Origin of the sequence: Polaribacter sp. 20A6 (assembly GCF_011378915.1) — a bacterium.
GTDB lineage: Bacteria > Bacteroidota > Bacteroidia > Flavobacteriales > Flavobacteriaceae > Polaribacter > Polaribacter sejongensis.
Window position 1 is genome coordinate 115,343 of the sequence record NZ_WTPZ01000007.1, and the last position, 57,671, is coordinate 173,013.

Sequence of the window (57,671 nt, forward strand, 5' to 3'; positions counted from 1 at the left end):
ACCTTATGTTTTATCAGAAAAAATAAAACAGTTAAACCTAGCAAAAAAATCGTGGTTCTAAGAAAACTAAAAGTCCAAAATTGAGTAAAAAACTGGAAACAAATTCCAATAATTACAAGCACAACAAAGTGCAAGGGTATGTAATTGTACAACCTTTTCATAGCAAGTTAAAGTTACTAAAAAAAACGTTAACTATTAATTACAAGATTGTTGTTGCTTTTACGAAGGCATTTTTCCAATATTTTTCTGATAGTGTAGAAACAATTACACCTCTAGAAGTAGTGGCGTGTACAAACTTAATTTGTCCTTTTGAATGGGAAACCACCAAGCCAACATGATTGATATTTCCTCGTCTGTTTTTACTAGTTTTAAAGAACAATAAATCACCTTTTTTAACTTTACTTAAAGCAATTTTATCACCTCTCTTTGCCATATCTCTAGAGATTCTTGGCAATTGTACGTTTTCATTTCCAAAGGCAACATATATCACTCCAGAGCAATCCATCCCTCTATTGGTAGTTCCTCCAAATTTGTAACGAACACCTTTATACTCTAAGGCATTTGCTACTATTTTATCTGCTTTAGTAATTGGTTTTGGTGTCTTTTTAACAACCGTTTTAGTGGATGAGCAAGAACTTAATAATAAAGAAATTACAACTATTAAAAAACTCCATTTCTTCATATTAAATATTCTTTTACCTATCATTTGTACTTTCATTAAACTTCTTCTAAAACAGAAGTTCCACTTGTTTTATCACCAGAAGTCCATGTCCAATTTTCATAAAGAGTAATTTTTCCATTAGCAGCAATTTCAGGTTTAGAATAACAAATACCTGTCATTAATTCTCCTTTAAGATTCACTTGATGATAACGCATTTCTATATTTCCGTGTTCATCTACAAGACCTATTAAATGACCTTTTACTATTTATCCGCCTTTATACTTAGATGTTAAAATATTATCTCTTTGCTTGTATGTGAAAATAGTTTCTTTCGAAGTTTCACCATTATCAGCATTTTGAACAACTCTAAATTTTTTATTATTATAGTTCATACGATTTAAAACTAGTTATCTTCTTTTTTTAAATCACTTACAATTTGTTTCGCCACTTTTTCTGAAGCACCTTTACCTCCCAATTTTTTCTCTAATTCAAAATATTCTAAAAAAAGTTTCTCTCGATAGGTATCATCTAAAATCTTGGTTAATTCTGTTTTTAAATTCTTCTTATTAAAATCATTCTGAATTAATTCTTTAACCACTTCTCTATCCATAATTAAATTCACCAAAGAAATAAATTTTAAAGTGATAATTCTTTTGGCAATCTGATAAGAAATGTTCCCACCTTTATAGCAAACTACTTGCGGCACTTTAAACAAAGCGGTTTCTAAAGTTGCGGTACCAGACCCTACAATTGCAGCATAAGAAATACTTAACAAATCGTACGTTTTATTGTTGATAAAAGACACTTTACGATTACCAATAATACTTTGATAAAAACTAAAATCTTGACTTGGAGCACCAGCAATTACAAATTGATACTCAGAAAAATCATCGATTAAAGACAACATTACAGAGAGCATTTTTGTAATTTCTTGCTTTCTACTTCCCGGTAACAACGCAATAATAGGTTTGTCTGTTAAGTTATATTCTTTTCTAAAAGCAGCTTCTTTTACTTGTTTTTTCCCAGCAATTCCATCAATTAAAGGATGCCCAACAAATTCGACATTATAATCATATTTTGCGTAAAACTCCTTTTCGAAAGGAAGAATAACAAACATTTTATCGATATCTCTTTTAATATCTTTTACTCTGCTTGCTCTACTTGCCCAAACTTGCGGAGAAATATAATAATTGGTTTTAAAACCTTGTTCTTTTGCCCATTTTGCAACGCGTAAATTAAACCCAGAGTTATCAATCAAAATAAGTACATCTGGCTTAAATTGGGCAATATCTTTTTTACAAAATTTTATAAAACCCAACACCTTAGAAAGATTCATTATAACTTCAAAAAAGCCCATAAAAGCTCTTTCTTTATAATGACTAACCAAAGTTCCGCCAACATTTTGCATTAGATCTCCACCCCAAAACCGAATGTCTGCATTTGCATCTTCTTTATACAATGCTTTCATTAGGTTAGAGCCATGTAAATCTCCTGAAGCTTCACCAGCAATTATGTAATATTTCATAAGTTTTCACTTGTTTGGTCGAGCGCAGTCGAGACCTTATTAAACCTCTCGACTGCGCTCGAGGAGACATTATCTCTGTTAGAAAAACTTTAAAACTAAAGTAGTTAATGCAATTAAAATGGTTGCCAATAAAACTCCTTTTGCTTTGTTGTCTTGTTTCTTTTTGATAAAAATAAAGAACACAAATAAATTAGGAATTGCAGCTAAAGACAATACTTTACCGTACAATTCTCCTTCTTTAATTAAATCGATGGTTTCGTAAAATCCAAATTTCGAAATATATTCTAAATATAAAAATATACCTCCAAAAGTGGCAAATAATGAAACCAATACGCCTATTAAAATATGTTTTTTTACAGTTCCCAAGCGTTTAATTTTTGAATCATGTGATGTGCAGTCATATCAAACTGAACAGGAACAACAGAAACATAACCACTTTCTAAGGCAAAAAGATCTGTATCTTGCCCTTTGTCTTTATTTATAAACTCACCAGAAAGCCAATAGTATTCTTTTCCCATTGGATTTTTTCGTTTATCAAAAATTTCTTTCCAATACCCATTTGCTTGTCTACAAATTTTAACGCCCTTTATTTCTTCCTTTTTTAACTTCGGAATATTTACGTTTAAAACAATGCCTTCCGGAATTCCGTTTAGCAACGCATTTAATGTAATATTTTTTATAAACTCTTCCGATGGTTTAAAATCTGCATGCCATTTAAAATCTAATAATGAAAAACCAATGGCAGGTATTCCTTCTATTCCCGCTTCTATTGCAGCACTCATAGTACCCGAATAAATAACACTAATAGAGGCATTAGAACCATGATTAATACCAGAAACACATAAGTCTGGTTTTCTATTTAAAATTTCATTCACCGCCATTTTTACACAATCTGCAGGCGTACCAGAACAAGTGTATTCTAATTGTGGACCATCATCTATAGTTATGGCATTGCATGTTAAAACATTATCGACAGTAATTGCATGCCCCATTCCGCTTTGCGGACTATCAGGAGCCACTACAACAACTTCACCAATTTTATTCATTATTCTAATTAAAGCTCTTAAACCAGGAGCTGTAATTCCATCATCATTTGTAATTAAAATTAATGGTTTGTTTTGCATCATAATCGTTTAAAGTTCAAAATTTAGAATTCAAAGTTAAAGGTAGTTTTCAATTTAAAAATTGAACTTTAAATTCTAAATTATTTTAAGCAAATATAATTGATTTTATACGATTCCTTTTTAACATTTTGTAAAGAATACAATTTCTCTTTTTTGCGTAATATTGTAAGAAAGAAAGCTGTTCTTGAAGTTTAAAAGTATAAATTGAAAGAAAAAAGCATAATTTAATGCTTAAACAAAAACAGCAAAAAACAAATAAGTCTAGAACCTAGTAAATAATTTTGGCATTATTTTAGTAGTTTAGCAAAGCAAAAAGAGTAATTTTAGAATTAAAACAACGACAGAACTAAATATGAAAACAAAATATAAAATCACCACATTTTTATTAGCAATACTTCTATTTGCAACTAGCTTGCAAACTCAAGCTGCTAATACGGATACCAATTCAGATCCTGAAAAAGATAAAATTTTAGTTTACATTCTTAGAAATATACTTACCAGAAGTCATTTTGTTGTAAAAGACATGAATGATGATTTTTCTGAATATGTGTATACAGAATTCATTGATGGTTTAGACCCAAGTAAAAGGTATTTCACCCAAAAGGATATGAAAGATTTTTCTAAATTCAAATATGAAATCGATAATCAACTTTTAAAAGAAGATATCTCTTTCTACAATTTGGTTTATGAACGATTTACAAGTAAAATTAAAAATGCAAAATCATATTATGGAGATTTGTTAAAACAACCTTTTAACTTTAACAAAACGGAAACCATTGATGTAAATTATGAAGAACTTCCTTTTGCTAAAAATGAAAACGAATTAATAGACTACTGGCGTAAGCAACTAAAATTAAGTACTCTTATTAGAATTCAAGATAAATTAGACAAACAAAAGGCTGACGTACTTAAAGATAAAAATCACAAAACAAAAAGTTTTGATGAACTTGAAAAAGAGGCACGCGCAGAAGTTCTTAAAAACATGGACGATTTATATGTTAGAATTGAAGAATTAGAACATGAAGATTGGTTTTCTACTTTTTTAAACAGTGTTGTTGGTGCTTTTGACCCACACACAACCTACATGGCTCCAAGTATTAAAGAACGTTTTGACCAAGATATGTCTGGTAAATTAGAAGGAATTGGAGCACGTTTAGTAAAAAAAGGAATTTATACCGAAATTTTTGAATTGGTTTCTGGAGGTCCTGCATGGAAAGAAGGAAGTTTAGAGCCTGGTGATGTTATTTTAGAAGTTGCCCAAGGAAGCAAAGAACCTTTAGATATTGTAGGAATGCGTTTAGACGATGCTATAAAATTCATCAAAGGAAAAAAAGGTACTGAAGTTAAATTAACCGTTAAGAAAAAATTAGATGGTACAACCAAAGTAATTTCTATTACTAGAGATGTTGTAGAGCTAGAAGAAACTTTTGTAAAATCTAGTATTGTAGAAAAAGACGGTAAAAAATTCGGGATTATAGATTTACCTAAGTTCTATATCGATTTTAATGAGGAAAGTTATAGAGATTCTGCAAAAGACATGGAGCAAGAAATAGAACGCTTAAAAAGTGAAGGTGTTACTGGCTTAATTGTAGATTTAAGAAATAATGGAGGTGGTTCTTTAAAAACAGCCATTGAAATTAGTGGATTGTTTATTAATGAAGGTCCAATTGTACAAGTAAAATACAGAGGTGAAGATCCAATTATTAAAAAAGATATTGATCCAGAAATTCAATGGGAAGGAGCAGTAGTTGTTCTTGTAAATGAGTTTTCTGCTTCTGCATCAGAAATTTTTGCTGCAGCAATGCAAGATTATAAAAGAGCGGTAATTATGGGCGGTAACCAAACCTACGGAAAAGGAACCGTGCAAAGTGTGTTACCTATTAATCAGTTTACAAAATACGATAAAGATTTAGGAGCTCTAAAAATGACCATTCAAAAATTCTATAGAGTTAATGGTGGTTCTACTCAAATTGAAGGTGTGTATTCAGATATTGCAATGCCAGACAGATATAGTTATATGAAATTTGGCGAAAGAGATTTAGATGGCGCATTGGTTTGGGACAAAGTAAAGCAGGCAGATTATGTGCAAACAAATTCTTACCAAAATTTTAATGATGTAGTTAATAATAGTAAACAAAGAATTGCTACAGATTCTAAATTTAAGTTGATAAACGAATATGCAAAATGGTTAAAGCAAAAGCAAGATGATAATTCTTACTCTTTAAACTATAAACAATTTGAAGAAATAAATGTAGCCAATGAAAAAGATGCAGAGAAATTCAAATCTGTTTTTGATTATAAATCAGATCTAACATTTAACTCTCCAACTTACGAACTTTCATTAATTAAAAAAGACACAGCACTAGCAGATAAACGATTGGCATGGCATAAAAATTTATCGAAAGATGTCTATGTTTTTGAAGCTATAAACGTTTTAAGTGAATTAAAAATGAACACTAAAAGCGAAATAGTAAAACAATAATTACCAAATATTAAATAACAACAAGCCTGATAATATTGTCTAATGTTATCAGGTTTTTTGTTTCAAAAAAAAGATAACATGAGTTTTAAAGTAACATTTCACACAAAATGGTCTGACTTTGACCCAAACAGACATATGCGTCACACAGCATATAATGACTATGCAGCAGAAGTAAGAGTACGATATTTTAGAGATCAAAATTTCTCTATAGAAGAGTTTACAAAACACAACCTTGGCCCTATTTTATTTACAGAAGAAACTTCTTTTAGAAAAGAAATCCATTTAGGAGAAAATATCTCTGTAGATTTTAAACTTTCTGGTTTATCTAAAAATGGTGAACGTTGGAAAATTACGCATCAGGTTTTTAATGAGGCAGGAGAGTTATCAGCAATTATAAAAGTGTATGGAGCTTGGATAGATTTAACAAAACGAAAACTAACCATGCCACCTGCAGAAGCTCAATATTTGTTTGACTCTGCCGAAAAAAGCGATGATTTTGAAGAAATAGCACTTAAAAAAAGTTAAGAGTATAAAAAATACTGAATAAAAGAATTCAACCTTGTCGTGCCACACTGAACATGTTTCAGTGTCTTACTTCCTTTACAAGCTATCAATTCTAAAACCTAAAAAATTAGGTAAAAAAAAATCGTCTAAATTTCTTTAGACGATTTTTTATATAAACTATTTGGTAATTCCTACCAGAATAAACAATATAGTACAGTTACTAAAATACAAATGGCAATAGAACCTAAGTTAAACAACGGAGTTGTTTTAAATAAATCTGTTCCAAAATCAATCCCTTTAGGATCATCTTTCCCTTTGTTTTGAATATTACTCATAACCATAATGATAATAAGCGTTAAAAGAGCTGTAATTCCCATTTGATGCATCCAAGGTTCGAATACTGCAATTGGAATAAACTTTAATGCCAATGCAATTGGAATAGATAAAATAGCTCCCCAAATCGCTGCATTATTAGTTGTTTTCTTATAAAATAAACCTAAGATAAATACCGCTAAAATACCTGGACTTACAATACCTGTGTATTCTTGAATAAATTGAAATGCTTGATCGATACCCCCTAAAAGTGGCGCTACAATAACAGCAATTATTAAAGCAACAGCTGCAGAAATTCTCCCCACATTTACCGTTGTTTTATCATCTGCATTTTTGTTGATGTATTGCTTGTAAATATCCATTGTAAAAATGGTAGATGTAGAATTCAGCATCGAAGCTAAAGAAGATACAATTGCAGCAGCTAAAGCAGCAAAAGCAACACCTTTAAGACCTGTAGGCAAAAATTGTAGTAACCAAGGATATGCTTTATCCGCTTGTTCGGCAGAAGGCACATTTAACATACCTACTTCTCCTAAATTAGCCATAATAGCTGGATCGTTTACCATTACATACGCTGCAATACCAGGAATTACAACAATTAAAGGAATAATTAATTTTAAAAATGCTGCTAATAAAATCCCTTTTTGAGATTCTTTTAAAGATTTAGCAGCTAAAGTTCTTTGAATAATATATTGGTTGAATCCCCAATAATATAAGTTTGCAACCCATAAACCACCAACTAATACCCAAATACCAGGTAAGTTTACATAGTTATCATTAGATTCATCCAATATCATATGAAACTTTTCTGGTGCCGCATCTAATACTTTAGAAAAACCAGCTAACATTCCTTCTCCTCCAGAAACCGTATTCAAAGCTAAGTAAGTAGTAACCAAACCACCTAACACTAAAAAAACTACTTGTATAACGTCTGTCCAAGCTACCGCAGATAAACCTCCATATAAAGAGTATGCAGCTGCAAATAGCGCCAAACCAATAATTGCATACATCATATCTACTCCCATAATGGTTTCAATAGCCAAACCTCCTAAATATAAAACAGAAGCAAGATTAACAAATATGTATAAACCTAACCAAAATACAGCTAAGATTGTTTTAAGGTTGGTAGAAAAACGTTTTTCAACAAATTCTGGAATTGTATATAATCCTTTTTCTATAAAAATAGGTAAGAAATATTTACCAACAATTATTAAAGTTAAGGCTGCCATCCATTCATAAGAAGCAATTGCAATACCCAAGGCAAAACCAGAACCAGACATTCCTATAAATTGCTCTGCAGAAATATTTGCAGCAATTAAAGAAGTACCAATTGCCCACCAAGGCAAAGATTTACTTGCCAAGAAGTAATCTTCTGCATTTTTTTGGTGTCCTTTTTTATCTCGAGAAACCCATAAACCTACACCTAAAATTAAAATGGCATACGCTATGAAGACTATATAGTCCCACATTTCAAAACCTGCTTTCATAATTATTATTTTTGTTTTAGTTAATTATTTATACAAGTCAAATATATGTATATAATTTCAGAAAATGTATCTGTAAGCCCAAAGAAATGTGTCTCTCAGTACATTTTTATCAAACTAGTAGGGTCAGGTAGGTTTTGTGTCTAAAAAAGTATATATTTGTAATTAATTATGATAGAAGTTAAAAAAGAAATAGGCATTCCTAAATATAAGCAAATCATTAATGCTATAGAAAGTGCTATAGAAAATGGTTTGTTAAAAAAAGGAGATCAATTGCCTTCTATTAACACTATCAAAAACAACAATAAGCTTTCTAGAGATACCGTTTTAATGGCCTTTAATGAGTTAAAGAACAGAGGTATCATAGAATCTATTGTAGGTAAAGGATATTATGTTTTAAGTGAAGACATTAATGTACATCAAAAAATATTTTTACTTTTTGATGAGTTAAATTCGTTTAAAGAAGATTTGTATAATTCTTTTTTAGAAAACTTAGAAGATACAGTTCAGGTAGATATTTTCTTTCATCATTTTAATGAAGCTATTTTTAAAAAACTGATAAAAGACAATGCAGGTAGTTACAATTATTATGTAATTATGCCTGCAAATTTAGAAAACACCAGCAAGAGCATTCAATTATTACCCGATGATAAGGTCTACATTTTAGATCAGGTGCCAGAAGATTTGGCAGCATATCCATCCATCTATCAAAATTTTGAAAAATCCATCTACGAAAACCTAACTAAGGCTTTAGGATTTGTTTCAAAATATAATAAAATTAATCTTATATTTTCAGAAGAAAAACAACCCAAAGGAATTCTTAAAGGGTTTACACAATTCTGCGAACAAAGTGCAATGCCTTTTGAAGTTTTAAGCACTGTAAAAGAAGCACCTTTAATAAAAGGAGAATTATACGTATTGTTAGATGATATTAGCTTACTAAAAATTATTAAGAAAATGAAAAGTCAGAATATGACTTTAGTAAATGATATTGGCGTTATTTCTTACAACGACACTTTATTGAAAGAAATTGTAGAAGGCGGCATTACAACCATTACTACAGATTTTAATGAAATGGGTAAAAGATTGGCTAAAATGATTTTGAACAAAGAACAAGATAAAATAGAAAATCCGAATAAATTAATTATTAGAAACTCAATATAACAACACATTGTATACTATAAACCATAACACAGAAACAAATATTTTAGAAGTAAAAAATACTGAAAACACGGTTTTTGGTGAAATTTACCTAAATGACGGAGCAAGTTTGCAAGAACTAACTTTGGGAGGAAATGCTATTATTCAAGATTTAACTCCATTAACATACGACTCTACGTTTGCATCATCTATTTTATTTCCGTTTGCAAATAGAATTAAAGACGGACAATATTCTTTTAATGGTGAAGATTTTCAATTAGAAAAAAATCAAGAAGAAGAGCAAAATGCATTACATGGTTTTGTGTACAATAAAACGTTTAAAGTAATTGATAAAGAAGCATCTGTAACTACTGCAAAAATAACTGTAGAGTATAATGAAAACATTCGAAATAATGGTTTTCCGTATACCTACACAATTCTAGTTACTTATATTTTTACAAATGATGGTCTAGAATTATCTGTTACTGTAAGAAATACCGACGCTAAACCTTTTCCGTTTACTTTAGGGTGGCACCCGTATTTTATCAGTGATAATTTAGCAGAAAGTTCTCTAAATTTTGATTGTGATCAACAATTAATTATTGGAGACCGTAACATTACTACTGGATCTGAGACTGTAAATTCTATGATACATTTAGATATCGAGAAAAAACAATTAGATGATTGCTGGGGTTTAAATTCTGATAAAGTTGCGTTTAACACTCCTAAATATCAATTAAACTTTCAATCATCAGGTACCGGTAATTTTTTACAAGCATATACGCCACCTAGATTAAATACCATTGCTATTGAGCCTACCACAGGTGTTTCTAATAGTTTTAACAATAAAATAGGATTACAAACATTAAACCCAAATGAAAAATATTCCATTGTTTGGAAAATAAACATAATTAACAATTAACGAAGCAGATTATGAGCGCAACACTAATTAAGGATGTTAAAGAGACATTCATCAAAGAATTTAAAACGGAACCTTTATTAATTTTTTCTCCTGGAAGAATCAATATTATTGGCGAACACACAGATTATAATGATGGTTTTGTATTTCCTGCAGCTGTAAATAAAGGTATTGCTGCTGCTATTCAAAAAAGTGATGCTGACAACTCTACAGCAATAGCTTTAGATTTAGACAGCACCATAAAATTTGAATTAGATAAAATAAAACCTTCTAAAGAAGGAAGTTGGGAAAACTACGTTTTTGGTGTTGTTGCAGAAATACAGAATAAAAACAAAGTGATTGGCAATTTTAACATCATCTTTAAAGGAAATATTCCTGGAGGTGCAGGTATGTCTTCTTCTGCTGCTTTAGAAAATAGTGTTGTTTTTGGTTTAAACGAATTGTTTGATTTAGGTTTAACCAAACACGAAATGATTCTAATATCTCAAAAAGCAGAGCATAATTATGTGGGTGTAAACTGCGGAATTATGGATCAATATGCAAGTATGTTTGGTATAAAAGACCATGCATTGCACTTAGATTGTAGAACTGTAGAATCGAATCCTTATAAAATTGACTTCGAAAACCATCAATTAATGTTGATAAACACAAACGTTAAACATAGTTTATCCGACAGTGCTTATAACGACAGACGTTCTGCTTGCGAAAGCGTATCTGAATTGTTAAACATAAAGGCGTTAAGAGATGCTACTGAAGCAGATTTAGAAACTGTTGCTGATAAAGTGACACCTGCAAATTATCAAAAAGCCTTATTTGTTATTCAAGAAAATAATAGAACTATAAAAGCTGCAAAAGCTATTGAAGACAATGATCTAGAATTGTTAGGTTCTTTAATTTACCAATCTCACGAAGGTTTATCTAATCAATACAAAGTAAGTTGCGATGAATTAGACTTTTTAGTTGCACAAGCTAAGAAAAACAAACACGTTCTTGGAGCAAGAATGATGGGTGGTGGTTTTGGTGGCTGCACCATTAATTTAATTGATAAAAGCGAAGCAAAATCTTTCGCAGAAACGGCTTCTGAAGCCTATAAAAATGAATTTAATAATGAATGTTCAGTGTATTTTATTGAACTTTCTGAAGGTACACATATCGTAAAACAATAACTATAACACAATGAGCAATACAAATTTACAAGATTATTCGCACAAGCGATTTAATATTCTTACAGGAGAATGGGTGTTAGTTTCACCTCATAGAGCAAAAAGACCTTGGCAAGGACAAAATGAAGAAGTTAATAATGAAAAAAGACCAACACATGACGAATCTTGTTATTTATGTGCTGGAAACACAAGAATTAACGGAGAAGTAAACCCAGATTATAAAGACGTTTTTGTTTTTACAAACGATTTTGCTGCTTTGCAAAATGATTCACCAACATTTAGTGTAAACGATGGACTTTTAAAAGCACAAAGTGAAACTGGTATTTGTAAAGTAATCTGCTTTAGCCCTGATCACTCAAAAAGTTTAGCAGATATGTCTGCAACAGAAATTCAGAAAGTTGTTTTTGCATGGCAAAGAGAATTTAAAGAATTGTCTGAAAACCCAAACATCAACTACGTTCAAATATTTGAGAATAAAGGTGCTGTAATGGGCTGTAGTAATCCACACCCTCACGGACAAATTTGGAGTCAATCTTCTTTACCAAACGAAGTTGATAAAAAAAACACACAACAATTAAACTACTATAATAACAACAACAGTAGCTTATTGGGTGATTATTTAGTACAAGAATTAGAAAAACAAGAACGTATTATTTTTGAAAATGATGGTTTTGTAGTTTTAGTTCCCTTTTGGGCTATTTGGCCTTTCGAAGCAATGATTGTTCCGAAAAGACCTTTAGCTAACATTTTAGAAATGACAGAAGCAGAAACATTACAATACGGAGAAGCTATTTCTGTATTAACAAAAGCGTATGACAAGATTTTTAATACGTCTTTTCCATATTCTAGCGGAATTCATCAAGCTCCAACAGATGGTAACGAAAACAAACATTGGCATTTTCACATGAGTTTTTATCCGCCTTTATTAAGAAGCGCGTCTGTAAAGAAATTTATGGTTGGTTACGAAATGTTTGGAACTCCACAAAGAGATATTACTGCAGAACAAGCAGTAAAAATGATAAAAGATTGTTTGTAGAAATTACAAACTTTTAGAAATAACGGAAATCATCTAAAAAGCAATTTTTAGATGATTTTTTATTTTTAATAGGTTGCACACCTATTATTTATAAACTGTCATAACCTTAATAAAATAACAACTGACAAACCTTATATAATCTTTCACCCTGTCTAAAATGACAAACTGTACACATAAAGCAAGGAATTTAGAATATTCAAAATTGGATTGATATCTATAAAATTTATGATAAAAGACTGATTATCAAAAGGGCTGATTCATTGGAAGAAAAAATATAATTTTTGAATAAAAATGAATCATGAATAAAGCTATAAATGTATTTTTTTGTACACCTATAGCTTTATATAATTATATAACAACCTATTTTGCATAAAGGTTACTATTAAGCAGTTTATACAATAGATTTGCTATTCCTTTTATTTATTTTAAAACTTTAAGAATTTTAGAAAACACTTCGTTATTTTCATAAACTCCTTGAAACTCATTTGATTTTGCTCCGTAAGCAAAAATAGGAACCATAATTGCTGTGTGATCATAAGAAGCAAAATAACCTTCTATTTGATGTGTTTTTACATCACCTTGCGGAATGCTAAAACCAGATGTTTCGTGGTCTGCAGTTATAATAACTAAGGTTTCTGGGTTGTTATCTGCAAATATTAAAGCTTCTGTAATTGCTTTATCAAAATCTATCGATTCTGCTAAAATTCCTGCAGTATTATTAGAATGACCTGCGTGATCTATCTTTGCAGCTTCAATCATTAGAAAGAAAGGCTTCTCCTTTTTTCTTAAAAAATCAAGCCCCGTTTTAGTAGCATCAGCTAAAACATTACCTCTTCCTTCTGTAATCCATTTCATACCGTGTTCAGACATAAAAAAAACTACTTTGTCATCCGTAGTATTTTTTAAATCATTAAAAGATGAAACTATTTTAAAGTTATCAGTAAGGTTTGTCTTTTTAAAAGTAGAAGCCCCACCTCCAATAAAAAGATTTAGTTTACTATTGATTAAATCTTTAGAAATTACAGAATCATCAGACCTATCTTTCGCATGTGCGTAAAATGACGCAGGTGTTGCTCCTAAAATATTATCTGTAGTAATACATGCTGTAGAAAAACCTTGTTCGCTTAAAATTTCTGTAATATTTTTTAAAGGCTCTCCGTTTACACCTATACCAATTGCTCTGTTGTTTGTTTTAACTCCGGTTGCTAAAGCAGTACCTGCAGCAGCTGAATCTGTTGTAAAATCGTCTGCAGCTTGTGTTTTTATAAAACCAATACTTTTTAATTGAGTTAAAGTTAATTCGCCATTATTTGCAAGTGCTGTTGATGAAATTTGAGCCAAACCATTTCCATCTCCAATTAATAAAATAATATTTTTAACAGGTAAGTCTTTTTGATCATTGTTAAAGCTTGGTTTGTAAACTTCAGAAAAAGTAGTTGCAGTTACCAATCTGCTTGGTAAAAATTTAAAATAATTAACACATTTAAAAGGATGATCTGTATTTATGATTGCAACTCCCATTTCAGATAAAGTTCTCCATGCTCTTTTAGAATCTGGACTTCCCCAAAAACGAAAAGGTTTATTCGTTTTATTTGCTTTTTCTAAAACCTCTACAATACGATTTTCATCATCATGAGTTAACCTTCCTTTTCCATTCCATTCAGAAAATTGTTTAAAATTTAAACTAACCATAGCAATTTTTTTCCAAATTTCTGATGAAACAGAAGTTTCTAATTCTTGATAATCAAAAAAGATAAAATCAGGATAATTGACATAATCTTTAGCTTTTGGTCTGTTTCCGGAAATAACAATTTTAATCTGCTTATTGTTAATTATATAAGTATGTTTTTTTAGAACCTCTATAAGTTTGTCTAAGGTTTTAACAGCATCAGATTTAATATCAATCAAAAGGATTAATTGTTCTTCCTTTTTGTACTCCATATTAAAAACAGTTTCTAATGGATTTAGATATAAAGCTTCTAATGTTTTTGATACAGTAATGTCTTCATAATCATGAGCAACATACAAATTGTTGTCTTTTAGAAAAATATCTGCTTCAAAAGAAGTTGCTCCATTTGCAAAAGCATTCCAAAAAGGTACTGATTGATTGTAATCGTTGTGAGAGTGAATAATTGCAGTATTTTGAGCAATACTTGTATTTTTTACTCCCAAAAAGACTGTAATTACAAGGAATAAAGTTTTTATATTTAGTGTCATTTTAAGTTATTTATTATTGATTGCTTTAAACATTTTATGGTAAATTTCATTATTTTCATAAATGCCCTGAAAATTTTCTGAACCTTTCCCTTTTGCAAAAACCGGAATTAAAGTTCCACTATGTTGATCGTTGTTAAAATTGATAGAAACATTATCTACTTCTTCAGATTTCTCCCCGGTTTCTTCATCAATCATATAGGATTTACCAATACTAACACCTCCTGTTTCATGATCTGCAGTAACCACTAAAAGTGTGTTTGGGTGTTTTTTTATGTATCTTAAAACCAAACCAATTGTTTTGTCAAAATCTAAGACTTCTTGTTTTAATAATTCTGCATCCATTGCATGCCCTCCCCAATCTATATAAGAACCTTCTATCATAAAAAAGAATGGTTTTCCTTTCTTAGTAAAATAATCTAAACCTAATTGAGTTGCATCTTGTAAAAAACTTTTTCTACCCTCTGTTTTAGATGGTAAACCTTCTTCAGCTAGTAAATATCCGTTCTTTTTGTTTACATCAAATTTTGATAAACTCACAGAATCTAATTTGTAGTTTTTTGCAATTAACTCTGTATATAAATCTTTTTTATCAGTTCTACGTTTTAAGTATTTTAAACCTCCACCAGCAAAAAAATCTACATTAGATTTTACTAAATCTAAAGCGATATCTTCATGTAAGTCTCTATCTTTTACATGTGCATAAAAAGAAGCAGGAGTTGCATGTGTGATTGGTGTTAAAGTTACAAAACCAGTTTGATAGTCTTCTTTTTGTAAAGTTTCTAAAATTGTAGGCAAAGGCAAACTATCTTTAGACATACCAATTGCTCTTTTATATGTTTTTTCTCCTGTTGAAAAAGCAGTAGCACCTGCCGCAGAATCTGTAATTGTATGGCTTGTACTTGGTGTTTTTATAAAACCAATATTTTTAAATTGCTCAAAATTAGGCGTTTCTTTTCCAAAATAAAAAGCAGTAGAAATTTGGGCAAGTCCCATACCGTCACCAATCATAAAAATGATATTTAACGGTTCTTCTTGAGTTCTTTTTTCTGATTTTTTTTCACATCCTATGTAAAACATAGAAATTAAACTCAGTATTATAATTTTCTTCATTTTTCAAAAAATTTGAAAGTATATTTTTATTAATATTACAATAGAAAAAGGGAGCTATTTTTCTAGAAGAGCTCCCTTAAAATAAAACAATAAACAACTAATATCCTTTATTTTGTTCTAAATACCCTGGCGTGTTAGAAGCTCCATCTATAGCCACTTGTGGAATAGGAAATAACCTATTATTTACATCTGTATCTGTTTTTTCTGTCCACGAATCTTCGTAATGACTAAAACGGATTTGATTGGTTCTTCTTAAACCTTCCCAATAAAACTCAAAACCAAGTTCTCTATACAAAACATCTAAATCTATTGTTGAAAGAGCGGTTGCTATTGGTTCGCGTGCATTTCTAGAGGTTTTAACAACATTTACATCTGCTAAAGCCGCTGCCACATCTCCCTTTCTTAATTTTGCCTCTGCACGCATCATGTAAATTTCTGCATAACGCATTAACACTAAATCTACACTACTGTAGTTATTTCCGTTATTAGAAGTGTGGCTAAATTGATATTTAGAAACACGATAACCTGTATGGTGTGCTCTACCTTCGTTTGTAAAATCTGCTTGTTGAGTAAGATTTACGTAACCTACATTTTTATCTGTACCGTTTCCTTTAATTTGCTTTACGGGATAAATTCTATAACCTTCATCACAAGTATAAAAAGCACCATTTTCATCTTTTCTAACAGCCCAAGTTACTCCTCTTAAAATTCCCCTATCTATTTCAAAATCTTCTGCTCCTACACAGTAATAATGATCTTCATCATTTAAAGGAGAAAGACCTGTAAGATCATCTAAACCATAAGTAACTTCTTGGGTATTTTTCTGAAGAAATCTAGGATCTGCATCTGCAGGATCTACACTACCATAAGCATCTACCCAAGTTTGATAAAAGTCTGATGTAATTGCAGGACCATCTGTACCATCTGCATTTGTAAATTCTGGCCTAGGAAACATAGAACCTGGTAAAGACCAATATGCCCAACGGCTATGTTCATTCTTTAAAACTCCACGTTGATCTAATGCGAAAATTAATTCTGCATTATTGCTATTACTATCATTAAATAATTCGAAATATTCTGGAGATAAAGAAAACTTTCCTGAATTGATAATGTTATCTGTATACTCAATAACTTTATCCATGTCTTCTGTTGTAAAATTAGGAGTTCCGTATGGATCTCTATAAACAGCTGCATTTAGATTTAATCTTGCTAAAAATCCCCAAACGGCAGACTGCGTCATTCTACCAGAACCTTTATCAGTATTTATCACATCAACAACGGATAACAATTCGCTTTCTATATAATCTATTGCATCTTGTCCTCTAATAATTTCTGAATTTTCATTAGAAGATTCTTTTTTAAAGGCAAGTCCCCAACTATCTAAAGTTAACATATTTAAATAAGCTCTAAGCGCTTTCATTTCATAAAGGGCACTTTCTGCTTCTGTATTTCCTTCTTCAGCCATTGGCGTAAGAACTTCTATAGCAGTTAATGTTCTAGAAATATTTATTGTAAGTTCTGTCCAAGCACTTTTTACCAAATCGTTTGTAGAAGTTATAGAATGAGAATGAGCCGCTAAAAACTTACCTCCATCATACCAATCTGTCCCTCCTCTGTAAGGTAAAATTGCCTCATCACTTGGTATTAATTGCAAACCGTAATAGTTTGTGTGTCTCCAAGTCCAAGCAACCTGTCCGTACGCAGGTGCAATTGCTCCACTAATTGCTTCTGCTTGTCCAGCACCAGTTAAGGATTCATCTAAAACTTCCTCTTTTAAATCACTACAGCTAGACATTAATAGAATGCTAATTGCAAATACTGTGTTTTTTATTATGTTTTTCATTTTTGTCTTATTAAAATTCTACATTTAGACTTAAAAGGATTGTTCTACTTTTTGGGTAACTGTAATAGTCAATACCAAAAGTTTGAATACCTCCAACAGGACTTCCTGTATTAATCTCTGGATCGAAACCACTATAATCTGTTATCACAAATAAATTTTGACCTGTAATTGATAAGCGAAGATTTTTGATACTATCTCCAAGACCTAATGCTTCTGGTGTAAAATTGTATGCTAAAGTTGCGTTGTTTAATCTTAAAAAATCTCCGTCCTCTAAATATCTTGTAGAAACTAAGTTAGAATTTGTTGCAGATTCATCTAAATATTCTACGGCTCTATCTGTAGTATTAAAAGAATTTGCTAAATTCCCTTTGTTAAAAGAAGACATAGCAACGTGATTGTAAATTTTATTACCACCAGCTCCATTAAAGTTTAAACCTAAATCGAATTTTTTGTAGTTAAAATTTAAGTAGAATGCATAAATATAATCTGGTAAAGCATTACCTGCTACAATACGATCATCATCTAAAATTTCACCATCATTATTAATGTCTGCAAATTGATTTAAACCATCTTGTCCAATTCCGGTAAATTCCTGAACATAAAAAGTACCAATAGCTTCTCCGTTTAAAACACCATTAATTGTAGCCCCTGTTTGTCCTGAACCTTGTGCTGCACCAGTTGTTAATATTTGATAAGGAGAATTAACAACTTCGTTTTTAGTGATAGAAATGTTACCACCAATATTATAAGAGAAATCTTTATTTATAGTATTGTTGTAATCTAAAGCAATTTCAACACCGTTGTTTCTAATTTCCATATTAGGAATGTTAGTCCAATAACTAGAAACCGGAACAATAGGATCTGTAGGGGTAACTTGTAATAAAATGTTGTCTGTAACTTTACTAAAATAATCGATTGTACCTGTTAACTTGTGACCAAATAAACCAAAGTCTAAACCAATATTTGCCTGTGTAGAAACTTCCCATTGAATATTTGGGTTTGCTAAGCGAGTAAAGATAGAACCATAAGGATATCCGCCTAAATCTGATGCGCTAGAATCTAGTGGGTATGTGTTGTTACCTGTATTACTTTCTGTATAACTAGCTTGTGTTATTTTAGAAGGAATTTCTTGACTACCAGTTTGCCCCCAACTTGCTCTTAACTTTAAGTTGTTGATGTTATCAGAATCCTTCAAGAAATTTTCTTTATTGATGTTCCATCCTAAAGCAACAGAAGGAAAATATCCATATTTATTGTTCTCACCAAATTTAGAAGAACCATCTGCACGCATTGTTGCAGTCATTAAATACTTATCATTAAAGGTATAATTTACTCTACCAAAGAAAGATTGCAACTCATTTTTAGTAGCGTAAGCAGACTGCGTTGTTTGCTGGTTTGCTGTTTCTATTTGATATCTTGGTTCTACTCCATTCTCAGGAAAACCTTCTAAATAAAATTGTTTTTGATTTACTTCGGTTTGTTGATAAGTATGCCCTAACAGAAAAGTAAAACTACTTAATTTCTTATGAAAACTATACGTTAAAGTATTTTCTATAAGAGTATTGCTATTTTTAGTAGTCGCTGTATTTAAGCTACCTAAAGTTGTATTTGTTTCTGTAGCGTAAGGCATGTATTGCACATCTCTTTCTGTAATAGAATAATCTACACCAAGATTTAATTTATAAGTTAAACCTTTTGCAATTTTATAAGAAGGAGAAATATTAGCCAAAATACGGTTGTTGTTTGTGTAATCGCCGTAAATTGTTTCTCCAATAAAAGGATTTAAAATATCGTTACTTAAGTTTCCTTTTAATTCACCATTTTCATAAGGAGAGTCTGTTGGGTTAAGGCTTAACATATCACTTACAACACTACCAGAATTAGGTCTTGTATTGTCTAATTTAGTCGCTGTTAAATTAAAAGTAACATTAAATTTATCATCAATTGCTTTTTGAGTTAAGTTTAAACGACCAGAATAACGTTTTAAGTTACTGTTTCTTAAAATACCCTCTTGATCATCAACACCTACAGAAGCTGCATAAGAAGAATTTTCTGTACCTCCACTCATAGAAAGGTTAATGTTTTTTGACACCGCAGTTCTTGTTAATTTATCTTGCCAATTTGTAGATGCTTCTCCATCAATTAAAGTACCATTTACGGCAGTTACATTAGCTCTAAATTCATCAGCAGTAAAAACATCAACTTTATTTGCTAGCGTAGAAAAACCACTAGATACGTTTATGTTTACTTTGTTTCTTCCTTTTTTACCCTTTTTAGTAGTAATTACAATAACACCATTTGCTGCTCTAGAACCGTAAATTGCAGTTGAAGAGGCGTCTTTTAAAACTTCTATACTTTCTATATCTTGTGGATTTATAAAGTTTAACGGATTAGTAGCAATACCATTACCAGAATTATCTAATGCAAAACCATCTACAATATAAAGTGGAGTAGTACCAGAACGTAAACTACCAACACCTCTAATAACAATATCTTGTGTAGCACCAGGCTCACCACTAGAAGAAGATACGTTTACACCAGCAACTTTACCCTGTAAAAGCTGACCCGCATTTGCAACAACTCCTTGGTTAAAATCTTCACTTTTTACAGAAGAAATTGCTCCAGTTACATCAGATCTTTTTTGAGATCCATAACCTACAATAACAACCTCATCCAAAGAGTTTGCTTCTTCTTTTAAAATGATATTTAATTTTTGGTTTCCAGCATAAAGAACTTCTTTAGTCTCATAACCTAAATATGAAAATATTAAAACGCCATTTTCATCATTTAAATTGATAGAGAATACTCCATCAAAATCTGTTATAGTTCCTGTATTAAGCTGTCCTTTTAAAACAACAGAAACATTAGGTATTGGTATTCCATCTGCATCAGAAACTACGGTTCCAGACACGTTAACTTGCGCAATAGAATAGGAAGTAAAACCTAATGCAAGTATTAAAATTAAATAAATTTTTTTCATCTAGTTTGATTTTTAAATTGTGGTAAAACTAATTTACAGAAAGTGTTGGTTGGGGTGTTTTTGTTTCATCAAAGAGTATTAATCGTTCAAATCAGCATAGAAAAGAAGCAGATTAGGTGTGTTTTCGTTACAGTAACAATTAGCTAACGTTAAGAAAATCCTATAGCAACAAACGGTTTAGCTAAATTGATCTTTAAACTCTTTAGGACTTTTACCAAAATGCTTTTTAAATGCTTTTCCAAAATATTTTGGATCGTTATAACCGCACTCAAAACTTATTTCAGAGATATTTAATTTTTTAGTTTTTAACAAAGCTTCTGCTTTTTGTAATCTAAGAGACATAATTACATCTGAAGGAGATTGTTTTAACCGCTCTTTAAATAATCGATAACACTTTACCCTAGAAACATCTAATAAGTCTACCAACATTTCTACATTAAAAGAAGAGTTATGTAATTCTTTCTTTATAACTTCTAAACTCTTTTTTAATAATTTATCATTAGCCGTTAAAACAAGATCTTTACCTGTTAAAATGTCGAATATTTTTTCTTGAAATTTATTCTCTTCAGTAGAAACATATTTTCTATTTATTAAAGAGTCTATTTTCTTTTGAATAAAAGATTCACTTACCGGAAGCTGAATAAGAGTGTCTACACCAAACTCAATCGATTGTTCTCTTAGTTCGTAATTAATATCTTCTGATATATAAATTATAGCGATTTTCTTGTTTTTTGTTGCATCAGAATTATTGATAAAATATAAAAGATCTTTAGAGAAAGAAACTTGATAGATTACAATAATATGTATCTGAATTTGTTTGGTAATCGAGTTTAAATTATTTGCAGAGTTTTCAAAAATTAAATTATAATTATTATGTTCTAAAATTTGATTTGCAGCTGCAAAATTTTCTTCATCACTAAAGATTAATACATTTTTTTTGTCTGCAGATAAATTTTCTTGTTGATTAAAATGTTTCCACGAAATAGTTTCTATAGACTTATCCTTCGGGTTTATTTTGCTAATTGGTATTTGTAATGCTACCTTAAATTCTTGGTCTAAATTATAATTGATAAGTTTTCCTTTTAAATCACCCAAAAGAGTTTGTAACGCTTTAAAATAAGGACTGTAATGTAAAACACTGTACCAATTGTTTTTTAGAAGATCACTATTAGATGAAATTTCTATAACCACAAAAGAATTCTTATAATTGATTTTTAAGTTTAACTTACTGCTATTATCTGAGTATTTATTAATGTCATTAAAAAAGTATTGTAGCATTAATCGAAAACGTAAAACATCTATTTCTACCCAATTAATAGAAGTGTCTATATTAAAATTAAAATCTACTTTATTAGTTTGTAAAGATTCCTCCAACTTATTGATACTGTTTTTTAAAACCGGAAATAAATTAATTACAGAAGTCTTTATAGCTCCAATTTCTTTTACGTGGCTTAGATAATTCCATTCAGAAATTAGATTTACCATTTTGTTAGACTCTTCTAAAATAGTTTTTTTATCATCAGAATTTTCTGACAAACAACTTGCAGTTTTTAAAATTTTAGAAACTGGTTCTTGAAACTCTGATAAAACAAATGTTTTAAATTTTTCGACTTCAAAATCTTCATTTTTAAGATTGTTATGTAGTTTTAAAAGTGTCTCTTTTTGACGTAAGATTTCTTTATTTTTTTCATCTAATTGATTGTTAATAACCTCTAAATCTTTTTTTTGATTTTCGATGACATTTGTACGAATTAAAATCTTTTTTTCTAGGTTTTTTTGAAGTGATTTTGTTCTTAAATTCTTGAGATAGATAAGTATTATTGCTGTAATTAAGATAAATACAGATAAGAGCACATAAAATAAGTTCGTTTTATAAAAAGCCTTTTTTATTTGTAAGGAGAAAAGTAATTCTTCTTCATTTTCTTTACCTTCTTTAAGTAAAAAATTATAACTTCTAGAAGTTAAATTTTGATATTTTATCTTGTTATCAATATCTAATAAAGTCCAATTACTATCTAAGCCCTCTAATTTATAATAGATATTTTTTTCTGTTTTTTTGGGGAATCTAATCGGAATTAAATCAATACTAATTTGATTTTCATTATGGCTTTTTATAATATTTGGAGAGAAGTTTTCATTATCATCAACCAGTAATTTAATTTTTGCTTTAGTGTTATTAAACTGAATATTGCTAGGATTAAAATAATTTAAACCATTAATTCCACCAAAAAACAAATCACCCTTAGCATCCTGATAATAAGCACCTTCAGAAAATCCAGAAACTTGCCAACCTCCTTTGGGATGAAAAGTTTTTACTTCAAAACTTTTTTTATCAATCACAACAATTCCTTTTGTGGTACTTAACCAAACTTGCTCTTTATGATCTAAAACACCGTAAATTAATTGGCTAGGTAAACCTTCTTTTTCTGTAATATTCTTAATAATACCTTTTTCTTTACTAAAAACACTTAATCCTCCAAGCGATGCAATCCAATAAAAATTTGTTTTTTCATCTTTATAAACAGCATAAATACTATTACTTAAAAGACCTTTATTAGTATTTATAGATTGTAATTCGCCATTTTTAATATCAATTAATTTTAAACCTTTATTATTAGATTTTAAGGTGTTTTTTTGCTCTTGATGATAATGAGAAAGATAATTTTGGGTTTCTATTGTTTTTAATTTTCCTTTGCTAATATCTAATAATTGCAGCCCGTTATTTTCTGTAGCAAGAATAAGCTCGTTATCTATCAATTTTAAATTTCTAATATGATATTTACGAATTAATTCTTGACCAATAAAAGACTCAAAATTATTTGTGTTTAGATTAAATTTAGCAACTCCACCCCAGCAAGCAACCCATAATTGTTTATTACTATCTTCGTAAATAGAATAATTTCTATTGTTAGGTATGTTTTTATTGTTATTAGAATTATATAAATTATAATCTCCATTTTTTTCTATTCTGATAATTCCAGCATAAGTTCCTGCCCAAATAGTTCCATCAGAAGCTGTAAACAAAGACCTTATACGTTTCCAATCTGGTTCTTTAGTAGCTTCTTTGATTTTAAATTCTTTGTAGTTTTTAGAAGTAGAATTGTAATTATATAGTCCTTTTGTGTAATAACCTAACCAAAGTTTCCCTTGTAGGTCTTTGGTAATTGCACGTAAAGTTTCATTAGGAATGTTAGGGAAATTTATTGGGTGAGGTGCAATAGATGCTATTTTATCAGAATTAGAGTAAGCCATACTAATTCCACCATCTTTTAAACCAAGCCAAATGTTTCCAAAATAATCTTCGTGTAAAGTTTCTACTTCATTACTTTTAAAACTTTCTTTAGAATAAGGATCTTTTGTGTAATTTTCTATATGATATTTATTGGCTTTGTCTAATATATTTTTAATGATGAATAAACCATTTTTACGAGTGGCATACCAAATATTACCTGTTTTATCTTTTAAAACATCATTAATAATAAGGTTTGGGTATTTTGTTAAAAGAATATTGTTTAAAGCGTTGTTATTTATTTTTGATGTTAGTCTATTGGTTTCTTGAAATTGACCAGCAACAAATTCGTAACAGCTATTTTGAGTGTGAATTAAAATATTACCATTTTTTGTAACAGAGATATCATTTGGTTTGTTCTTAAAAGTGTAATTTTTAAACTTTTTATTACCTAAATATCTGCTTATTTTAGCATCTTCTGTAATAATCCAAATTGTACCTTTTATATCCTGTTTAACTTTAGCGATGTAATTACCAGCAATAGAATTATTGTTATTAATGTCATGTTTAAAGGCAGTAAATGTATATCCATCAAAATAATTTAAACCATCCCAAGTTGCAACCCACAAACCTCCATTAATATCATTCTCGATATCTTTTACAGAATTATTAGATAACCCCTCGTTTATCGTAAAATTATCAAATTTAATTTGTTGACCAAAAGTTTGTAATGTTATAAAAAAAACGAATAATACTACTCTTGTCATAGTGTATATTTAAACCCACAAGAATATACTTTTAAGATTACCTTAATATAAATATTAGGTTAAGTAAATAAAAATTATATTATTTAACGATTCAAAATGAACGTCAGTAAAATGAAGAGCACTTATGTACTATGAAAACACATTCAAATTTAGCACTAAAATGGAATATCTACACTAATCATATAGAACATACATCATTAGTTCTAAATAAATAATCGTAGTGAAAATAATTCTATACATCCGAATTAATAATAAAACACCATTAACATCTTAACTATAAATAAAAAAACCTCAGCTATAAAGCTGAGGTTTTCTCTTATTGTACAGGCGGAGAGACTCGAACTCTCACACCTCGCGGCACTAGATCCTAAGTCTAGCGAATTACAAATCCACAGAGACTACCAAAGTATCAATACACCATAAAACCTATGCAATTAAAGACTTATAGAGTTTTAAGGATTCACTAAAAATCATAGAATGTCAAAAAAAGTGTTACCTATGTGTTACCTAAATTACTTATCTTTGAAAAAAAAATCAAGCGATGAGTACTTTAAAAACTGTTTTACATCCAAAAAAAGATAACAATGGAAATACTATTTTCAGATTAACTATACGTCTTACAGTTAACCGAAAACGTTCTTACCTTCAGTTATTACAAAACATTGCCCCTGAACACTGGGATGCTCATGCTGAAAAATTAAATACAAAACACCCAAAACACAAACAACTTAACCGATTAATTAGGAAAAAGTACGGAGAAATAGAAGATTATATTTTAGAAATGGATTCTACTAATAAAAGCTATACAGCTATTCAAGTAATGGATGCTATTAAAAATAATAAGGAGAAACAAACTTTTTTTGAACTAGCAAAAGAACATATAGAAGACTTAACCAAATTAGAAAAGCATAATAGAGCAGTATCAGATCAAAGTAAAATTAATAGAATCAAAGAATTTGCAAAGAATGAAAATTTATCCTTTGAAGAAATTGATGAATATTTTCTCAAAAAACTAAAAATTCACCTTGCAGGTATTGGGACTATTTCTGAAAGGTCGATAATGAATATTTACGTTTTAATACGATTACTATATAATAATGGAATAAGGAAGAACTTAGTAGATCAAAAATTCTACCCTTTTGGCAAGGGTAAAATAAAAATAAAATATCCTGAAACGATAAAGATTGGACTTGATGAAATGGAAATTCGTAAAATTAAAGAATTAGATTTATCACAATATCCTGAAATTTCTAAAACAAGAGATGTTTTTTTGTTCTCGTTTTATTTAGCAGGGATCAGGATAGGAGACGTATTAAGTATGAAATGGAAAGATGTTGTAGATGATAGGGTTTATTACAAAATGGGAAAAAACAACAAAACGGTATCTCTTAAAACTCCTGCTCAAATAACCGAAATATTATCACACTATAAACAAGATAAAGTTTCTAACTCCGATTATATTTTCCCACACTTTAAGAACGTATCTAAAAAGAACTCAGAAAAAGTTTTAAAAAAGGATTCTAAGAAGGAATCAAAGAAAATATATACAGCTACAAAAACCCAAACCAAAAAATTAAATGCAAATTTAAAAAAACTTGGTATTATGGCTGAAATTGACAAAAAAATCACAAATCATATTGCTCGTCATTCTTTTGGAAATATAGCTGGTGATAAAGTTTCACCTCAAATGCTTCAAAAACTGTATCGTCACACACACCTTAGTACAACAATCGGATATCAGGGTAATTTTATTCATAAAAGCGCTGATGATGCTTTAGATTCAATAATAACTTTTTAAAAAAAGCGACGAAAAATTTAAAAATTTATGATGTATTTTAAAACAATTACAGATTGTATTCTTAGTATAAAGGATGATTTAAAAGTATTACAAATTAAAAGTATAAGAATAACTGATTTAGAGAATTTTCAAAAATTTTGTTATATTTTTTCTGCTGATAAGTTTAGAGGCTCTATTAGAGAATATAGAGATACTAACGGAAGAGAAAACTTAAAGCAGGAATTAAGGTTAATTTTGTCAGCAATTAAAGATTACTCAAAATTTTATAGCGAGAATCAAATAAGCTTAAATTCAATAGATACTATATATTTACTAAAAACCTTAATAAAACCAATAGAGTTACAAGAAACACTTGCATATAGAAAACAAATACCAACCAATAAATCTATAACTAAATTAACAGGAGATTACGAAAACATGTCTCTTAGACTTTCTGACAAACACCCCGAAATAATAGCTATTTTAAAAAAGATACAAATCTTAAAGAAAGAAAAAGAAGGACTATTAAACATTTATAATGAATGGATTGAAGAACGTAAAACGCTTGAAAGAAAATACTACAATCTCTTAGGTTTCAATTTTTACAATCTTTTACTAAACTTAGAGGCAATAGAAAATATTATAGAACAAGACTACTTAGAAAACATAGAATTACTTAGTTTAAATTTCAATAATGACTTATTAGAAATGATAAACGAATATTTCACCCCACCCCTAACAGCTGTTTCTGCTAAAGATTTTTTCAACGAAATCCAATTATCTGGAATAAAACTGGAAATGAAAAAAATGTCAGATACAAAGTTCTATTTTTTTGTAGATTGTCTTTCCAAGACAATTAAAGGTGAAAATCACAAGGAAATATGGATTAAAGAAATTTTAGATTACTTTGAAAAAGATAGAGGCGTTTTTGACAAAAAGAAAACCTTTGAAAAAACCAAATATGATGGATTAAAAGGAATCGATAAAATCCAGAATAATTTTGCATATAAATTATTGAATGCTATTCAGAAAGTTTAATAGATATTAAAAATTCTATAAATATTAGTTTTGATTAAAAAGTGATGTTAATGAGCGTCTATTAAATACTAAAACTAAATCACCACCATAATTATTTTTCCAAGAACTACAATAGACTGTCATTTAACCTATTATAGCCAAAAATAAAAACACCCTCACCATTTCAACACTTTAATTCCTGTCTAATTTTACAGTATTCGAATGTAACAACCGATGTACACGGTTAAGTTTAATACAACAAATTAGATATTATGAATTTAGAAATATTAAGAGTCAAACTACTCATCCAAATGACAGGAGAAGAGTTTATATTCCTACAAAACAATTTAAACAACGAAGTACCTTTAAAAAATGTTCAACCTGAAAAAAAGGAAAAACATGTATTTGGTATACTAGGCATTGCAAAACTTTTCGGCTGTAGTAAATCCTCAGCAAACAGAATTAAAAAATCAGGAATTATTGATGAAGCCATTATACAAAATGGTCGTAAAATTATTGTTGATACTGAACTAGCATTAGAACTTATGAAGGAATCTAAATAAAAAAAGCAACGAGGTACGAACTCACTGCTTTATAATATTTTCAAAAAAAAAAAAACAATATTAACTACCGTATTGTCATGAGACAAATATACGGTTTAAAACTCTATTTACAAAAATGGACAATGAAGAACTATACATAAATAATAAATTAATAAAGAACACTACAGTGTATGATACGATTCATAAATATGTGAACGGTAGATATGAAATCGTACTTAATATAATAACATACGAATTACTAATTAGGTACAAAGGCTCTAAAGAATGGGAAGTTCTCAATGAAAAATCTTTAATGATTGAACTAACCAAAAAGAAAATTAAATTTAAAAAATTTGAATTAGAAACATATTTAGGTTCTAATTATATAAAACAAATTAACCCATTAAAGCAATACTTTAATAATCTTAATAAATGGGATGGAGTAGATCATATTAAAAACCTAACCTCATATATACCAACTGATGATAATGTGTTTTTTGAATATCACTTAAAAAAATGGCTTGTAAGAAGTATAAAAACTGCATTGGAAGAAAACTTCTACAACAAGCAATGTCTTGTGTTTCTTCAGGAAAAACAAAACTCTGGAAAGAGCAGTCTATGTAGGTTTATTTGTCCGCCTGAATTAAAAAAACATATCGCAGAGAACATCAGTGATGATAAAGATGGATTAATCCAACTGTGTAAAAACCTCTTAATCAATCTAGATGAAATAGATAAACTTTCGATAAAATACATAAACGCCTATAAATCGATGTTTTCAAAAACACACATAAACATTAGGCTACCGTACGCAAAAAACAATTCACATCAGACCCGAAATTGCTCCTTTATAGGCTCAACTAACCTCATAAATTTTTTAAGAGATGAAACAGGTAATGTTAGATGGGTTTGCATAGAACTCATAGGACAAATTGATTTTAATTACTCAAAAGACATCGATATCAATAAAGTTTGGGAGCAAGCTTTTCATCTAGCTTACAAGGACAAAAGTTTTAATTGTGATTTAACTGTGAATGACATAAAAGAAAATGAAAAAAGGAATGAAAACTATAAGCACACAACTATCGAAGAAGAGTTAATAAATCAACTGTTTGAAAAATCTGACAATAAAGATGATTTTATGACAACCACAACAATTACAATGATAATTAAGAAAGAGTATTCATCCGTAAGTCACATAACGATTGGTAAAATTTTAAGAAAGTTAAATTTTAAGAGAGTTAACAGCAGAACCACAGGAGTAAAAGGATACTTAATTCAGTTAAGAAAAAAATAAAAGTTTTCATCAAATTATCTTACCCATCTTACCTATTTCATAAAAAAGGTAAGATGGGTAAGATAAAAACCACAAAAAAATAAAAAAATGAATTGTAAAATAGCTAAAACTATAGAAATGAATTCTTATATATTCAAACAGGGGTTTAGGGTTGGTAAAAAAACTACAAAAGACGTTTGGTATTACTCTCCTTTTAGGAATAACGAAAAAACACCTTCTTTTAAAATTGATATTACTAAAAACGTCTGGTATGATTTTGCAGAAGGAGTTGGAGGCACAATAATTGACTTTGTAATGAAATACAATAATTGTTCAATTAAAGAAGCCTTAGTCATTTTATCTGAAGATACTTTTCTTATTCACCAGCAAAAAAAACAAATTAAGAACGAGACAAACCCCACCTACTCTATTAAAAAAGTAACTGAATTAACAAATCAAAAGTTATTGGATTATTTAAGCAATAGGAAAATCAATTTGAAATTTGCTAAAAAATTTTGTTTTCAAGTTCATTACTCTTTTTCTAATGGAAAAGAATTGTACGGAATTGGTTTTATGAATGATATGGGCGGATTAGAAATTAGAAATAAATTTTTTAAAGGTTGCTTAGGTAAAAAAGAAATAACAACCATAAATAATAATTCTGATGTCGTTTCATTATTTGAATCTTCGTCGGATTTCCTTTCTTATCTCACCTTGAAAAAAGAAATTCCAAAAGAGAATTTCATCATACTTAACTCTACTTCTTTAGTGAAAAAGACGATTGGTTTACTAGATAATTATGCTTTAATAAAACTGTTTTTTGATAATGATGAAAGTGGAAATAAAGCTACAGATTTTCTATTAGAAAATATAAATAGTAAAATCATAGACAATAGAGTCTATTATAAAAAACATAATGACCTAAATCACTATTTAGCGCATCGAAATTAAAGCAGTCAGTTCTTAGCAAGGTGTGATTAACGTGCTCACTTCGTGCACTTTTAATCAAATCTTGCTATTCGCATAAAAATGCTCATAGAAAAAAACAAACTAAAGAAATATAAAATAATGAATAATCAAAATAAGACTAGAATAGTATTCTATTTAGATTTTAATGATAAAATTCTACTAAATAATCAATGTGAATTATTACAAGTTAAAGCCTCTTTCTACATCCGACAATGTGTTCTCGAAAAATTAGGTAAACCAATTTTAGAAGTAAAACAAAAACACTTAGAGACCAAAAATTACACATTACAACTTTATAAAATAGGTAATAATTTGAATCAAATCTCTCGAAAATTAAATTCAGGAATCAAGTTAAAATTAACAGATGAAGATTTGATAATAAATGATATTGAAGAATTAAAAAAACACATTATTGATATACAATCTAAACTTAACTAATATGGAAGAAAACAAAAAAGTATTGTATTTAATGCAAAACGTATGTGACAAATTAGACGCTCTATCTGGTAACGTTAATATTATTAGTGATAGTCAAGTTGAATGCGAAACTTTCGCGGAATTCATTGAATTAGAAGAACGAATAGTTTCTAATCAAAATATGCTAATTAAAAGTCAAACAACTATGAATTCTCATATAATAGATTTAGAAAAAAAAATAGAATTATTAGGTAATAAACCAAAGGTAATTCATCAAAAAAAAGAATATTATTTGTTTGGAAAGGACACCCCGTTTTCATCTAAGCTTTTACTTATTACTATCGCTTTTATTTTTATAGCATCTTCTGGATTTAAATATATACCGATTTATTTAACAGAAAATAGTGCTATTAAAACAGAAAGAGATGAATATGAGTTGTTCTATCAGTATGTTTTTTTAGATGCTTACTCTAAAAATAATAAAATATCTAAAAATATTGTTTCAACTCTAAATGATATTCAGCAAAAAGATACGGTATTATTACAGTACGTGCATAAACTAAGCAAACAATACAATACTCAACTACAAAAAGAAGCCTTAGAAAAACAATTAGAGAATTTAGATAAAGAAAGATGATAACAAAACTACAAAGTATTTCTTTCACAAAGAACGCTTTACTATACTGTGAAAAAGGGGGTGAAGTCTTAACTACTAATAAATGTTTTGGAAGTGCAAATGATATTTATAATCAAATAAAAGAAAAAGAAGCACAGAATGATAGATGCACTAATAAAACGTTTCATATAAAAATTAGAGCAGCTCCAGAAGACAAAGGAAAGTTAAACAACCAAGATTGGATTGATATTGCTAATAAATATGCTCTAAAAATAGGTTTTCAAGATAATATGTTTGCAGTTTACCTACATGAAAAAAATACAGATAAAGAACACGTTCACATAGTAAGCACAAGGATTGGTGATGATAATTTAGCTATCTCAAATAGCTTTACACATTATAAAAGTCAAGATTTCTCTAGAGTTATTGAAAAAGAATATAACTTACGAAAAGTGGGTAGAAAGCTTGAAGCATTAAAAATGAATCAAGAATTTATGCCTAACAACAAACATACTACAGACCTTAAAGAAGCTGTTTTTTCTGCAATAGATATTTCAGACAGTATTGAAGATGTTGTTTTTATCCTTAAAAATAAAAATATACAAACTAAAATAGGTCGTGGTATTTCTTTTACTGATGCTAAGGGAGTAAGAAAAAAAGGTTCTGAAATAGACAGAAAACTATCTTTAAAAGGAATTGAAAAGCTATTGTCTTATGAAGAACAAGAAAAACAGATAAATAAAAAAAATAGAGGTTTTAAAAGGTGATTTTTTAATAGAGAAAGAACAATGTATAAAGCTATAAATGTAGACTTATAGCTTTATATTTTTATAATTATCACTTTGTATATTTATATAAAAACATACTTATACTTTTATATAAAAAGACAAACTGTACATGACGCCTGCCGCTGAGGCTCATTTTAAAGATCAGTTGATTTTTTTAACGCTTGCTTGAGAAAAAAAAACCAACAGATCTTTAAAACGGAATAGTAAATTAAAAAAATTTGATTTTTTTAAAAAACTTAAATTTTAAAATAACTATAGTTATAAGTTGGTTCATTGCTTAAAAAGGGTATTAATTTATAGAATAGGATCTATAGTTTATAGTTTTTGATAGCAAGTTTTTAATAACTTTACATTGCTATGAAAAAAATTAATTTAACAGTACTAATATGTACTTTTATTCTTCTTTTCTGTACTTGTAAAAATTCAGCAGATCAATCTTTAAGTTTTGCTTTAAATTTATCTGGAGAAAACAGATTAGAATTAGAAAAAGTATTAACTCATTACAAGTCTAATCAAAGAGATACTCTTAAGTATAAAGCAGCTGTTTTTCTTATAAAAAACATGCCTTATCATTCATATATAAGTCCTGACACTAGATTTGAAGAAGTGTTTGATAGTATTCAAAAATATCCATATAGTGTTTTAAGAAGGGATATTTTTGAAAACATGCTAGATTCAGTGTCAAAGAAGGTCGTAAGGACAAAATCAAAAAGAATTTATGATATAGAAAACTTAAGTTCAGAATTTATTATTAATAATATAGAATTAGCTTTTAAAGCTTGGTATAAAATTCCTAAGGAAAAGAGAGCTTGTTTTGATGATTTTTGTAATTACATTTTGCCGTATAGATGTTCAAATGAACCATTAGAGAGTGATTCACGTAAAAAACTGTTTGAAAAATACTCATGGGTTTATCGAATAATTAATCAAAATGGTACTATTGAATCGATATTAGATAGTGTTACATCAGAGTTTAAGTTTATTAATCTTGAACAGATAAGGAAACATTACTCTCCATCCTTAAGTATTAGTCAAATCCAAAAATCAAAATTAGGAGCATGTGATGACGGAGTTAATTATTTTGTAAATGTTTTTAGATCTTTAGGTCTAATTTGTTCTAAAGATTATGTATCTCAATGGGGGAATCATAATCTGAGTGGACATTCTTGGATTTATACTAAATATGGAAATCAAGAGTATTCTACTGACGTAGGTGGAAAGGTTGATAATAAAGTTAAATACTCTAAAGAAAGTATTCCAAAGGTAAATAGGTTATTATACAGACATCAAAATAATTCCACTTTTTCACCTTTAACAATTGATGTTACTGATGAGTATGTAAATACGTTAGATTTAGAAATTTATAATGCTTTTGATGCTCCAAATGGTAACCCTTTTTTATGTATTTTTAATTCCAGTACCGAATGGAGGCCTGTGGCTTATGGGAGTACCAATAATGGTCAAACTTTTAGTTTTAAAAGGACAGGAACTAATGTCTTGTACTTAGCAGCTATAATTCATGAGAATCAAATTACCCCTATTAATTATCCATTTTTTATTGACAAAGATAAAAACACTCATTTTTTCAAACCAATTAAAAATGAGCAAGATTCAGTTTTGATAACTAGAAAAACTGGTTTTACTGTACCAAGAAAAAGAAATAAAATGAATTGGTTAAAATCTCTTAATACAGGTTTTTTTGAAGGATCTAACAATTCAAACTTTAAAAATTCAACAAAATTACATGAAATATCAAATCTTCTTAGTACTCAAATTAATAAGATAGACATAGATATTAAAAGGAAGTTTAAATATATACGTTTTAATGCTAATGGAAAAGAATCTTTTTTAGCTAAACTTACTTTTTATGACAAGGACAATATCAAGTTAGAAGGAAAAGTAATTAAAGAAAATACGATTTCTTATATATGGGAAAATGGTGCTTATGATGAAAACCCTTTATCTTTTTCAGGAGGAAAAGATTTTACTTTTGGGTTAAAATTAAATACACCAAAATCAATAGGTTTTATTGAATTCCAAGCTAGAAATGATGATAATCATATAAATATAGGTGAAAATTATGAATTGTTTTATTGGGATAAAACATGGAATTCTTTAGGAATGAAGATTGCTAAAGACACTTTACTATCTTACAATAACGTTCCTAAAAACTCTTTACTTTGGTTACGAAATCTTACAAAAGGTAAAGAAGAACATGTTTTTACTGTAGATAAAGATGGTAATCAGAAATGGTTAGGTTTTGATAATTATTAACAATTTTAAACTAACTGTAATGACTAAGAAGATAGAAAGTTTAAAATATTTTAAAATAGGGATTAAATCGATATTTTGTGTTACTCTATTCTTTCTTGTTTTGTTTATACCGTCTATTAATGATTCTTCTTTGGTTAATTCTACGATAAATTCAAAAACTATTTTCCTTATAAAAGGATTAATTGTTTTATTTTGTTTCTGGCTCATTCAATTCTTATTTAAGAAAACACCTATTAGTAAACTTATTATTTCAAAAATAGATGTTTATCTTTCCATTTTAGTTTTATATATTTTATTTAACAGGTATTTTATTCAGAATGAATACAGTTTTTCAATTCGATTTATAGAACTTATTGGACTTTCCTTATTTTATGTAATTCTAAGAACTTTATCTATAAGAATATTTCTATGGATATTGTTAGGAGTTATAATTTCTGGAATTATACAAGCAATTTATGGTAACTTACAATTATTAGGTTATTACACATCTAACCATTCTGGATTCAATTTAACAGGTAGTTTTTTTAACCCTGGACCTTATGCTGGTTTTTTAACAATCGTTTTCTCTATTGCTTTAGGGTTCTATCTTTTTAAAGAAAAAGTAATTAGTTATTTGTCTTCTAATATAAAAAGTAAATACTATTTGACAATAAATACTATTATTAAATATGTATTCGAGTACATACCTTTAATTGGTATAGTGAGTATTATTATCGTTATTCCAGCAACACAATCTAGAGCATCATGGTTGGCTATTATAATAACGAGTTTCTTTATATTCGAATTACGTTATCAAATCATAAAAAAGAAGCTTAAGCAGCTCACTAAAGTTAAAAAAACATTTTTAATTATTACCACTTCCTTAATTATTGCACTAGCCTTATCTGGAGTTTATAACTTAAAAAAAGGGTCTTCAGATGGTAGACTTTTTATTTGGAAAATTTCAACTAAAATCATCAAAGACAATCCAGTTTTTGGAGTTGGTTTTGATCGATTTAAAGTTTATTATATGAATGCTCAAGCACATTATTTTGCTGAAATGGGAGAAACAGCAGAAGCTTTAGTCGCAGATAATACTTATTATGCATTTAATGAATTTATACAATTTATTACAGAAAACGGAATCGTTGGTTTCATACTATTAATAGTAATTCTGTATTTAATTTTAAATACTTCAACTAAAAAAGAAAATAAATGTTTAAATAATATTGTAAAAACAAGTTTATTATCCATTTGTGTCTTTGCTTTTTTTTCCTATCCTATGCAAATTTTACCAATAAAACTGGTAATAGTTGTTTTATTGGCGATTCTATCTTCTTTAAATAGTGAAAAGATACAACTATTCAAAAATATTAAAACTAATTTCTCGAAACTATTAATTAAAGCTATAGCAGTTGCTGGATGTTTAGGAATTACTATCATAAGTTTTAAATATATAAATAAAGTGAACGCAAGTTTTAAAACTTGGAAATATGCTTTGGAAAGTTATCAATATGGAGATTATGAAAGTGCTATACAAGAATATGAAAGTGCCTACCCACAATTAAAAAGTAATGGCGAGTTTTTAATGAACTATGGTAAAGCATTATCTCTTTATAAAAACGATAAAAAAGCTGTAGAAATTTTAGAACAGGCTAAAAAACATTTAAATACAACGATTATTGAAACCGCTCTGGGAGATTCATATAAAAACTTAGAAGAATATAATAAAGCAGAAATAGCTTATAAACACGCGGAAAATATGATTCCTGTGCGTTTTTACCCACTGTATTTACAGGCAAAACTATATGAAGAAAGTGGACAGAATGAAAAAGCAAAAGTGTTAGCTAAAAAAATACTAAACAAGAAAGTTAAAATACCTTCAACTGCTATTGAAGAAATAAAGGCAGCCATGAAAAAATTACTAATTAAAAAACCTCTAACAAAAAATGATTAAAAAATACAATAGAGTAAAAAAGACATCTGAAAAGATATTTAAAATAACTCCTTTTTTCTTGATATTACTAGTTTTTTCCTGCAATTCAAAAAATAAAAGAGAAGAAATTTTAGTAAGTGGTAAAAACTCAAATATTTCTTTTAAAGCTGAATTGTATGATTTCGGAGTAATACCTTCAAAAAAAGAAGCCACAGCTATTTTTAATTTTTCTAATACAGGAGAAAACCCAATCGTAATTAAAGATGTAAAAGCTACCTGTGGCTGTACAGTGCCTGAATATCCTAAAAAGATTATAAAAACGGGAGAAGGAGGTGAAATTAGAGTGATTTATGATGCGAAATACCCTGGTCGTTTTAATAAAACGATTACCGTGTTTTATAATGGTAAAGATTCACCAAAAAAGTTAATCATAAAAGGAAAAGTTCCGTATCCAAAAGAAATTGATAGTATTAAATAATTAAGATTTTTAAATATATGTTAAAGAAAGTTAATTTAAATGTTCTCGTAAAAATACTTTTAGTTCTTTTAGCAGTTGTATGTGTCTCTTGTAAAAAAGAACAACCTAAACAAAATGAAGAACTCATTCAAAAAAAGAAATACCTCCAAGATAAAAATGAGGTAAACATTATGATTTTAAAAAGTAGCATTTTTAAAAAAGAATTAGTTAGCAACGGACGTTTAATAGCCTTAGAAAAAAGTGCTCTAAAATTTAATGTTAGCGAAAAATTAGCCAATATTTATATTAAAAACGGAGACTATGTAAAAAGAGGTAAAATACTAGCCTCTTTAAATGCATTTACCTATCAACAAAAAGTAAATAAAGCTAAAATAGATTTAAAACAAGCTACTTTAGAATTTGAAGACTTACAAGTCCGCAGAGGTTTTAATGCTAATAATATAGATGATTCTAATAAAAAAGAATATGACATGATGGCTATAAAATCTGGCTATAAAAATGCACAACATCAATTAGAAAATGCACAATTTGATTTAAAATCCACAAAATTAATTGCACCTTTTAGTGGTAAAGTTGCAAATGTGATAAGTAAAAAACATGAGCAAATTAATGCAGGAAAAGAATTTATAACCTTAATTAATGACGCTGTTTTTGAAGTAGAGTTTTATGTTATAGAATCTGAACTAAAAGACATTAAGAAAAAAGATAAAATAACGATGCAACCTTTTGCTTTAAACAAAACATATAAAGGCTATGTTACCACTATAAACCCACAAATAGAAAAAGATGGTACCATTTTAATTAAAGCAAAAGTGAAAAATGATGGTGACTTGTTAGAAGGGATGAATGTAAAAATATTTATTCAAAAAGACATTCCAAATCAATTTGTCGTACCTAAATCTGCCGTTGTTCTAAGAGATAATCAAGAAGTTTTATTTACGCTTAAAAAGGGTAAAGCATATTGGACTTACATACAAACTACTATAGAAAACAGTAAGGAATATGCTGTAATTCCACATCCAGATAAAAGTAGTGCATCTTTACAGCAAGGAGATACCATTATTATTTCTGATAATTTGAATTTAGCACACGATAGTGAAATCGCTATAAAACCTAATAATTAGTTATTTACAAAAAAACTACTATGGTTAAATTTTTAATACATAAACCTATAGCAACTCTAATGACTGCTTTAGGGTTCATTATTTTAGGGTTGTATGCTTTTGGGTTTATACCTATATCTTTAATGCCAGATATTGACATTCCAGAAATAACGGTACAAGTACAAGCAGATAATATGTCTGCAAGACAACTTGAAGATGCCGTTATAAAACCAATGCGTTCTCGTTTAATGCAAGTAAGTCATTTAAAAGACATACAAAGTGAGTCTAATAATGAGTCTGGAATTATCCGATTAAGTTTTACTCATGGTAGTAATATAGACTACGCATTTATAGAGGTTAACGAAAAAATAGATAGAATAATTGGAAGCTTACCCAAAACGATGCAGCGCCCTAAAGTTATAAAGGCAAGTGCTACAGATATTCCAGTATTTTATTTAAGCATGACTGTTAAAGTGCCTGCTCAATCAATTAAAAAATCTATCAATAAGAATACTAACCCATATTTTGTTTCGCAAGAATTTGTAGATTTTAATCGTTTTGCAAACCAAGTTATTCGTAAAAGAATTGAGCAAGTTAATGAGGTTGCTATGGTGGACGTAAGTGGCTTAATTGCCCCGGAAATCTTAATAATACCAAATCAAAATAAGTTAGATGCTTTAGGTATTAGTTTAGAAGATATAGAAGCTGCGGTTAAGAAAAATGATTTAGATATAGGTAGTTTGTTAATTAAAGACAATCAGTATCAATACGATGTACGTTTAGGTACTTCATTAAATAACATAAAAGATATTGAAAACATTTATATCAGTAAAAGTAATCGTGTTTTTCAGTTAAAAGAACTAGCAGAAGTTATAGAACATCCGCAAAAAAGAACAGGTTTGGTTTTGTCTGATGGTAATGAAGCATTAACCATGGCTATTATAAAACAAAGCGATGCTAGAATGTATGATTTGAAAGAATCATTAAATAAGCTGATTAAAAACTTAAAGAAAGACTATCCTACCATTAACTTCTCCATTACTAGAGATCAGACGAAGTTGTTAGATTATGCTATTAATAATTTATTTCAAAGCCTATTATGGGGAATGCTTCTTGCTTTTGTTATTATGTTTATATTTTTAAAAAATATAAAATCGCCTTTGTTAATAGGAATTACCATTCCAACTTCTATTATCATTTGTTTGTTGTTTTTTCATCTTTTAGATATCTCAATAAACATCATATCATTATCAGGATTGGTTTTAGGAATTGGTTTAATGATAGACAATTCCATTATAGTTATAGATAATATTACACAATATCGAGAACGAGGTTATAAATTGTCTAAAGCCTGTATTTTAGCAACCAATGAAGTTTTAAAACCACTACTAAGTTCAGCATTAACCACCTGTGCAGTATTCTTACCCTTGGTTTTTTTAAGTGGTATTAGTGGAACATTATTTTACGACCAAGCAATGGCTATAAGTATCGGTTTGTTTGTGTCGTTATTGGTTTCTGTTACCTTATTACCTGTATTGTATCGTTTATTTCATTTAAAAGACGATTCTAAAGTTGATAAAATAACTCGGTTTTTAGCTAAAACAAACACCATAGATTATGAGGCTTTATACGAAAAAGGATTTCGTTGGGTAATGAGAAAACAAAAAGTAGCTTGGAGTATCAGTATTCTTTTATTATTAGTTGCCATAGGTTTGTTTAATGTATTACCAAAAACACAAATGCCGGCACTTACAAGCAATGAAACCTTACTAAAAATAGATTGGAATGAACAAATAAACGTTGAAGAAAATAAACGTCGGGTACTTGATTTAATAGAGCCTTTACAAGAAAACTTAGTCAATCAAACCGCTTTGGTAGGTACGCAACAGTTTTTGTTAGATAAAGATTCGAATGCTAAAACATCAGAAACCACTATTTATCTACAAACAAATACGCAAGATGAGTTGTTAAATATTCAATCGAAATTAAATGATGTTTTAGACAACACATATACGAACATTGTCTATGAATACAAAGAGGTTGATAATATTTTTAATTTAATTTTTTCAAACCAAGAAGCACCTTTGGTGGCAAGGTTACGAAATGTAGAGAATTTAGGACATGAGCAAAATAATCAATTAAAAAAAATATGGTATCAAGTTCAGGAAAATACTGAAGGAATTGAATTAACACCAATTGCATGGCAAGAAAACATGACACTTGTTGCTAATCAAGAAAAGCTAATTACCTACAACATTTCTTCAAATACACTTTTTAACACGCTAAAAAGCGCTTTTAATGAGCGTGAAGTACTTTCTATTGTAAGCAATCAAAACTTTACCCCCGTAATTTTAGGAGGAAACACTAAACACATTCAAGAAATTTTAACTGAAACTACTGTAAAATCAAAGGATAGTGCTGTTTTTCAAGTAAAAGATTTTATTAAGGTGGTAAAAGCAGCAGATTTAAAAAGTATCTCTGGTGGCATGGAAGGAGAATACTATCCGATAGATTTAATTGTAAAAGAAGAAAATATTGAAAGAACGATTAATAGTGTAACACAAGTAGCAGGTAATAACTCTTGGTATGATGTCAGTTTTTCAGGTAGCTATTTTTCTAATCAAGAATTGATGGGAGAGTTAAAGGTGGTCCTTTTAATATCATTGATCTTACTGTATTTTATTTTAGCTTCACAATTTGAATCTTTTGTTTTACCTCTTATTATATTATTAGAAGTCCCCATAGATTTAGCAGGTGCATTTTTATTTCTAAAACTTTTTGGCATGAGTATTAATTTGATGTCAATGATAGGTATTGTGGTAATGAGTGGTATTATTATTAATGATTCTATTCTAAAATTAGATACTATCATTCAACTGCAACGTCAAGGGTTTTCATTAATAAAAGCTATGCTAGTTGCAGGACAAAGGCGTTTAAAACCAATATTAATGACAAGTTTAACAACCATACTCGCCTTAGTACCTTTATTATTTTCTGGTGGTTTGGGTGCAGAATTGCAAGCACCATTAGCAGTGGCATTAATTGGCGGTATGCTTTTAGGTACTTTGGTAAGTCTTTATTTTATTCCTCTTTGTTATTATTACTTTGCTAAAAAATAAGATTATGAATAGAAAAATAAAAAATAAAATAATTGTTATAGGACTTATTTTAAGTTGCACAATAATAACTGCCCAACAAAATAAAAATGATATAGCAATACAACAAAAAACTACGCTTATTGATGTTTTAAATACGGCAAGTAAACATTCGTTAGATGTTTTTAAAGCTAAAAGACAATACGGGGTTAATTATTGGGAGTTTAAATCGTTTAAATCTAGCTTATTACCAAAAATAAACTTTACTGCCCAACCATTTACCTATAACAGTGCTTTAGTTGAACGTTATGATTCTGAGCAAAACATAGATGTTTTTAGGCAACAACAAACTATTAATAGTTATGCAAATTTATCTATAAGCCAAAATATTGGGGCAACAGGTACTAATATTTATATGAACTCCAGCTTTAATCGGTTAGAAAACTTTGGAGATTCTGCATATGAAAGCTACAACACAACCCCCATTAGAATTGGTTTATCACAACCTATTATGGCATTTAATGCTTTTAAATGGCAAAAAAAAACAGCTCCATTAGCCTTTGAAAAAGCAAAAAAAGATTTTCTATACGAACTACAAACTATTAATTTAAAATCGGTTTCTTTATTTTTTAATTGGGCTTTGGCAAGTAAAAATGTCGAAATAGCAAAAGAGAATAAAACTACCGCAGAAAAATTATTCAGTATAGGTAAAAAGCGTTATGATATTATTGCTATTGAACGTAACGACCTTCTTAATTTAGAATTAGATGTATATAACGCAAAAACGAATTTAACTCAAAATTTACAAACTTTACAAAAAACAAAAGCTGCACTCAAATTATTTTTAAGAGATCAATTACCAGAAAATGCAGTGCCTGAATTACCCGAATTGATCTCAAATTTACATATAGATATTAATAAAGCGCTAGATCTTGCTTATAAGAACAACCCTGATATTCTTAATTTAAAAATTAGAAAACTAACCGCTTTAAGAGATTTAGACAAAGCTGTTAAAGAAAACAGGTTCGATTTATCATTAACAGCAAGCTACGGTTTAAACCAACAAGCCAATACGTTTGTAGATGCTTATGGGCGTTTTTTAGACCAGCAGATTGTAGCCATACAATTAAGTGTACCCGTATTAGATTGGGGAGAACGAAAAGGGAATATAAAAACTGCAAAAATGAATAAAGAGGTGGTAGATATTGAGTTGCAACAGAATGAAGATACCTATAAGCAAGATGTTACTTTAAACGTTTTAGATTTTAATTTACAAAATGAACTAGTTCTTGGTGCATTACGCACCAGTGAAATAGCAAAAGAGTCTTATAGTTTAACAGAAAAACGGTTTCTGTCTGGAAATGTAGATTTTTTAAATTTAACCTCTTCTAGAAAAGCTTGGCAAATAGCCAATGAAAATTATATACAAGCCTTACAAAGTTATTGGAACCTCTATTATAAAGTACAACAGTTAACCTTATATAATTTTATAAAAAAGACTCCTTTAGTGCAAGATTTTAAAAGCATACTCGAAGATTAATAAAAAAAGCTATGACATACCCTGAAAGAAAAGAAAAAGAAAAACACTTATTATATTTAATAGAGCAAGAAAGATTGTTTAATCTAAAAAAAATCGCAAATGATTATGAGTGCAGCAGTAGAACGATAAAAAGAATGCTCTTAAATTTACGAGAAGAAGGTTTTAATATAGTCTATTGTAGAAAGTGTAATAAATATCTTTTAAAAGAATAACAAAGGGACAAAAATTGTCCCTCCCATGTGTTTTCTTTGTAGGATAATTATTGTAGGTTTAGGTGTTTTGTAAAAAACCCTCCAGGTATTATTTATATATAATTAAAAAATAGCATCACCTAATCGTTTAACTAAAAATATGCCTATGTAATAAGCCAAAATACCCAGAGGAAGTCTTTAATTATTTATTGACTAAATAGTTGTTTTAAAAAATTAAGCTATTTAATATTTTGTAAAAGTAGTATTTCCTTTTTAGACTTTAGAGAAGAAATAATTAAAATTTAATAAAATTTAATAAAATGAAAAAAATAATAGGAATAATAGGAGTTTGTGCATTTGCTATGACAATGTTTATGAACACAAACTACGTTAAAAACAATGATAGTACTTTGGCTAGTTTAATTGCAATAAATGTTGCCAATGCAGAATATGATGATGGTGATATATGTAGTGACGAATGGGATGCACCTGGCTGTACATTCATTCAAAATGGTCACGCCTATATTGCTTATGACTGTGAACCAGACACATGGTACACTTTAGCAGATTGTATGTAAACTATTTATAATACATACTTCCTTAAAAAAAGAGGTATGTATTATACTTTAAAAAAGTATTTAAACCAAACTTTTATTTTGGATTAACTATAAATCAGTAAAATTTCTATGATGAAAATTAGAACAATGATAATAATGTTGATTTGTATTCAACAATTTAGCTCATGTAAAGAAAATAATATTAATAAACTTAAATTAAATAAAGACACACAATATTTTAATGAGTTTCCTTTAGAATATAATATTATTTTTAAAAATCTAGTTGATTATAAGATTGGGATTCCTAGAAGAATATTACTTATCGATTCAACTTTAATTTTTTTTAATATCCCTAAAAAATCACAATACATTTTCAGTAACTACTCTTTAAATACGGGTATACTTGGAGATGGTTACTTACAAAAAGGTAATGGTCCTCATGAAGTAATCTCCGCAGCTTCTGGAGGTGTCCTTGGCAATAGTTTATGGGTTTATGACGCTACATCAAACAAAATACTTACAACCAATAAGAACAAGGCAATAGCTCACAACACTTTTTCAAACCCAAACGTAAAAAAATTGAATGAAAATTATTACAAAATTGATTTTATAGATAGTCTTAAGTTTGTTGGAATTAGAAGTAAACTATCCCCAACTTCTTCTAAGTTTGAAAACTTAAACTTAACTTCAAGTAAATCAACAAACAGTTACGGGAAATATGTAAATGTTTCCAAAAAAATTAAATTAGAAACTATTTCAGATATTTATACATCTACCATATTTTCAAAACCAACAGGAGATAAAGTTGTTTTAGGGTATAGATACTCAGATTTAATTGAGATTTATGATTTGAAATCAGAAAAATGTATTTCCATACAAGGTCCACAAAAATTTGATGTAAATTATACTCAAGAAAAAAACCAAAACTTTTTTTATATGGGTAAAAGTAAAACTACCCAAAAGTCCTTCATTAATGGTGCTGTTACTAATAAATATATATATTTAATATTTTCAGGACATCAAAGGAAAAATAGATCAGAAGCAGATAGAAAAAAATGGACTTACGGAAAACAAGTGTATGTTTATGATTGGGATGGAAACCCTATAAAAAAAATAACGTTAGATAGATATATTTATACATTGGGAATCTCTGACGATGATAGTACTATCTACTCTTATGACATTGAAACTGGATTTATCATAGAATCTAAAATAAACTAAATGACGTATAAATTATTAACAGTTAAAAAGTATTTAATATTATTTATTTTTATAATTGCTATGCTATCTTGCTCCAAAAAAAAAGAGGATAAAACAGAATCATTGAAATTCACAATAGACCGTACTTTAGGTAAAAAACTTATTCTACCTGACAGTTTGATGATATACGCACCCTTTTCAAATTATTTAGCTGATTCATTAACTATTTTAAATTCGAAATATAAGGTGTTTTCGAAGATAAATGCATCCTGTGGTGATTGTGTTCAGAATATTAAGGAATGGAAGAAATTAAGTTTAGAATTTAGAAAATACAATATTCCAATAATTTTAATATGTCAATCTACAGATGATTTTGGACTTCTTAAATATACTTATAATGCATCATCCGATTTTTCTTTAAATACCCATTTTTTTTTAGATAGTAATAACGAATTCCTGAAATTAAACACCTTTATGAATAAATCGGACCATTTTGAAACTGTTCTTACAAATAAAAAAAATGAAATAATATTGATGGGAAACCCAACTAAATCAAATGAGATTAAAAATTTATACATTAATGAATTTAAAAAAGAATAGAGTACAAAAGTAAAGAAAGTAAACCACAAAAATAAGAAGCTAAATCATTCAACTAAATTAAAAATTTAGTATCTATTCTATTATGCAAAAAATGGTGTAACAAACATTTTTAAGTTCATAGTCTAATATTTCGTATATAAATAAAACTTATATTTCAAACAATTTAATATAAATGACCGATAAAATTTACATATTTGTACTTCTGTTATTTAGTTCACTTCTTTTTCTTTTTGGTTTATGGTGGTTGGTTATATTTCTAATCTTACAAATTATAATTTATTATAAATTTATTAAAGCTTTTAAACCTGGAATATTAAAATATCTAATAAGTGTGTGTATTGTCTTTATTCCAATTATAGGTGCTAAAACACTTACTTTTGATATATTTAAAATACCCAGTTCTTCAATGGAGAACACTTTATTTAGTGGAGATGTAATTATGGTTAATAAACTAAAATATGGTCCCAGATTACCACGCTCTCCATTTGATATCCCTTTTGTCAATATTGCTTTTTATTTCAATGACAATGCAAAAAAAAGAATAAAAGAGAATTGGTGGTCTTACAAAAGGCTTTCTGGCATTACAAATATTAAACAAGGTGATATTTTTGTATTTAATTCTACTTGGAGCAAGCAATTTATTTTAGTTAAACGTTGTATAGGCTTGCCTGGTGATACATTACAAATAAAAAACGGTACTATTTATACAAATAATAACGAATTTATTGAGCCAAGATCTGTTAAAAATAACTATAAATTTAAAGCTGAAAATAAAGCCACTTTATATAAAGCCTTAGATTCGTTTTCAAACAACGTTATTTTGAAAAACAGTTACAATAAATTCAATTTGGCAAGTTTAACAGCCTCTCAATTAGAACATCTAAAAAAACAAGACTATATTGATTCTGTAAGTATACAGATAGATACTTTTGCTCAAAAAAAACTATTTGTTAACTTACCAAGCTTACAATGGGGTTTTGATAATATGGGTCCCATAATAATCCCCAAAAAAGGGATGAAAATAATTTTAAACAAAGAAACGTTTGCAATATATAAAAGAGCAATCAATAGCTCAGAAGGTTGTAAAATAGAAGAAATAGATGGTTTTTATTATATTGATAGTCAAAAAGCTACTTATTACACATTTAAGCAAGATTATTATTTTATGATGGGAGATAATAGAAAAGGAACTTTAGATTCTCGTAAATGGGGTTTTGTCCCAGAAGAGAACATTATAGGTAAAGTACAATGTGTGTTGTATTCTAATTATGGTGGGGAGTTTAATTGGAGTCGTTTATTGAAAGCTGTAAATTAAAAGTGTTAAGCAAATGAAACGTACACTCTCTTCATTTTCTATCATTACCATTTTTGTATGTCTTTCTATTGTTGGGGCTAGCTTAATACCTTTATTAAGCTTGCAATTAACCCCCTCAAAAACACTACCTTCAATTAATATAAGTTATAACTGGCAAGATGCTTCTGCAAAAGTGATAGAGCAAGAAGTAACAGCAAAACTAGAAGGTGTTTTTAATACAGTTAAAGGAATAAAATCAATTACTTCAAATTCAGACAAAGGCAAAGGAAGTATTTCTCTTAAATTTAAAAAAAACGTAAATATGGATGCGGTTCGGTTTGAACTTGCAAACCTAATTCGCCAGTCTTATTCAGAACTTCCAGATGGTATTAGCTATCCTAATTTATCTTTAAGTGCTGCCAATGAAAATAAATCTCCTATTTTATCCTACAGTGTAAATGCAAATGAAAGCTCTTATTTTATTAAAAAATATGCAGAAAAACATATTATACCAAAACTAGCAAAACTTAAAGGCGTAAATAAAGTAAATGTTTATGGGGCAGCTCCTTTTGAATGGGTAATAGAATACGATACAAATAAACTGATGCAGTTAAAAGTATCTGTAAAAGATATTCAACAAGGAATTAATACTTATTTAAAAACACAAGAATTGGGCAAAGGTGTTTTTAGAACAAATACGGATAATTATGATTCTGAAATATCTTTAAATTTAGGGTACAAAATAGCCAAAATTATAGATTGGAATAACATTCCTATTAAGAAGATAGGCAATAGAGTCATTTATTTACGAAATATAGCAACTGTTAAGTATAAAGAAGGTGCTGTAAATAGTTATTACAGAATTAATGGATTAAACACTATTAATATTACTGTATACGCAGAACAAAATGTTAATACGATTGATTTAGCAAACACCGTAAAGTTAAAAGTGATTGCTTTAAATAATCAAATAGACACTGGATATACTATTAAACTTACACAAGATAGTACTGAGTATGTAGTTGAGGAGTTACAAAAAATACAAAGTAGAACCTTATTTTCCTTTCTTATTTTATTAGTATTAATCTTATTAATTAATAGAAGTTTTAAATATCTAGCTATTTTATTTTTAAGCATTATAACAAATCTATTAATTGCAGTTATTTTTTATTACTTGTTACATGTTGAACTACAGTTATATTCATTTGCAGGAATAACTATTTCTTTTGGTATTATTATAGACAATAGTATCATTATGATAGACCACATTCGAAATAAAGGGAATAAAAAGGCATTTTTAGCAATTTTAGCTGCAACCTTAACTACTATAGGGGCATTAATGATTATTTTTTTATTAGAAGAAAACCAGCAAGCCAACTTACTAGATTTTGCTTTGGTAATTGCTATTAATTTAAGTGTATCTCTATTAGTATCGTTATACTATGTACCTGCACTTTTAAATAAATTTAAAGTATCTAAAAAACAGCTTTCTTTTTCAAGAAAAAGGAAAAGAAGAATTGTAAAGTTTACAAACTTTTACACCCGAATGATTTGCTGGATGAAAAGACCTCGTTTTAAATGGGCGTTTATTTTGCTTTTTATTTTAGGTTTTGGAATCCCTTTTCATTTTTTACCAAAAGAAATTGAAGAAGAAGGTTTTTTTACCGATGTATATAACAAAAGTATTGGAAATGAATGGTTTTCAAATGATGTAAGACCAACATTAGAAAAAATTATTGGGGGTACATTACGCCTTTTTACAGAAGATGTTTTTGAAAACTCCTATTATTCAGAACCAGAAAGAACAGCATTGCGTGTAACTGGTACTATGCCAGATGGTTGTACTATAAAACAATTGAATACGGCAATTAAAAAAATGGAATCTTACCTTAGTCAATTTGATGAAATTGAATTGTTTGAAACAAGGATATCGAGTTATAGAAATTCTAACATCTCAATTCATTTTAAAAAAGATTTTGAGTTTGGTAGTTTTCCTTATACTCTAAAAAACGTATTAGAATCTAAAGCCATTAGTTTAGGTGGTTTAGATTGGTCCGTTAGTGGTGTTGGTCGAGGTTTTTCTAATGCTTTAGGAACTGGATCTAAACAAAACAGAATTATTTTAGAAGGCTATAATTATGATAAATTATATAGTTATGCAAAACAACTAAAACAACAGCTTATTGATAGTTCTGGTTCTAGAGTAAAAGATATAGAAATAACCAGTAGCGGTTGGCGTGATAATGCTTTGTATGAATATTATTTAGATTTTGATGATAAGCGCCTTGCTTTTGAGAATGTTTCTCAACAACAGTTATATGGTTATTTAAAAAATCAAGTACATTCTGGTAATTTAACTTCGATTATACAAAATAATGAGTTTCAAAGTGTAAAATTAATCTCTGACCGTTACAAAAAATTTAGTGTTTGGGATCTTAAAAACACGCCTATTTTAATAAATAACAAACAATACAAACTGAGTCAATTAGCTTCTATAGAAAAAAAGAAAACAGGTAATACCATAAAAAAAAATAATCAACAATACAGTTTAACAGTTACATATGATTTTCTAGGCACAGCAATTTTAGCCCAAAAAGTAAGAGAACAAAATATAGAGAAATTTAAACCTAAGTTACCATTAGGATATAAGGTTTCAGAGCAAAAATATAACAGATGGAATAAGAAAGACAAAGCTCAGTATTACTATTTATTTATAGTCATTGGAATAATTTTATTTATATGTGCTATTTTATTGGAATCAATTAAACAACCTTTTGCAATCATAAGTATGATTCCAATTTCGTTTATTGGTGTGTTCTTAACTTTCTACCTGTTCGATTTTAATTTTGACCAAGGGGGTTATGCTTCATTTATTTTATTATGTGGAATTAGCGTTAATTCTGCTTTGTATATTATCAATGATTATAATAATTTAAAGATGCAATTTCCAAATAGAGATTTAAGAAGTCTTTACTTTAAAGCTTTTAATTCAAAAATAAAACCTGTAGTTCTAACAATTGTATCAACTATTGTGGGTTTAATTCCGTTTATTTGGAATGGACAAAACGAAGCCTTCTGGTTTTCATTTGCTGCAGGTTCTATAGGAGGTTTAGTATTTTCTTTAATAGGTATCTTCTTTTATTTACCACTTTTTAGTGTTAAAAAAGTATAATTATATTTGTAGCAAAACAATTAATAGTCATGTTGAAATCAAATATTTTCCTTTAATATAAATCTAAAACACCTTTTATTAAGTTTTTAATAAAAATAAAGCTCTTTTAGTAACATTTTATACTCTATAAGTCTTTACAACCAATTTAACGCCGTATTAACTTGTATTTTATCTAATGTTAAGATGATATTCATCATTTATTACCTTTATTCTAAAGTCATAAATATTTGTTAGTAATTCAAAAAATAATACAAATGTGTTACCTATGTGTTACCTAGAAACAAAAAAAGCTGACTTAAAAAGTCAGCTTTCTCTTATTGTACAGGCGGAGAGACTCGAACTCTCACACCTCGCGGCACTAGATCCTAAGTCTAGCGTGTCTACCAATTCCACCACGCCTGCAACTTTTCCAATTTAATTGGGCTGCAAATATAAACATTCCTTGCAAACTGCAAAGCAGTTCATAATAATTTTTCTACTTTTGATGAAGAAATAAAATTATATCTTATGAATACCATTCAATCTTACATAAAAGACAACAAACAACGCTTCTTAAACGAACTTATAGAACTCCTTAAAATCCCTTCTGTAAGTGCAGATTCGGCATATAAAAAAGACGTTTTGTTAACAGCAGATTTTGTTTTAGAAAGTTTAAAAAAAGCAGGTTGCGACAACGTAGAAATGTGCGAGACTCCAGGGTATCCTATTATTTACGGAGAAAAAATCATCGATAAGAACTTACCAACCGTATTAGTTTATGGTCATTATGATGTACAACCAGCAGATCCAATAGAACTTTGGACCTCTCCTCCATTTGAGCCAGTTATTAAAAACACAGAAATTCATCCAGAAGGAGCAATTTTTGCAAGAGGTGCTTGTGACGATAAAGGACAAATGTATATGCACGTAAAAGCATTAGAATACATGACTTCTACCGGAAACTTACCTTGTAACGTAAAGTTTATGATAGAAGGTGAAGAAGAAGTTGGTTCAGAAAGTTTAGCTTGGTTTGTACCAAGAAATACAGAAAAACTAGCTAATGACGTAATTTTAATTTCAGATACAGGAATGATTGCGAATGACATTCCTTCAATTACAACAGGTTTACGTGGTTTAAGTTATGTAGAAGTAGAAGTTACAGGACCAAATAGAGATTTACATTCTGGTTTATACGGAGGCGCAGTTGCAAATCCTATTAATATTTTAACCAAAATGATTGCCTCTTTACACGACGAGAACAACCATATTACTATTCCTGATTTTTACGATAATGTAGAAGAATTATCTACCGAAGAAAGAGCAGAAATGGCAAAAGCACCTTTTTCTTTAGAGAAATATAAAGATGCCTTAAAAATAGATGATGTTCACGGAGAAGCAGGTTATTCTACCAACGAGCGCAACGCAATTAGACCAACTTTAGACGTAAACGGAATTTGGGGTGGTTATACTGGTGAAGGCGCAAAAACAGTAATTGCAAGTAAAGCATTTGCTAAAATTTCTATGCGTTTGGTACCAAATCAAGATTGGAAAGAAATTACAGAATTGTTCAAAAAACATTTCGAAAGCATTGCACCTAAATCAGTAACAGTTCTTGTAAAACCGCATCATGGCGGACAAGGTTATGTAACTCCAATAGACAATATTGCGTATAAAGCTGCAAGTAAAGCTTATGAAACTAGCTTTGGAAAAACGCCTATTCCTCAAAGAAGCGGTGGTAGTATTCCTATTGTTGCCCTATTTGAACAGCACTTAAAAAGCAAGACTATTTTAATGGGCTTCGGGTTAGATTCTGACGCCATTCACTCGCCAAACGAACATTTCGGAGTTTGGAATTACCTAAAAGGGATTGAAACCATTCCATATTTCTATAAATATTTTACAGAAATGAATCAATAAAATAACTAATCCGTTCAGCAATGAGCGGATTTTTTTTAGGGCATTCCCCAATTATTTGAAAAAAATAATTGCGTCAGGCTTGAAGTTTATCCTGAACTTGTTGAAGGGTACTCGCTTTTTTTCTGAAAAAAGAAAAAAGAGCTCAAACAACTACTGCAATCCTTAATGTAAATGTACTTGCCTACTTTAAGCAAAACTAGAAACCTTTTTATTACACACAAACCTCAAAGGTTTTTAAAACCTTTGAGGCTTACTACTTCATAAAAATTATTTTAACTCTACATTTGTAGAATACATTTTTTTGTTCTATGTTTGTAGAGTAAAAAGAAATAATTATGCAATTATCTAAAACCGAAGAACAATTAATGCAATATTTATGGAAACGTAAAAAAGCATTTTTAAAAGAATTGTTAGAAGATTTTCCAGAACCAAAACCAGCAACTACAACGGTTGCTACTTTATTAAAAAGAATTTCTGATAAAGGTTTTATCGATTATAAATTGTTTGGAAAATCGAGAGAATATTTTCCGATAATTAAAAAAACAGATTACTTCTCTAAACACGTAAACGGATTGATTAAAAATTTCTTTAACGATTCTGCTAGTCAGTTTGCATCTTTCTTTACAAAAGAAACCAACCTTTCTACAGAAGAATTAGAAGATTTAAAAAGAATAATTGACGGTCAAATTAAAAAGCAACAACAATGATCATTTATCTACTAAAATCGGCTAGTTGTTTAGCGTTATTACTTTTCTTTTATCATTTTATATTAGAAAAAGAAAAAATGCACACCTTTAATCGTTTTTACCTTTTAACAGGTGTTATTGTTTCTTTCTTGGTTCCATTAGCAACAATTACAGTTCAGGCTAAAAATGCTTTAGAAACCAGCGGAGCACCTATTTTTATAGGAAATACATCTTTAGCAGCAGTTCATGAAGGTTTTAATTACAGTCAGTTATTAATTGGTATTTATTTAATGATTTCAATCTTATTTTTAATTCGATTTGTAAAAAACTTTGCAAAGATTATTCAAAAAATAAGAACAAACGAAACTATAAAATATCAAAAAGCAATACTTGTATTGGTAAAGGATGAAATACTACCTCACACTTTCTGGAATTTCATTTTTATCAATAAAAAAGACTATACAGAAGGAAAAATTGAAGAAGAACTTTTTACACATGAACTAACGCATGTAACGCAAAAACACACCTTAGATGTTTTAATAATTGAATTACTTCAAATTATATTTTGGATAAACCCATTATTTATCTTCTTAAAAAAAGCAATACAATTAAATCACGAATTTTTAGCCGACCAAAAGGTTATTCATCAACATAATAACACTTTCCAATATCAGCACATTTTAGTGAACAAAGCTGCTTGGAACAACGAATATTACTTGGCCAGTAATTTGAATTATTCACTCACTAAAAAAAGATTAAAAATGATGACAAAACAAAGTTCACAAACAAAAATCTTGTTAAAAAAACTGGCGGTAATTCCGCTTTTAACCGGATTTATTTTCCTCTTTGCAAAAAGAGTTGAAGCACAAGAGAAACAAATATCTGTAAGTAAACACAACATTACAGTAGAAAGTAACTTTCCTACAACAGGTTTTAAAACCATAAAAGGAGAAAAGTATTTTTATGTTTTAAAAGATAAAAATTACAAATACTATAATAGAGCAGGAAAATTAACAGATCAAAACGGAGAAATAATTTCTTCTCAACAAGTAAATGCAGGCGATATTATAGCAGGACAATACATTACAAAAGTGTATGATAACGGCGAAATAGTTTCAGAATTTAAAGACAATACGCCTGATGCTTATAAAAACCTACAAAAAAATGTAAGTAGCGGAATTATTCCTCCGCCCCCAAACACGCCTAAACCTACTGTTAAAATAACAAACAAGAAAGACCCAACTTTTATAATGGATGGAAAGGTTGTAACCAAAGAAGAAATTAATAAAATAGACTCTGATAATATAGAAAGTGTAAACGTTATAAAAAAAGAAAACGGCAGTTCTAGTATTTCTATTAAAAAGAAAAAAGAACCTATCTATTACTTAGACGGAAAACTTATTTCTAAAGAAGAAATGAAAGAAGTAAAACCAGATACTATAGAAAGTGTGAATGTAGAAAAAAACAAAGATGGTTCTGGTACCATTTACATAACTAGTAAAAAAGGATAAACAGTAAAAAATAGTCATAAAAAAACCTCGAAAATTTCGAGGTTTTTTTATGTTTCTAAATAATGAAAAAATAAATTTAAACTATTTTTAGCTAGCAAACAATTGCGTTAGCGATTGAAACGGCATCCTTTTTTGAGGTACGAAAAAAAGATATAGTGTAAAGCGCGACCCGCAAGGGAACGCCCAATTAAAACTAGACCTTTATAATACCATTCCAAACTAAAAATGAAGATGCGTCTCTTTTAATTATGAGATTTCTCAATCGCTTAAAAAAGCTCATTTCGAAATGACAACGAACTAAAAACTACTCCTTTTCTGCCATTTTCTTCACGTAATCTGTAATAATTACAATTTGCGTTGGCCCAACTTTACCTTCTATATATTTTGCATTTTCATGATCTAAAGAAATTCTACGCACCGCAGTTCCTTGTTTTGCAACCATGCTAGATCCTTTTACTTTTAAATCTTTAATTAAAACCACAGAATCTCCGGCCTCTAAAATTGCACCGTTTGCATCTCTGTGAATAATCTTTTCGCTATCATCTAAATGATCTCCAGATTCTTTAGCAAAACGTAAATCGTCATCTTCTAAATACATCATGTCTAACAAATCTTGTGGCCAACCTTCTGCTCTTAAACGAGACAACATTCTCCACGCAACCACTTTTACACCTCTATATTCACTCCACATAGAGTCATTTAAACAACGCCAGTGATTTGCATCTGTTTCTTCTGGATTGTCTATTTGAGTAATACAAGTTTCACAAGCCAATACGCTACCATCTACTCCACCGCCACCAGTAATTGTTGGCTTTACATCATAAACTGATAAATTAGCTGTTGATGTACATAATTCGCATTTATTTCCACTTCTGTTTTCTAAATCTTGTTGTAAACTCATAATATATTTTTTGTTGTGCAAAAGTACATTTTTATATGAAAAATGCTAATTATTACCTAAAGAAGTACGTTAAAAATTAAGAATTTGATAAATTTTTAACGAGAAGCTATTTCCTGTGTGGAGTTTATCTTGAGCAAAGTCGAAAGGTACTCGCTTTTTTTACCCTAAAAAGGAATAAAAAAGAGCTCAAACAAATAGCATGTCTTGAGCGAAGTCGAAAGGTTCAATCAAGACTAGACTTGTTTGTAAACGTATTTCATTTACCAAACGATTTGTTACTTCTAAGAATAAGAAGTCGCATAATAGTAATAACCCAAAACTGAGCAACTTTATGAGATTTCTCCTATCGCAGAAAAGAAAAATTGAACGTTATTTAATTTCTAATGATGTAAATTTAAAAGTACTTCCATCAAACAAACCTTTATCAGATAGTTTTAAAGCCGGAATTACCAATAACGCCATAAAAGACAAACTCATATAAGGTGCGCGTAATTTGCTACCCATTTCTTTTGCCATTGTATCTAGTTCTGCATAGGCTTTACCGATAACCTCAGCAGGCTTGTCAGACATAATTCCGGCAACTGGTAACGAAACTATTTTTTCTTCCGTATCAGTTACAGCACAAACTCCACCTCTATTATCGATAATTAAGTTTACTGCTTTACAAATTGCTTCGTCCGATACACCAACTGCAATAATATTATGAGAATCGTGCCCAACAGAACTTGCAATGGCACCTTCTTTTAATCCGAAGTTTTTAATAAATGCAATTGCAGGTACGTCATTTTGATAACGATTTACAACGGTCATTTTTAAAACATCTGTTTTAGTGTTTGACACTAAATTCCCATCAACAATTAAAGAAGCTTCTTCAATTTGATTGGTCACTAATTCTCCGTCTAACGCTTCAATAACTCTAATTTTTTCTGATGAAGATTCGAATCTAAAATCAGTAACTTCTTTTTTATCCGTATTAAAATTATTCAACACTTCAAAAGGAACCGATTTAACAAAAGATTTGCCATTTTTAGCGACTAATTCTCCGTTTATATAGGTTTCTAAAACATTGAATTTCTCTAAACTATCGACCACAACAAAATCTGCATCATCTCCTTTTTGTAATAAACCAACATCTAAATTATAGTGTTTTACTGGGTTTATACAAGCTGCTTGTAACACTTTAAAAACATCAACTCCTTTAGCAACGGCTCTTTCACATAATTGATTTATATGCCCTAACAATAAATCGTCTGGATGTTTATCATCTGAACAAAACATCATATTCTCGAAATGTTCGGGTAATAAATCGATTAAAGCTTCGAAGTTTTTTGCCGCAGAACCTTCTCTAATAATTACTTTCATTCCTTTTTGTAGCTTCTCTAAAGCTTCATCAAAAGAAAAACATTCGTGATCAGTAGAAATTCCGGCTGCAATATATTTGGCAGCATCATCGCCTCTTAAACCTGGAGCGTGACCATCAACTGGTTTATTGTTATTTTTTGCATGTTGAATCTTTTTTAGTACTTCTTTATCACCAAACAAAACACCGGGATAATTCATCATTTCTGCTAGATATTTAATATCCGGATTTTCCATCATCAATTTAATATCATCAGCATCTATAATTGCTCCGGCACTTTCAAAAGACGTTGCTGGTACACAACTTGGTGCTCCAAAATTGAATTTTAACGGAACTTCCTTTCCGTTTTCAATCATAAAATCAACTCCTTTTACGCCTAAAACATTGGCAATTTCGTGCGGATCGGAAACCGTTGCAACTGTACCGTGTTTTACTGCAATTTTTGCAAATTCAGAAGGCACCAACATAGAGCTTTCTATGTGAATATGTGCATCTATAAAACCTGGTAAAATGTAGTTTTCTTGGTTGTGATTTACTTCTTTTACAGATAAAATTTTTCCGTTTACAACCTCAATTTCTCCTTTGTAAATTCTTTTATTCTGTATATCAACTATGTTTCCTTGTACAATCATTTGCTTTCTGTTTCTAAAACAAATTTACAAAGAATTAAAGGCGATTTAAAGTTTATTTGGGATAGATTACTTGATGTAACGGAATATCAAAATCGTTAGAATCTTCAATTTGATAAATAGGCTTAAAATAATTGAGTCCAATAAATTTTGCTTCTACTTTACAGTTCGATAAAAAACGATCGTAAAATCCTTTTCCGTAACCAACTCGGTAATTTAATTCATCAGAAATTAACAACGGAACAAAAATAAGATCTAGTTCTTTTTCATCTACTTGTTCTGCATTTACAGGTTCTGGAACACCGTATTTATTCTGTTCTAAAACCGTATCTTCTTCTAAATAGAAATGAGAAAGTGTATTGTTTTCTAAATCAGATTTACTAACCACAATTCGTTTTTTTATGCTTTTGAAGTAATTAATAATTGGTTGTGTATCTATTTCTTTAAACTTTGTAAGTGATAAAAATAGGTGTACATTTTTAACACCAACCATTTCTAAATCGTAAATTTGTTCGTAGATATTTTCTTGAAATTCCTCAATTTGAGTTTCAGTTAAATCGTTTCGTTTCTGTTTGTAAATCTTTCTAAGTTCTTGCTTTTTCATTATTGAAAAAATTACTATATTTTAAATTCTATCTACCGTAATAATTCTAAAAGTATTAGAATTTACAGTAATTCTAACATTATAATCTTTATTAGAAATATAAAAATTCTTTCCTTTTTTAAGATAGTTTTCTATAACTGTTTCTTCTAAAACCTTTCTGATAAATTGCTCAGTTTCATCCTTAGAAAAAGCTATTTTTAACTTTTTATTTATCCGTTGATATACCAATTCGGTGTAACAGTGTTTTTCTAAAATTTCTTTTTTCTTATTTTCCATCATTTTAGAAAGCTACAATTCTTCTAATTCTTTTTGAAGTTTTTTTGTTAATCCACTTACCACTAATTCGTAAGAATGATTAATAAATTCTTTTGCTAGAGCATCTGAAACATCACTAGAATTTAGCAAAACAGTATTCCAATGTTTTTTACTCATGTGATACCCTGCAGTAATCCCTTCATATTCTTCTCTTAATTCTATTGCTTTTTCTGGGTTGCATTTTAGGTTGATTTTAGCTTCTCCTTTCTCCCAAGAAGTTAAACCGGTTAGCAAAAACATTTTACCCATTACTTTAAAAACCAGTGTAACATCATCAAAAGGAAAATGTTCTGTTACTCCTTTTTTAGAAATGCAAAAATCTCTTAATTGTTCTATATGCATCCGCTCAATTATTAAAATAACCTTTATTATTAAGATTTAAAAAGTATCTTTATAAACCAAAATTACAACTTTTTTATGACTGAAAATGA

Annotated in this window: 49 protein-coding genes and 1 tRNA gene (2 of these 50 running past the window's edge); 30 read left to right on the forward strand and 20 right to left on the reverse strand. The window is 29.1% G+C overall.

Annotation, left to right across the window (positions count from 1 at the left end):
* The 7 genes from GQS57_RS15635 to surE form a co-directional block, all read right to left on the reverse strand.
* On the reverse strand, positions 1–44 hold the beginning of the coding sequence (locus GQS57_RS15635; protein WP_240915497.1) for a ComEC/Rec2 family competence protein. The gene continues 1,855 nt to the left of window position 1, outside the view; the window shows 44 of its 1,899 coding nt (coding positions 1–44); it begins with the start codon at positions 42–44; its stop codon lies beyond the left edge, outside the window.
* Positions 45–199: 155 nt separating this feature from the next.
* Positions 200–682 carry a C40 family peptidase gene (locus GQS57_RS15640; protein ID WP_165733799.1) on the reverse strand — a complete coding sequence of 161 codons (483 nt, stop codon included), beginning with the start codon at positions 680–682 and terminating at the stop codon, positions 200–202.
* 35 nt (positions 683–717) lie between these two features.
* Positions 718–876 carry a hypothetical protein gene (locus GQS57_RS19010; RefSeq protein WP_240914573.1) on the reverse strand — a complete coding sequence of 53 codons (159 nt, stop codon included), beginning with the start codon at positions 874–876 and terminating at the stop codon, positions 718–720.
* Between the two features lie 51 nt (positions 877–927).
* A complete protein-coding gene (locus GQS57_RS19155) occupies positions 928–1,053 on the reverse strand; it encodes a hypothetical protein (protein ID WP_262887633.1) in 126 nt (41 codons plus the stop codon).
* A gap of 11 nt (positions 1,054–1,064) precedes the next feature.
* Positions 1,065–2,186 (reverse strand): lipid-A-disaccharide synthase, encoded by a 1,122-nt coding sequence (gene lpxB / locus GQS57_RS15650; protein ID WP_165733800.1) that lies wholly within the window; start codon positions 2,184–2,186, stop codon positions 1,065–1,067.
* Between the two features lie 78 nt (positions 2,187–2,264).
* Complete coding sequence (locus GQS57_RS15655; protein ID WP_165733801.1) at positions 2,265–2,552, reverse strand: hypothetical protein; 288 nt, start codon at positions 2,550–2,552, stop codon at positions 2,265–2,267.
* Entirely contained in the window at positions 2,540–3,310 is a 771-nt protein-coding gene (gene surE, locus GQS57_RS15660; RefSeq protein WP_165733854.1) for a 5'/3'-nucleotidase SurE, read from the reverse strand. The genes GQS57_RS15655 and surE overlap by 13 nt, the downstream gene beginning before the upstream one ends.
* 352 nt (positions 3,311–3,662) lie before the next feature.
* On the opposite strand from surE, the gene GQS57_RS15665 reads away from it, so the two are divergent.
* Both GQS57_RS15665 and GQS57_RS15670 read left to right on the forward strand, forming a co-directional pair.
* Positions 3,663–5,792 (forward strand): carboxy terminal-processing peptidase, encoded by a 2,130-nt coding sequence (locus GQS57_RS15665; RefSeq protein ID WP_165733802.1) that lies wholly within the window; start codon positions 3,663–3,665, stop codon positions 5,790–5,792.
* Positions 5,793–5,870: 78 nt separating this feature from the next.
* Positions 5,871–6,317 carry a thioesterase family protein gene (locus GQS57_RS15670; RefSeq protein WP_165733803.1) on the forward strand — a complete coding sequence of 149 codons (447 nt, stop codon included), beginning with the start codon at positions 5,871–5,873 and terminating at the stop codon, positions 6,315–6,317.
* Positions 6,318–6,487: 170 nt separating this feature from the next.
* Here the strand turns inward: GQS57_RS15670 and GQS57_RS15675 are convergent, their stop codons facing one another.
* The gene (locus tag GQS57_RS15675; protein ID WP_165733804.1) at positions 6,488–8,116 is read right to left on the reverse strand and encodes a sodium/sugar symporter; all 1,629 of its coding nucleotides are present in this window, start codon (positions 8,114–8,116) and stop codon (positions 6,488–6,490) included.
* Positions 8,117–8,284: 168 nt separating this feature from the next.
* On the opposite strand from GQS57_RS15675, the gene GQS57_RS15680 reads away from it, so the two are divergent.
* From GQS57_RS15680 to GQS57_RS15695, 4 genes are read left to right on the forward strand one after another with little or no spacing between them, the layout of a single operon-like run.
* The gene (locus GQS57_RS15680) at positions 8,285–9,277 is read left to right on the forward strand and encodes a GntR family transcriptional regulator (protein WP_165733805.1); all 993 of its coding nucleotides are present in this window, start codon (positions 8,285–8,287) and stop codon (positions 9,275–9,277) included.
* A gap of 7 nt (positions 9,278–9,284) precedes the next feature.
* Positions 9,285–10,175 carry an aldose 1-epimerase gene (locus tag GQS57_RS15685; protein WP_165733806.1) on the forward strand — a complete coding sequence of 297 codons (891 nt, stop codon included), beginning with the start codon at positions 9,285–9,287 and terminating at the stop codon, positions 10,173–10,175.
* Between the two features lie 11 nt (positions 10,176–10,186).
* Positions 10,187–11,338: a galactokinase gene (gene galK, locus GQS57_RS15690; RefSeq protein ID WP_165733807.1), complete on the forward strand. Its 1,152-nt coding sequence runs from the start codon at positions 10,187–10,189 to the stop codon at positions 11,336–11,338.
* A gap of 10 nt (positions 11,339–11,348) precedes the next feature.
* The gene (locus GQS57_RS15695; protein ID WP_165733808.1) at positions 11,349–12,371 is read left to right on the forward strand and encodes a UDP-glucose--hexose-1-phosphate uridylyltransferase; all 1,023 of its coding nucleotides are present in this window, start codon (positions 11,349–11,351) and stop codon (positions 12,369–12,371) included.
* Between the two features lie 420 nt (positions 12,372–12,791).
* Here the strand turns inward: GQS57_RS15695 and GQS57_RS15700 are convergent, their stop codons facing one another.
* The 5 genes from GQS57_RS15700 to GQS57_RS15720 form a co-directional block, all read right to left on the reverse strand.
* Entirely contained in the window at positions 12,792–14,588 is a 1,797-nt protein-coding gene (locus tag GQS57_RS15700) for an alkaline phosphatase (RefSeq protein WP_165733809.1), read from the reverse strand.
* Positions 14,589–14,594: 6 nt separating this feature from the next.
* Complete coding sequence (locus tag GQS57_RS15705) at positions 14,595–15,698, reverse strand: alkaline phosphatase (RefSeq protein WP_165733810.1); 1,104 nt, start codon at positions 15,696–15,698, stop codon at positions 14,595–14,597.
* Positions 15,699–15,795: 97 nt separating this feature from the next.
* The gene (locus GQS57_RS15710; RefSeq protein WP_165733811.1) at positions 15,796–17,541 is read right to left on the reverse strand and encodes a RagB/SusD family nutrient uptake outer membrane protein; all 1,746 of its coding nucleotides are present in this window, start codon (positions 17,539–17,541) and stop codon (positions 15,796–15,798) included.
* Positions 17,542–17,551: 10 nt separating this feature from the next.
* The gene (locus GQS57_RS15715; RefSeq protein ID WP_165733812.1) at positions 17,552–20,521 is read right to left on the reverse strand and encodes a TonB-dependent receptor; all 2,970 of its coding nucleotides are present in this window, start codon (positions 20,519–20,521) and stop codon (positions 17,552–17,554) included.
* A gap of 177 nt (positions 20,522–20,698) precedes the next feature.
* A complete protein-coding gene (locus GQS57_RS15720; RefSeq protein ID WP_165733813.1) occupies positions 20,699–24,517 on the reverse strand; it encodes a two-component regulator propeller domain-containing protein in 3,819 nt (1,272 codons plus the stop codon).
* A 541-nt stretch (positions 24,518–25,058) separates the two neighbouring features.
* Between GQS57_RS15720 and GQS57_RS15725 the strand changes: the two genes are divergently transcribed.
* The 9 genes from GQS57_RS15725 (at position 25,059) to GQS57_RS15765 (ending at position 34,193) form a co-directional block, all read left to right on the forward strand.
* Positions 25,059–26,315 (forward strand): site-specific integrase, encoded by a 1,257-nt coding sequence (locus GQS57_RS15725; protein ID WP_165733814.1) that lies wholly within the window; start codon positions 25,059–25,061, stop codon positions 26,313–26,315.
* Between the two features lie 27 nt (positions 26,316–26,342).
* Positions 26,343–27,332 carry a hypothetical protein gene (locus tag GQS57_RS15730; protein WP_165733815.1) on the forward strand — a complete coding sequence of 330 codons (990 nt, stop codon included), beginning with the start codon at positions 26,343–26,345 and terminating at the stop codon, positions 27,330–27,332.
* A 248-nt stretch (positions 27,333–27,580) separates the two neighbouring features.
* A complete protein-coding gene (locus GQS57_RS15735) occupies positions 27,581–27,874 on the forward strand; it encodes a DUF3853 family protein (RefSeq protein WP_353959059.1) in 294 nt (97 codons plus the stop codon).
* Positions 27,875–27,989: 115 nt separating this feature from the next.
* Complete coding sequence (locus tag GQS57_RS15740; protein WP_165733817.1) at positions 27,990–29,150, forward strand: VapE domain-containing protein; 1,161 nt, start codon at positions 27,990–27,992, stop codon at positions 29,148–29,150.
* A gap of 87 nt (positions 29,151–29,237) precedes the next feature.
* Positions 29,238–30,080 (forward strand): toprim domain-containing protein, encoded by an 843-nt coding sequence (locus tag GQS57_RS15745; RefSeq protein WP_165733818.1) that lies wholly within the window; start codon positions 29,238–29,240, stop codon positions 30,078–30,080.
* 78 nt (positions 30,081–30,158) lie between these two features.
* On the forward strand, positions 30,159–30,536 hold the full coding sequence (mobC, locus tag GQS57_RS15750; RefSeq protein ID WP_165733819.1) for a plasmid mobilization relaxosome protein MobC: 378 nt from the start codon (positions 30,159–30,161) through the stop codon (positions 30,534–30,536).
* Position 30,537: 1 nt separating this feature from the next.
* On the forward strand, positions 30,538–31,152 hold the full coding sequence (locus GQS57_RS15755) for a hypothetical protein (RefSeq protein WP_165733820.1): 615 nt from the start codon (positions 30,538–30,540) through the stop codon (positions 31,150–31,152).
* Positions 31,149–31,898 carry a hypothetical protein gene (locus GQS57_RS15760; RefSeq protein WP_165733821.1) on the forward strand — a complete coding sequence of 250 codons (750 nt, stop codon included), beginning with the start codon at positions 31,149–31,151 and terminating at the stop codon, positions 31,896–31,898. The genes GQS57_RS15755 and GQS57_RS15760 overlap by 4 nt, the downstream gene beginning before the upstream one ends.
* A 378-nt stretch (positions 31,899–32,276) precedes the next feature.
* Complete coding sequence (locus GQS57_RS15765; protein ID WP_165733822.1) at positions 32,277–34,193, forward strand: hypothetical protein; 1,917 nt, start codon at positions 32,277–32,279, stop codon at positions 34,191–34,193.
* Here GQS57_RS15765 and GQS57_RS15770 read toward each other — a convergent pair.
* Positions 34,173–34,400 (reverse strand): hypothetical protein, encoded by a 228-nt coding sequence (locus GQS57_RS15770; protein WP_165733823.1) that lies wholly within the window; start codon positions 34,398–34,400, stop codon positions 34,173–34,175. The genes GQS57_RS15765 and GQS57_RS15770 overlap by 21 nt on opposite strands.
* A 436-nt stretch (positions 34,401–34,836) precedes the next feature.
* On the opposite strand from GQS57_RS15770, the gene GQS57_RS15775 reads away from it, so the two are divergent.
* From GQS57_RS15775 to GQS57_RS15825, 11 genes are all read left to right on the forward strand, one after another.
* Complete coding sequence (locus GQS57_RS15775) at positions 34,837–36,129, forward strand: O-antigen ligase family protein (protein ID WP_165733824.1); 1,293 nt, start codon at positions 34,837–34,839, stop codon at positions 36,127–36,129.
* Positions 36,122–36,586: a DUF1573 domain-containing protein gene (locus tag GQS57_RS15780; RefSeq protein WP_165733825.1), complete on the forward strand. Its 465-nt coding sequence runs from the start codon at positions 36,122–36,124 to the stop codon at positions 36,584–36,586. Before GQS57_RS15775 ends, GQS57_RS15780 begins: the two co-directional genes overlap by 8 nt.
* A gap of 17 nt (positions 36,587–36,603) precedes the next feature.
* Positions 36,604–37,710, forward strand: coding sequence for an efflux RND transporter periplasmic adaptor subunit (locus GQS57_RS15785; RefSeq protein WP_165733826.1), 1,107 nt, complete (start codon positions 36,604–36,606; stop codon positions 37,708–37,710).
* A gap of 20 nt (positions 37,711–37,730) precedes the next feature.
* Positions 37,731–40,808 carry an efflux RND transporter permease subunit gene (locus GQS57_RS15790; RefSeq protein WP_165733827.1) on the forward strand — a complete coding sequence of 1,026 codons (3,078 nt, stop codon included), beginning with the start codon at positions 37,731–37,733 and terminating at the stop codon, positions 40,806–40,808.
* Positions 40,809–40,812: 4 nt separating this feature from the next.
* Positions 40,813–42,324 (forward strand): TolC family protein, encoded by a 1,512-nt coding sequence (locus tag GQS57_RS15795; protein WP_165733828.1) that lies wholly within the window; start codon positions 40,813–40,815, stop codon positions 42,322–42,324.
* 11 nt (positions 42,325–42,335) lie between these two features.
* Positions 42,336–42,536, forward strand: a complete 201-nt coding sequence (locus GQS57_RS19230; RefSeq protein WP_165733829.1) for an HTH domain-containing protein — start codon at positions 42,336–42,338, stop codon at positions 42,534–42,536.
* A 353-nt stretch (positions 42,537–42,889) separates the two neighbouring features.
* The gene (locus tag GQS57_RS15805) at positions 42,890–43,093 is read left to right on the forward strand and encodes a hypothetical protein (protein WP_165733830.1); all 204 of its coding nucleotides are present in this window, start codon (positions 42,890–42,892) and stop codon (positions 43,091–43,093) included.
* A gap of 111 nt (positions 43,094–43,204) precedes the next feature.
* The gene (locus GQS57_RS15810; protein WP_165733831.1) at positions 43,205–44,293 is read left to right on the forward strand and encodes a BF3164 family lipoprotein; all 1,089 of its coding nucleotides are present in this window, start codon (positions 43,205–43,207) and stop codon (positions 44,291–44,293) included.
* Positions 44,294–44,872, forward strand: coding sequence for a hypothetical protein (locus tag GQS57_RS15815; protein ID WP_165733832.1), 579 nt, complete (start codon positions 44,294–44,296; stop codon positions 44,870–44,872). It begins immediately after the preceding gene.
* 172 nt (positions 44,873–45,044) lie between these two features.
* On the forward strand, positions 45,045–46,187 hold the full coding sequence (lepB, locus tag GQS57_RS15820; RefSeq protein ID WP_240915498.1) for a signal peptidase I: 1,143 nt from the start codon (positions 45,045–45,047) through the stop codon (positions 46,185–46,187).
* A gap of 13 nt (positions 46,188–46,200) precedes the next feature.
* Entirely contained in the window at positions 46,201–49,338 is a 3,138-nt protein-coding gene (locus tag GQS57_RS15825; protein ID WP_165733834.1) for an efflux RND transporter permease subunit, read from the forward strand.
* 320 nt (positions 49,339–49,658) lie between these two features.
* Here the strand turns inward: GQS57_RS15825 and GQS57_RS15830 are convergent.
* Positions 49,659–49,740 (reverse strand) — tRNA-Leu (locus tag GQS57_RS15830).
* Between the two features lie 105 nt (positions 49,741–49,845).
* Here GQS57_RS15830 and GQS57_RS15835 point away from each other — a divergent pair.
* From GQS57_RS15835 to GQS57_RS15845, 3 genes are all read left to right on the forward strand, one after another.
* On the forward strand, positions 49,846–51,234 hold the full coding sequence (locus GQS57_RS15835) for a dipeptidase (RefSeq protein WP_165733835.1): 1,389 nt from the start codon (positions 49,846–49,848) through the stop codon (positions 51,232–51,234).
* Positions 51,235–51,569: 335 nt separating this feature from the next.
* Positions 51,570–51,941, forward strand: a complete 372-nt coding sequence (locus tag GQS57_RS15840) for a BlaI/MecI/CopY family transcriptional regulator (protein WP_165733836.1) — start codon at positions 51,570–51,572, stop codon at positions 51,939–51,941.
* Positions 51,938–53,431, forward strand: coding sequence for a M56 family metallopeptidase (locus GQS57_RS15845; RefSeq protein WP_165733837.1), 1,494 nt, complete (start codon positions 51,938–51,940; stop codon positions 53,429–53,431). Before GQS57_RS15840 ends, GQS57_RS15845 begins: the two co-directional genes overlap by 4 nt.
* Positions 53,432–53,735: 304 nt before the next feature.
* Here the strand turns inward: GQS57_RS15845 and GQS57_RS15850 are convergent, their stop codons facing one another.
* From GQS57_RS15850 to GQS57_RS15870, 5 genes are all read right to left on the reverse strand, one after another.
* Positions 53,736–54,332: an alkylphosphonate utilization protein gene (locus GQS57_RS15850; protein WP_165733838.1), complete on the reverse strand. Its 597-nt coding sequence runs from the start codon at positions 54,330–54,332 to the stop codon at positions 53,736–53,738.
* A gap of 369 nt (positions 54,333–54,701) precedes the next feature.
* Positions 54,702–56,324, reverse strand: a complete 1,623-nt coding sequence (ade, locus tag GQS57_RS15855; protein WP_165733839.1) for an adenine deaminase — start codon at positions 56,322–56,324, stop codon at positions 54,702–54,704.
* Between the two features lie 52 nt (positions 56,325–56,376).
* Entirely contained in the window at positions 56,377–56,925 is a 549-nt protein-coding gene (locus tag GQS57_RS15860) for a 5-formyltetrahydrofolate cyclo-ligase (RefSeq protein WP_165733840.1), read from the reverse strand.
* A 21-nt stretch (positions 56,926–56,946) separates the two neighbouring features.
* Positions 56,947–57,201, reverse strand: a complete 255-nt coding sequence (locus GQS57_RS15865; protein ID WP_205860282.1) for a DUF3781 domain-containing protein — start codon at positions 57,199–57,201, stop codon at positions 56,947–56,949.
* 12 nt (positions 57,202–57,213) lie between these two features.
* The gene (locus GQS57_RS15870) at positions 57,214–57,582 is read right to left on the reverse strand and encodes an MmcQ/YjbR family DNA-binding protein (protein ID WP_165733842.1); all 369 of its coding nucleotides are present in this window, start codon (positions 57,580–57,582) and stop codon (positions 57,214–57,216) included.
* A 75-nt stretch (positions 57,583–57,657) separates the two neighbouring features.
* On the opposite strand from GQS57_RS15870, the gene GQS57_RS15875 reads away from it, so the two are divergent.
* Positions 57,658–57,671, forward strand: partial view of a magnesium and cobalt transport protein CorA gene (locus GQS57_RS15875; protein WP_165733843.1) — the 5' end (the start) only. Its footprint extends 970 nt past the window's final position; the window shows 14 of its 984 coding nt (coding positions 1–14); its start codon is at positions 57,658–57,660; the stop codon falls past the right edge of the window.

Coding starts and splice junctions, on each gene's coding strand:
- GQS57_RS15640 (WP_165733799.1), bottom strand. CDS start 682: ATGAAGAAATGGAGTTTTTTAATAGTTGTAATTTCTTTATTATTAAGT.
- GQS57_RS19010 (WP_240914573.1), bottom strand. CDS start 876: ATGCGTTATCATCAAGTGAATCTTAAAGGAGAATTAATGACAGGTATT.
- GQS57_RS19155 (WP_262887633.1), bottom strand. CDS start 1,053: ATGAACTATAATAATAAAAAATTTAGAGTTGTTCAAAATGCTGATAAT.
- lpxB (WP_165733800.1), bottom strand. CDS start 2,186: ATGAAATATTACATAATTGCTGGTGAAGCTTCAGGAGATTTACATGGC.
- surE (WP_165733854.1), bottom strand. CDS start 3,310: ATGCAAAACAAACCATTAATTTTAATTACAAATGATGATGGAATTACA.
- GQS57_RS15665 (WP_165733802.1), top strand. CDS start 3,663: ATGAAAACAAAATATAAAATCACCACATTTTTATTAGCAATACTTCTA.
- GQS57_RS15670 (WP_165733803.1), top strand. CDS start 5,871: ATGAGTTTTAAAGTAACATTTCACACAAAATGGTCTGACTTTGACCCA.
- GQS57_RS15675 (WP_165733804.1), bottom strand. CDS start 8,116: ATGAAAGCAGGTTTTGAAATGTGGGACTATATAGTCTTCATAGCGTAT.
- GQS57_RS15680 (WP_165733805.1), top strand. CDS start 8,285: ATGATAGAAGTTAAAAAAGAAATAGGCATTCCTAAATATAAGCAAATC.
- galK (WP_165733807.1), top strand. CDS start 10,187: ATGAGCGCAACACTAATTAAGGATGTTAAAGAGACATTCATCAAAGAA.
- GQS57_RS15695 (WP_165733808.1), top strand. CDS start 11,349: ATGAGCAATACAAATTTACAAGATTATTCGCACAAGCGATTTAATATT.
- GQS57_RS15700 (WP_165733809.1), bottom strand. CDS start 14,588: ATGACACTAAATATAAAAACTTTATTCCTTGTAATTACAGTCTTTTTG.
- GQS57_RS15705 (WP_165733810.1), bottom strand. CDS start 15,698: ATGAAGAAAATTATAATACTGAGTTTAATTTCTATGTTTTACATAGGA.
- GQS57_RS15710 (WP_165733811.1), bottom strand. CDS start 17,541: ATGAAAAACATAATAAAAAACACAGTATTTGCAATTAGCATTCTATTA.
- GQS57_RS15715 (WP_165733812.1), bottom strand. CDS start 20,521: ATGAAAAAAATTTATTTAATTTTAATACTTGCATTAGGTTTTACTTCC.
- GQS57_RS15720 (WP_165733813.1), bottom strand. CDS start 24,517: ATGACAAGAGTAGTATTATTCGTTTTTTTTATAACATTACAAACTTTT.
- GQS57_RS15725 (WP_165733814.1), top strand. CDS start 25,059: ATGAGTACTTTAAAAACTGTTTTACATCCAAAAAAAGATAACAATGGA.
- GQS57_RS15730 (WP_165733815.1), top strand. CDS start 26,343: ATGATGTATTTTAAAACAATTACAGATTGTATTCTTAGTATAAAGGAT.
- GQS57_RS15740 (WP_165733817.1), top strand. CDS start 27,990: ATGGACAATGAAGAACTATACATAAATAATAAATTAATAAAGAACACT.
- GQS57_RS15745 (WP_165733818.1), top strand. CDS start 29,238: ATGAATTGTAAAATAGCTAAAACTATAGAAATGAATTCTTATATATTC.
- mobC (WP_165733819.1), top strand. CDS start 30,159: ATGCTCATAGAAAAAAACAAACTAAAGAAATATAAAATAATGAATAAT.
- GQS57_RS15755 (WP_165733820.1), top strand. CDS start 30,538: ATGGAAGAAAACAAAAAAGTATTGTATTTAATGCAAAACGTATGTGAC.
- GQS57_RS15760 (WP_165733821.1), top strand. CDS start 31,149: ATGATAACAAAACTACAAAGTATTTCTTTCACAAAGAACGCTTTACTA.
- GQS57_RS15765 (WP_165733822.1), top strand. CDS start 32,277: ATGAAAAAAATTAATTTAACAGTACTAATATGTACTTTTATTCTTCTT.
- GQS57_RS15770 (WP_165733823.1), bottom strand. CDS start 34,400: ATGAGCCAGAAACAAAATAAAACAATTAATCCTTTTATAAGGAAAATA.
- GQS57_RS15780 (WP_165733825.1), top strand. CDS start 36,122: ATGATTAAAAAATACAATAGAGTAAAAAAGACATCTGAAAAGATATTT.
- GQS57_RS15785 (WP_165733826.1), top strand. CDS start 36,604: ATGTTAAAGAAAGTTAATTTAAATGTTCTCGTAAAAATACTTTTAGTT.
- GQS57_RS15790 (WP_165733827.1), top strand. CDS start 37,731: ATGGTTAAATTTTTAATACATAAACCTATAGCAACTCTAATGACTGCT.
- GQS57_RS15795 (WP_165733828.1), top strand. CDS start 40,813: ATGAATAGAAAAATAAAAAATAAAATAATTGTTATAGGACTTATTTTA.
- GQS57_RS19230 (WP_165733829.1), top strand. CDS start 42,336: ATGACATACCCTGAAAGAAAAGAAAAAGAAAAACACTTATTATATTTA.
- GQS57_RS15805 (WP_165733830.1), top strand. CDS start 42,890: ATGAACACAAACTACGTTAAAAACAATGATAGTACTTTGGCTAGTTTA.
- GQS57_RS15810 (WP_165733831.1), top strand. CDS start 43,205: ATGAAAATTAGAACAATGATAATAATGTTGATTTGTATTCAACAATTT.
- GQS57_RS15815 (WP_165733832.1), top strand. CDS start 44,294: ATGACGTATAAATTATTAACAGTTAAAAAGTATTTAATATTATTTATT.
- lepB (WP_240915498.1), top strand. CDS start 45,045: ATGACCGATAAAATTTACATATTTGTACTTCTGTTATTTAGTTCACTT.
- GQS57_RS15825 (WP_165733834.1), top strand. CDS start 46,201: ATGAAACGTACACTCTCTTCATTTTCTATCATTACCATTTTTGTATGT.
- GQS57_RS15835 (WP_165733835.1), top strand. CDS start 49,846: ATGAATACCATTCAATCTTACATAAAAGACAACAAACAACGCTTCTTA.
- GQS57_RS15840 (WP_165733836.1), top strand. CDS start 51,570: ATGCAATTATCTAAAACCGAAGAACAATTAATGCAATATTTATGGAAA.
- GQS57_RS15845 (WP_165733837.1), top strand. CDS start 51,938: ATGATCATTTATCTACTAAAATCGGCTAGTTGTTTAGCGTTATTACTT.
- GQS57_RS15850 (WP_165733838.1), bottom strand. CDS start 54,332: ATGAGTTTACAACAAGATTTAGAAAACAGAAGTGGAAATAAATGCGAA.
- ade (WP_165733839.1), bottom strand. CDS start 56,324: ATGATTGTACAAGGAAACATAGTTGATATACAGAATAAAAGAATTTAC.
- GQS57_RS15860 (WP_165733840.1), bottom strand. CDS start 56,925: ATGAAAAAGCAAGAACTTAGAAAGATTTACAAACAGAAACGAAACGAT.
- GQS57_RS15865 (WP_205860282.1), bottom strand. CDS start 57,201: ATGGAAAATAAGAAAAAAGAAATTTTAGAAAAACACTGTTACACCGAA.
- GQS57_RS15870 (WP_165733842.1), bottom strand. CDS start 57,582: ATGCATATAGAACAATTAAGAGATTTTTGCATTTCTAAAAAAGGAGTA.